The sequence below is a fragment of the Nonomuraea solani genome (assembly GCF_900108335.1).
GTDB classification, from domain to species: domain Bacteria; phylum Actinomycetota; class Actinomycetes; order Streptosporangiales; family Streptosporangiaceae; genus Nonomuraea; species Nonomuraea solani.
In genome coordinates this window covers 1-57,671 of sequence record NZ_FNVT01000009.1, presented here as the reverse complement: position 1 = coordinate 57,671, position 57,671 = coordinate 1, and the positions used below count along the sequence as shown (strand labels likewise).

Here is a 57,671-nt window from a genome sequence, read left to right as displayed (position 1 = left end):
CCGTGACTGGCTTCTCCCGCCCGCTGCGCGCCTCGGCGCCTGTGACCGGTGTCGTCCTGTCGTTGCTGGCCATCGCCTCGGCGCTCATGCTCACCGGAGGCGGTGTGCAGGATGACGGGCCCAAGACCGCCGGCGGGATTTCACGGACGTACACCGTCGAGCAGCTGGCGGCCACCATCGGCTGCACCGCCGAGATCACCCTCAAGGCCATGGACTATCGGAAGGGGGAGTGCACCACCGACGGGATCCCTTATGTGTTCCTCGATTTCCAGACGTCGACAGGGCAGCGTGAGTGGCTCGACTACGCCGAGATGTACGGGGGTCTCTATCTCGTCGGTGACCGGTGGGCGCTGTCGGCCAAGTCCAAGTCCTTCATGCAGGAACTGAGCGGGAAAGTCGGCGGCAAGGTCGAAGAGCACTGATCATCACCTGCCGGTGAGGCCGATAGGGTGATCGCGTGAGACTGACGCATTTCGGGCACGCCTGTGTGCGTGTCCAGGACGGCGACCGGGTGCTGGTGATCGATCCGGGCACCTTCTCCGACGCGGAGGCGGCGCTGTCCGGGGCCACGGCCGTGCTCGTCACCCATGAGCATCCCGACCATGTCGACGTCGAGGCGCTCAAGGCCGCCCGGGCGGCCGATCCCGGGCTGACCGTTCACACCCATGCGGCTCTGGCGGCCGAGCTCGGCGGGGGAGCGGTCGCCGCGGGCGAGACCTTCACCGCCGCCGGCTTCACCGTGAAGGCCGTGGGCGGTGTGCACGCCGAGGTCATCGACGGGCTGCCCGGCTGCCCGAACCTCGGGTTCATCGTGGACGGCCTCTATCACCCTGGAGACTCGCTCTTCGTCCCCGCCGACGAGGTCGGCACCCTGCTGGTCCCGGCGGCCGGCCCCTGGGTGAAGATCAGCGAGTCCATCACCTTCGTCCGGGACGTACGGCCGGCCCGCGCGTTCCCGATCCATGACGTCCAGCTCAGCAAGGTCGGCCTGGAATACTTCGACGCCTGGCTTGAGGAGGAGACCGACTACGCCCGCCTCCCGGCAGGCGAATCAGTCGATCTCTGACCGCTTCCGGCGAAGCCGACCGCCGCCACGCCTACGCGGAGCGGACGGTCTCTGGCCAGGGGTTGAGCGCGGTGCGCAGTCCCGGCTCACCCATTCGCGCGACGCCTCCATGCGCCCCAGACGAGATGCGCAGCCAGGCGGCGATGTTGCCGGTCGCTCAGGCCCTCGGCGGTCAACGTAAGCGGCGCCCAGGCCGTCAGCCGGCCCCGCCGCCTCCACCGTCCACGTGGAGCTGGACGCGTCCGGTGTGGATACCGGCAACCCGCAGCGTGACGGCCACCTGCGCACCGGCGACTTCCTGGACGTGGAGATCCACCCGCACATCACCTTCACCAGCACCGGCGTCAAGCACGTCGGCGACGCCGCCTTCGAGGTGACCGGCCTGCTGACCATCTGCGGCGTCACCCGCGAGATCACCATCCCGCTCGAGTTCGACGTGTCCGCCATCAAGAACGCCTGACATACTCGCCCGGCACCATGCTCTTCCCCCGCACGGTCACCACCCGGACGATGAGCACGACCGCGACACCAACGCCCACCAGCGGCGTCATCGTGACACCTCGTCCCGGTAGCCGCCGGCCTGCCGGTTGAACAGCCGCGCGTACGTGCCGTCATCGGCCAGCAGCCCGGCGTGTGTGCCCTCCTCGGCGACGACGCCGTCCGACAGCACCACGATCCGGTCGGCGTCACGCACCGTGCCCAGCCGGTGGGAGACGACCACGCTGGTACGCCCGGACCGCAACCGCGCGAGCCGCCGGTGCGCCTCGTACTCGGCCTCGGGATCCAGCCCCGCGCTGGGCTCATCGAAGATCATCAGATCGCGGTCGTGGCGCAGGAACGCCCTGGCGAGGGCCAGCCGCTGCCACTGCCCGCCGGAGAGCAGCACACCGTCCTCCTCCTCGGAGGAGTCGGGGGAGAACGACCGGCTCAGCAGCGTGCGATAGCCGTGCGGGAAGGCCGCGACGACGTCGTGGACACCGGCCTCGCGCGCCGCCCCCTCGATCCGCGCCTGGTCGTCGGCGGCGGACAGGTCGCCCACGGCGATGTTGTCGGCGGCCGTCAGCTCGTACGACACGAAGTCCTGGAACACGGCGCCGATCCGGGCGCGCAGCGTCTCCGCGGGCACGTCGCGCAGGTCGACGCCGTCCCAGAGGATCGTGCCCCGGGTGGGATCGTAGAACCGGCACAGCAGCTTGACCAGCGTGCTCTTGCCGGCGCCGTTGTGGCCGATCAACGCGACCGTCTCCCCGTACGGGATGAGCAGATCGACGCCGCGCAGGATCCACGGGTGGCCGGCGCTGTAGCGGAACCAGACGTCGCGCAGCTCGATGCCCCGGCGCAGCGGCGGCAGCGACCTGGGGCGGGCCGGGACCGGCAGGTCGGGCCCGGCGGTCACGACGGTGACGTGGTGGTGGAAGGTCAGCAGGTGCTCGTACGCCATCACCCCGGCCGACACCGTGCCGTTCAGCGCCGCCTGCACACCGGCCACCGCGGCCACGAACATCGCCACATCCCCGACGCCGAGCAGCCCCTGCCCGGCCGCGAGGATCCCCCAGATCAGGCCCGCCCCGGCCACGACCGCCGAGACGCCCGACAGGCTCGCGTGAACGCGGAACTCCCGCCCGTCCAGCCGGCGGCGGGCGGCGTTCGCGGTACGCAGCTCGGCCAGCATGCGCAGACGCAGGAAGGCGCCCAGGTCGAACAGGCGGATCTCCTTGGCGGCGTTCGCCGTGGCCATCAGCTCCGCGTAGAACATCTCGCGGCGCTCGGCCGGTCCGATCCGCCACAGCATCGCGTTGCGCTGCCGCGACATCCGCAGCTCGATGAGCAGCGCCGGCAGCGCCGACAGCACGACCAGGACGGTGAACGTGAGGTTGATCAGCGCCAGGGACCCGACGAAGCCGGCGGCGGTCACCGCGCCGCGGGCGGCCGACAGCGTGGCGTCCACGAGTCTGCCGGGGTTGCTCGCGCTCTGCTGGGCCAGCCGCAGCCGGTCGAGGAACGCCGGGCTCTCGAACCGGGCCAGACCCGTGAACCGGGACACCGCGGCGAACAGTTCGTCCTTCGCGCGCAGCGCCGTCCGTCGGTCCACCTCGGCACGCAGATAGTCCCCGGCATGCGCCGCCGCCGCGGCGGCCGTGGTGACGACGGCGATGGCGACCGCGAGGGCGAGCAGCGTACCGGTCCGCCGCCCCGCGATCCCGTCCAGCACCCCCTTGGTCAGCCAGGCCACGGCGATCGGCGTGACCGAGGCCACCAGCGTGATCCCGAGATAGCCGAGGACGTGGACCGGGGCCGAGCGCCACACCAGCACGGCGGCGCGCACCGCGCTGCGCCCGAGCCCATCCGGTGCCGGTTCGGTCACGCCGGCGCCCCGGCCGGCAGCCGGGAGATCTCGGGCGCGGCCGCCAGCAGCGTCCCGCCCGCCGCCACTTCGAGGAACGTCGGGTACGACCGCACACGGAACGCGGCGCTCACCGCGCCGTCCACGACCACCTGCGCCACGGGCCGCAGCGTGGCGATCATGTCCGCGGAGTCGCCCGACCGGTTGTCGACCACCGCCAGCACCCGGGACCGGTCCTGGCCCGCCGCCCACGAGACGAACGCGGGCAGCTTCTCGTGGCAGCCGCCGCAGTCGGGCGACATGAACGCGAGCACCGTCCCCTCCGGCAGGGAGTCCCGGGTGAGCCGGTCGCCGTCGGCGGTCGTCACCTCGAAGTCGCCGGCGACGTCGCCCACGCCCAGGTCCCTGCCCGCCGCGGGAGGGCCGCCCATCAGGTCGATGGTCTCGTACAGGACGTCCAGCAGCTTGGTGTGCTCACGGAGCCGCCGGACCACGCCGAGCGTCAGCACCATGTTCACCACGCACAAGGCGCCGACGAGTGCCACGATGGCGATCAAAAAGGACATGGGACACCTCCGTGTCGGAGGTGCCCGGCCGGCGCACCGGCCGGGCACCCGGTCATGAGCAGTAGATGTAGGTCTGGCAGGAGCCGCACGTCTTGCCGGTGGGGCGGTAGCAGCAGTACCTGCCGGCGTTGATCGGACCGCAGCACTCCCAGCCGCAGTCGGCCGCCCGGGCCTCGGTGTGCGGCGCGACGAGCTCGAGGAACCGGTCGGCCATCCTGGTCATGAGGCGCATGAAACCTGCCTTTCTGGTGCACGGACGGGCCCGTGCCCGCCGCACGTCGCAGCCTGGGGCAGAGGTTTCAGCGATTTCTCAACGAAGTCTTAACGGCCTCAGAGGTGAGCGGAGACGCGGGCGCGTACCTTGTCGGCGCGGGGGTCGCCGACGGCGCCGTAGAGCTCCGCCGCCTGCTTCCACACGGTGACGGCCGCCGCGACGTCGTCCGCCCGCAGGTGCGTCTCGCCCAGGCGGACCAGGGTGTCGGCGGCGGCGTGCAGGTCGTCGTCGGCCCGCAGCAGCTCCGCCGCCCGCTCGAAGCCGGCCACCGCGCCCGGGAGGTCGCCCTTGAGATTCAGTACGTGGGCGATGCTGTCCCAGGTCAACCCCTCGCCCTGGGCGTAGCCGGCGTCGGCCAGGATGCGCTGCGCCCGCCGGCAGTCGGCCAGCGCCTCGTCGTACGCGCCGGACTCTGCCCGCAGCCAGCCCGCGTTGTTCAGCGCCCGCGCCTCCCCGACGATGTCGCCGGCCTGCCGGAACAGCTCCAGCGCGCGCAGCGTGTGGCCCAGGGGCACGGCGGGCCCGTTCTCGCTCGGCACGATGCTCAGCCCGAGGTGGACGTGCGCCTCCAGGCCCGGCTCGCCGAGCTCGCGGTGCAGCTCGGCGGCCCGCTCGAAGTGCTCGACCGCCTCGCGGTGGCGGCCGAGGCGGAGCTGGGCTCGGGCGATGCTGTTGTGGCAGCGGGCCCGGGCCAGCCTGTCGCCGAGCCGCCGGGCGGCCTCCAGCGCCACCTCGTTCCCGCGCAGGGTCTCCTCCCACAGGCCGCGGCGCTGCATGAACTCGGCGAACGCCCACGTGAGCCGCCATACGTGCCCGTCCAGGCCGGCCTCGACCGCCTCCGCGAGCAGCGTGGGCAGGACGGCGGCCTCGTCGGCGTACCAGCGCAGGGCCTCGGCCTGACCGGCGAACCGCTCCACGGACGTCCCCCGGGCCGGCGGGTCCAGCGTCAGGCTGTCGCGGTGCGGGTAGCACAGGTCGTTGGCGGCGCACGCCGTGTGCACGTAGTAGTCCAGCAGGCGCCGCGTCGCCGTACGCCGTACCGACCGGCTGTCGGTGGCACGGGCCTGCTCGGCGGCGTACACGCGAAGCAGGTCGTGGATGCGCAGGTCGCCAGGCCCGCGGAGCTCCGCCAGGTTGGCGTGTTCGAGTCGCGTGGCCAGCTCCCGCGTGCGGTCCGCCGGCAGCGCGGCCAGGCTCGCCGCCGCGAGCAGCGGCAGGTGCGGGCCCGGATGCCGCCCGAGGCGCCGGAACAGCCGGGCCACGGGCGCGGGCAGGCTCTCATACGAGCGCCCGAACACGCGCCGCAGGTCGATCGCGGGGTCGCTGTGGGCGAACGGCTCCAGATCCGCGCCGGCCCGTTCGAGATCGGCGGCGACCTCGGCCAGCGGCAGGTCGGTACGCTGCGCCAGCCGCGCCGCGACGATCGCCAGCGCCAGCGGTAGCCTGCCGCAGCGCCGGACGATCAGCGCGGCGGCCTCGGGCTCCACCGCCGGCCGCTGCTCGCCCAGCCACGCCGCCAGCAGCCGGTACGCGTCAGCGCCGGGCAGGACGTCCAGCCGCAGCAGGTGCGCGCCCTCGGTCACCGCGAGCCCGGACAGCTCGGCCCGGCTGGTGACCAGCGTCAGGCTGCCCGGCGCGGTGGCCAGCAGCGGGCGGACCTGCTCGGCGTCACGGGCGTCGTCGAGCACGACGAGGACCCGCCGGCAGGCCAGCAGGCTGCGGTAGAGGCCGATCTGCGCCGCCTGCCCCGACGGCATCCGAGCCTCCGGTACGCCGAGCGCGCTGAGGAACCCGGGCAGGATCGTCGCCGCGTCGGCCGTGCCCAGGTCGGCGTACAACTGCCCGTCGGGGAACCGGTCGCGGTACAGGTGGGCCCAGCGCAGCGCGAGCGACGACTTGCCCACCCCGGGCGGCCCGGAGATCGCGCACGCGACCGCCTGCCGCCTGCCGATCATCGCCTCCAGGCGTTCGAGCTCCGCCTCCCGCCCGACGAAGCACCGCAGAGGCATCGGGAGCTGCGCGGGAACCGGGCGGGCGGTCTCGGTGACGTCGCCGGAGCGCAGTAGCGTCTGATGAACACGCCGCAGCGACGCCCCCGGCTCGACACCCAGCTCCTCGGCCAGCGTGTGCCGTACGCGGGCGAAGCGCGCCAGCGCCTCGGCGGTCCGGCCGCACGCGTGCAGCGCCTCGATCAGCGCCGCCGCCACCAGCTCGTCCAGCGGGTACTCCTCGGCCAGCGGCGACAGCGCGGTCACCGCCGCCGCGGCGTCGCGGCCGGTCATCGCCCGCGCCCAGCGCAGCAGGATCTCCTTGCGCTCGTCACGCAGGCGGTGGCCGGCCCGTTCCACCCAGGCGCCCGGGAGCCCGGTGAGCGGGTCGCCGCGCCAAAGGGCCAGGGCCTCGCCGAGCAGCGGCACCGGATCTGGCGCGGCCGCCGCCCGGCCGGCCAGGCCGCGGAAGCGCGCCACGTCCACGGCCGACTCGTCGACGTCGAGCAGGTAGCCGCCGAGCCGGCGGACGACGGCGCCCTCGTCGGCCAGCACGTCGCGCCGGATGCGTGTGATGATCGTGTACAGGGTGCGCCGGGCGCCCGCCGGAACCGCCTCGCCCCAGACGCGGGCGAGCAGCGACTCGACCGGCACCACCCGGCCGGCCTCCCACGCGAGCGCGGCGAGCGCGAGTGCCACCTGCGGTGGCCGCACGGGCCGGGTCTGCCCCGAGTGCTCCACCTCGACCGGTCCGAGTAGCCGAATCAGCACGCCGCCCCACCCTTTGCCCGTAGATCTTCGAGGGTAACGAGATCATCCGCTTGGCCGGGCGCTCTTGCCGGAATCGCCCGGTGATGGCTAGGTTGCGCTGGTGCAGTACGTCGATGTGGCCGGCCGGGCGCTGCTGATCACCGTGTTCGCCCTCGCCCTGGTCAGCAAGGTCTCCAGCCGTGCGGCCTGGAGCGCGTTCGTCCGGTCGACCAGGTCCATGAGGGTGGTCGGTGACGGGCTGGCGCCCGCGGCCGCGGTGGCGACGGCGGCGGCCGAGGCGGGCGTCATCGTCCTGGCCGCCGTTCCCGTGCGATGGGCCGGGTCGGCGGCGTTCGTGCTGGCGACCGGCCTGCTCGGCTGCCTCACCGTCGCCGTCGTGCTGGTCGTCCGGAGGGGCGCCCAGGTTCCGTGCCGCTGCTTCGGGGCCACCGAGACGCCCATGGGCACGCCGCACGTGGTCCGCAACCTGCTCCTCGTCGCCACGGCCCTGCTCGGGCTGGCCGGGTCGCTCGTCGGCGGCTCCTTCGACCCGGCCCTCACCGTGGTGATCGCCCTGTTCGGCGCCGTCCTGGGCCTCCTCATGGCCCGATGGGACGACCTCGTCTCGCTGTTCGCCGGATGAAAGGCTCCTTCACCCGGCGAACGTGAGAGGTCGGCCGGCGGCGTACGCGCGCAGGACGGCCTGCTTGACGGTCGTCCCCGGCGCGTCCAACCTTCAGCTGATACGAGTGAGCCATGACCGATTTCCTGACACCGCAACACCTCGCCCAGCGCACCTCCGCCGCAGTCAACGCGGCCGTCGGCGCGGGACGCGACCTCGGGCTCGCCGTGACCGATGCCACGGTGCTCCATGACGTCTTCTCGGTCGTCGTCCACCTTGCGCCCTCGCCGGTCGTGGCCCGGATCCCCACCGTCCTGCCGCCCAGCGAAGACCTCGCGTCCCTCGCCCGCCGCCAGCGGACGGAACTGGACCTGACGAGCTGGCTCGCCGCCCAGGGCACCCCCGTGATCCCGCCCAGCCCGCTCGTGCCACGGGAACCCGTTCAGCGTGGTGCGTTCTCGATGACGTTCTGGCAGTTCGTCGAGGAGGACCGCGGCAAGGAGCCCGACTACGTGGCCAACTCCGAAAGCGTCGCCGACCTGCACGCCGCGATGCGCGCGTACCCGGGCCGGCTGTCGTTTCTGTCCGCGGCCGACCCGCGGTTCATCGCGGAGAGCCACACCCTGCTCGAAAGGAGCCCCGACCTCATCGGCGCGGCCGACCTGGACCGCGCCCGCCGCGAGTGGCGGATCCTGGAGCCTCTCGTACGCTCACGCGCGGCATTCGAGGAAAGGTTCCCGGGGATCGGCCTGCAGCCCATCCACGGCGACTCCCCGCCCGCCAACATCTTCTCCGGCGTGCACGGCGACCTCTACTCCGACTTCGAGCTGGCCACGCTGGGCCCCGTCGAATGGGACCTGGCCGCTCTCGGGCCCGAGTACGAATCCGCCTACAACCGTGGTGCGCGGCGCAACGGCACCCGGCCGTTGGACGAGGACGTCCTGGGCTTCGTCAACGCCGTCGGGATGCTGCGGGCCATCGCCGCCCTCGCGCTCGTGCCGCAGCTGCCCGTGCTGGTGGACTACCTCAAACCGGCCGTCGAACAGTGGCGGACGATGCCGTTCGCGGGCGGCATGGCCGGCTGACTCGCCGCTCAACCGGCGGGAAAACCGGGCCCGGGCTTGGCGCGGATCTCGCGGACGTCGATGGGCTGGTCGCATTCGCTGCAGACGACCACGGCGTGCATGTCGTGGTCGCACGCGGTGTGGTGGAGGATCAGCGGGGTGCCTTCCGGGCCGGTGAGCCACCGCTCGCCCCAGGCGGCCATGGCGGCGAGGATCGGGTAGACCTCCCGCCCCTTGTCGGTGAGCCGATATTCGTAGCGGGGCGGGTTGGGCTGGTATTCGACCTTGCGGAGCAGCCCTTCGTCGACCAGGCGGCCGAGGCGCCGGCTGAGAATGTTGCGGCCGGTGCCGAGGGCGGCCTGGAAGTCGTCGAAACGCCGGGTGCCGAGACAGGCCTGCCGCAGGAGCAGCAGGTTCCAGTGGTCACCGAGCACGCTGACGCTCCGGGCGATGGTGCAGGGCCAGTCGGCAGTGTCGGTGCGCCGCATGCGGACCAGGGTAGCCCAGAGGGTTGCATGTTGGAACTCAGTGTCCTAGCGTCCGTTTCATCATGGAACTCGCCCTGGCCGGCGAGACGATCGTTGGGTCGAAGGTGATGAGATGACCGGCGAGCAGACGACCGAGTGGCGTCCGACCGCGTGCATCCTGTGCGAGTGCAACTGCGGCATCGAGGTACGCCTCGGCGGCCCGGACGGGCGGACACTCGACCGCATTCGCGGTGACAAGGCCCATCCGGCGTCGCAGGGCTACACCTGCCAGAAGGCGCTGCGGCTCGACCATTACCAGAACGGCCCCCACCGGCTGACCTCCCCGATGCGCCGCCGCCCCGACGGGACGTACGAACCCGTCGGCTGGGACACCGCGATCACCGAGGTCGCGGCCGGGCTCGCCCGGGTGCGCGACACCCACGGCGGGAAGACGATCTTCTACTACGGCGGTGGCGGCCAGGGCAACCACCTCGGCGGCGGGTACGCCTCCGCCACCAGGGCCGCGCTCGGCAGCAGGTTCCGCTCCAACGCGCTGGCGCAGGAGAAGACGGGCGAGTTCTGGGTCAACGCCAAGCTGCTCGGGAACTACACCCGGGGCGACTACGAGCACGCCGAGGTGGTGGTGTTCGTCGGCAAGAACCCGTGGCAGTCCCACAGCTTCCCGCGCGCCCGTCCGACGCTGAAGGAGATCGCCCGGGATCCGGGCCGGTCGATGGTCGTGCTCGACCCGCGCACCACCGAGACCGCCGAACTGGCCGACCACCACCTCGCCCTGCGGCCCGGCACCGACGCCTGGTGCCTGGCCGCGCTCGCCGCGGTGCTGGTCCAGGAGGACCTGCTCGACCGCGACTGGCTCGCCGAGCACGCCACCGGGCTCGGCCGCGTCGAATCCCTGCTCGCCGCGGTCGACGTCGACGCCTACGCGGCGATCTGCGACCTCGACCCCGGCCTGATCCGGCGGACGGCCCGGCGCATCGCGGCCGCTTCGAGCGTCGCGGTGTACGAGGACCTGGGGGTGCAGATGAGCCTGCACTCCACGCTGTCCAGCTATCTCAACAAGCTCCTGTGGGTGCTGACGGGCAACTTCGCCAATCCCGGCGGCCACTACGTACCCACGAGCATCGTCAGCCTGGCAGGAGGCGGTGGCGGTCGCGAGCGGCGGTCGCCCGTCGCGGGGGCGCGGATCATCTCCGGCCTGGTCCCGTGCAACGTGATCGCCGAGGAGATCCTGACCGATCACCCCGGCCGGTACCGGGCGATGATCATCGAGTCCGCCAACCCGGCGCACTCACTCGCCGACAGCCCCCGGATGCGCCAGGCGATCAGGGCGCTGGAGTTCAGCGTCGTCATCGACGTCGCCATGACCGAGACCGCCCAGCTGGCCGACTACGTGCTCCCGGCGGCGTCGCAGTACGAGAAGTGGGAGGCGACGTTCTTCAACTTCGAGTTCCCGCACAACTACTTCCACCTGCGCCGGCCCCTTCTCGACCCGCTGCCCGGCACGCTGCCCGGCACGCTGCCCGAGCCGGAGATCCACGCCCGGATCGTCGAAGCGCTCGGCGCCCTCGACGCGATCGACCTCGCTCCGCTGGCCGAGGCGGCGCAGCGGAGCCGCGCCGAGTTCGGCGAGCGGTTCATGCGGCTCATGGGCGAACATCCCGAGGCCGCACCGCTGCTGAGCGTGATCCTCTACCGCACGCTGGGCCCGGCCCTGCCCGACGGCGCGGCTTCGGCGGCGCTGCTCTGGGGCGCGGCGCACCGGGCGGCGGCGCAGATCGGGCCCAGCATCGAGCGAGCGGGTTTCGAGGGGGCCGAGGCGCTCTTCGACGCGATTCTCGCCCACCCCAGCGGCGTGGTCTTCAGCGTCGACGAGCCCGCCGACAACTGGGCCCGGGTCCGTACGCCGGGCGGGCGGCTGGACCTCGACAACGAGATCGTGCTCGACGCGCTCGCCGAACTGGCCGGTGCGGAACCGCCCGGCCACGACCCGGACTTCCCCCTCGTCCTGTCCGCCGGCGAACGGCGGTCGTTCACCGCGAACACCATCTTCCGTAGCCCGGAATGGCGCCGGCGCGACCGGGACGGCGCCCTTCGCGTCTCGCGGGCCGACGCCGACGCCCTCGGCCTGGCCGACGGCGACCGGGCCCGGGTCACGACCAGGCGGGGGAGTGCCGAGGTGCTCGTGGAGGTCAGCCCGATGATGCGTCAGGGCCACATCGCGCTGCCGAACGGCCTCGGGGTGACCCGGACTCCGGAGGCGGCCCCGGCCGGCGTGGCGCCCAACGACCTCACCTCCAGCGATCACCGGGATCCGATCGCCGGCACCCCGTATCACAAGCACGTCCCGGCCCGCCTCGAACCGCTGGATGCCTTATAGATCGGATGTGCCAGACGCCCATGCGCGGCATTCCGATGCCGCAACCGTTCGTCCTCCGGCATTGACCCGATGTTACCGAGGAATTAACGTCGCAAGTTAAATATTCACTCGGCTCATGGACGGACCCGCATGGGTGATCTCAGCAGACGAGGATTCCTTCAAGCCGGTGCCGGCGCGGCCTCCCTGGCCCTGGCCGGTTGCGCCGGGGGCGGAAGCCAGGGCGCCGGCCTCCAGTTCGCGTGGTGGGGCAGTACGGCCCGCCACGCCGCGACCCAGAAGGCCATCGACGCCTTCAAGAAGAAGAAGCCCGGCACCCAGATCAAGACCCAGTTCTCCGGCTGGGACGGCTACTGGGAGAAGCTGGCCACCCAGACCGCCGGTGGCAACGCCCCCGACGTGATCCAGATGGACTACTCCTACCTCGCCGAGTACGCCAGGCGCGGCAGCCTGCTCGACCTGGGCCCGTACGTCGGCAAGGGCCTGGACCTGTCCGGGTTCGAGCCCGGCGTGGTCGACGCGGGAAAGATCGACGGCAAACAGTACGCCGTGAACTTCGGCATCAACTCCGTCGCCCTCATGGTCAACAAGACCCTGGCGGCCGAGCGGGGCGTGGAGGTCCCCGGCACCTTCACCTGGCCCGAGTACGGCGAGCTGGCCGGGAAGCTGGCGGGCAAGGGCGTCTTCGGCACCGAGGACGGCGCCCAGGACGGCGGCGCGCTGGAGACCTGGCTGCTGGAGCGGGGCAAGATGTTCTTCACCGCCGACGGCCGGCTGGCCTACGACGAGAACGACCTCAAGGAGTGGTTCACCTTCTGGGACGGCCTGCGCAAGTCGGGCGCCGCCGCGCCGCCGGACGTCCAGGCCACCGCCGCGGGCGACGTACAGAACAGCCTGGTCGCCACCCGCCGGGCGGTCATGGACTTCGCCTGGTCCAACCAGGTCACCGCCTACGTGTCGCTCACCAAGGACGAGATCGGCGTGCACACCTTGCCGACGGGCGACAAACCGGGCCAGTACTACAAGCCGTCCATGCTGCTGACGATCAGCGCCGGCACCAAGGCCAAGGACGCCGCGGTGGCGCTGGTGAACGCGCTCGTCGCGGACGCCGACGTGGCCGCCCAGCTCGGATCCGAGCGCGGCATCCCGCCCGCGGCCCCGATCCGCGCCGCGCTGCGGCTCAAGGCGTCGCCCTCCGAGCAGCTCGTCTACGCCTACATCGACTCGATCGAGGACCAGGTCGGCCCGCTGCCGCCGCCGCAGCCGCTCGGGGCCGGTGAGCTGCACAACAAGGTGCTCACCAACGTCAACCAGCAGATCGGTTTCGGCAAGCTGACCATCGACCAGGGGGTGTCCCGATTCTTCGAAGAAGCCGGACGAGTGCTCAAGTAGAGGGACGTTCCGCCTACCTGTTCCTGCTGCCGTGGTTCGCCGGGCTGCTCCTGCTGACCGGCGGGCCGATCCTGGCCTCGCTGGCGCTCTCGTTCACCGACTTCGACCTGCTCACCGCCCCGTCCTTCGTGGGGCTGGACAACTACGCCAGGATGCTCACCGACGACCCGCACTTCGTGAGCGCGGTCCGGGTCACGCTGATCTACGTCGTTCTCTCCGTGCCGCTGTCCGGGGCGTTCGCGCTGCTGGTCGCGGTGCTGCTGAACCGGCCCATGCGCGGCATCGGCGCATACCGCGCCGCCTACTATCTGCCGTCGCTGCTCGGCGGCAGCGTCGCGGTGGCGATCCTGTGGCGGCAGATCTTCGGTGCGGACGGCCTGATCAACGATGTCCTGCTGCACCTCGGGATCGTGGGGCCGAGCTGGATCTCCACCCCCGAGTACGCGATCTACACGCTGATCGTGCTGCACGTCTGGCAGTTCGGCTCGCCCATGCTGATCTTCCTGGCCGGGCTGAAGCAGATCCCGGCCGAGCTGTACGACGCGGCCGCGGTGGACGGGGCCGGCCAGGTGCGTACGTTCTTCCGCGTCACGCTCCCCATGCTCAGCCCGATCATCTTCTTCAACCTGGTGCTGCAGACGGTGAACTCCTTCAAGGCGTTCACCCCCGCCTTCATCATCAGCGGCGGCACCGGGGGACCGGCGGACTCCACGCTCTTCTACACGCTGTTCATCTACCAGGAGGGTTTCGGGAACTTCCGGATGGGTTACGCCTCCGCGCTGGCCTGGGTGCTCCTCCTGGTGACCGCGGCCTTCACCGCGCTGGCCTTCCGCTCCGCGAAGTACTGGGTGCACTATGCCGACTAGCCGCCGCTGGGCCGTTCACCTGCTGGTCGTGGTGGGCGCGCTCGTCATGCTCTATCCGCTGTTCTGGCTGATCAGCTCCTCGGTCAAGCCCAACGACGAGATCTTCTCCGATCCGGGCCTGGTGCCGCAGACCGTGGTGACGGACAACTACGCCACCGGGTGGACCGCGCTGGGGGTGCCCTTCAGCGGGTTCTTCGCGAACTCGTTCCTCATCGCGGCGGCCGCCGTGGCGGGGAACGTGATGTCGTGTTCGATGGCGGCCTACGCCTTCGCCCGGCTGAGCTTCCGGTTCAGGAGGCTCTGGTTCGCGATCATGCTGATGTCGATCATGTTGCCGATCCACGTGCTGATCGTGCCGCAGTACACGCTGTTCAAGTATCTGGGCTGGGTGGACACGTTCCTGCCGCTGATCGTGCCGAAGTTCCTGGCCGTGGACGGGTTCTTCATCTTCCTCATGGTGCAGTTCATCCGGTCGCTGCCGAGGGAACTGGACGACGCGGCCCGCATCGACGGGTGCGGGCCCGTCCTGGTGTACTGGCGGATCATCGTGCCGCTGTCGCGGCCCGCGCTGATCACGACCGCCATCTTCACCTTCATCTGGACATGGGACGATTTTTTCAGCCAGCTCGTCTATTTGAGCGACGTGTCCACCTATACGGTGCCGCTCGCCCTGCGGGCGTTCCTCGACTCCAGCGGCGGCTCCACCTGGGGGCCGATGCTCGCGATGGCGGTGCTGTCGCTGATCCCGGTGCTGGGCTTCTTCCTGATCTTCCAGCGGCGCATCACCGAAGGGATCTCGACCACGGGCCTCAAGGGCTGATCAGGGTTCCTCCGGTACGACGGGCGGCCCGTCGTACCGGAGGAGTTCTCACCGTGCGCAGGTCGTCAGGCCCGGCCGCCAGCGGCACGCGATCGCGGCGAAACCGCCCTCCGCCGCGACCTGCACCGCCAGTGGCCCGCCGCGCACCACATGGGCCTGGCGGACGAGACCGCCGGCGCCGTCAACGGTCACCTCGACCAGCCATCGTCCTCGCAGGAAGCCCGCCGGCACCTGGAGCGTCCTGGCCGCCCCGGAGACCCCGGCGCCGATGAACCAGCGGTCGCCGCTTCGCCTGGCCATCACCGTGTGCTCGGCGGGCGTCCCGGACAATAGCCGCGTCTCATCCCAGATGGCGGGCACCTGGTCGAGGAAGCGCTCCGCCTCCGGCCGCGCACGGTAGGCGTCCAGCGATCCGGCCAGGTTCTGCAGCCCCGACTCGAACAGCACCGACAACGCCAGCTCGTGCGCGTCCGAGGTGGGGCGGCTGCCCCGCTGGAACGCCATGGGCGTGTAGTCCATGGAACCGATCTGGTTCCTCGTGTACGGCAGCGCCGCTAGATGGCTGGTCGTCAGGTTCGACGACTTCTCCGCGCCGTGCACCCCTTCCATGGTCATCACGTGCGGCCAGGTCCGGTTGATCCCCTTGGGCACGGTCGAGCCGTGGAAGTTGACCATGAGACGGTTGTCGGCCAGGTCCCGCAGCGTCTCGTCGTACCACCGCAGCCGCTCCTGCGCCTCGGAGTCGATGAAGTCCAGCTTGACGCCCTTGACACCCCATTGGCGCAGCAGCCCGAAACGTTGGACGCGCTCGTCGGGGCTGTCGAAGTCGGAGAACCGCAGCCACGTCATGACGCCGACGCCGCGCGCCCGGCCGTAGTCGACGAGCTGGGGGATCCAGGTGAACTCGGCCGTCCGATCCGTCCAGGCCCGTTCGCCGGTGACCGGGTCGTCGTACCAGCCGGCGTCGACCAGCACGTACGGCCAGCCGTGTTGTGCGGCGTAGTCGACGAACTCCTTCTGGCGCTCCAGGCTCTGCTGGACGGGGCGGCCCCCGGCGAGCCAGCTCCAGAGCACCTTGCCCGGCCTGACCCACGACGGGTCGGCGATCCGGGAGCCGGGCGCCAGGTCGTCGACCAGGGTGGACTCGGTGACGGTCGCCAGATCACCTGTGATCATGACCCGCCACGGCGTGACCAGGCCGCCGGTATAGGGAACGCGCGCGTCCCAGAGGGCGATCTTGTACGTGCTCTGGTCGTGCACCAGGCGCGGCCCGGTGTACGAGCCGTCCAGCGCCGACTCCGCCAGCAGGAGGTAATCCCGGCCGGCCCTGAACAGGGCGGGCATCTGATACTCGGCCGCGGGCACGTCGGCGTACCGGATGAACGGGTTCTCGTAGTCGCGGCGATGCCCGGCCAGCCAGGCGGTGGACCCGCCGGGAACGGCGAACGCCGACGCCTCACCGACGACGGCACCCGCGCCGGGCAGCTCGTAGCGGTAGGCGACGCCGTCACGGGCGGCCCTGACGACCAGGTCGAGCCGGGAGTCGCCACGGGTGAGGCGGAAGCGGGACTCCTTCATCACGGACATGCGCTTGAGGCGTTTCCCGGCCGTGGTGGCGTACTTCTCGACCACGATCCGGCTGGAGCGGCCGGTGAGGCTCAGGCCGGTGGTGAGGTCCGCCTGTTCCGTGGTGAGACCGAGCGGGCTGGGGTCGAGCACCGTCGCCCCGTCCCGCGACACGCTCACGGACGGGCTGCCGTGCTCGTCGAGGCGGACGGTGGCGGCGGGCCCGCCTCCGGGGGCCTCGACGGTCCAGGTGGCGGGCGAAGCGGCGGGAGCGATCAGGAGGCCGGCGACCATGGCACCGGTGAGCAGCCAGTTCATCTATGCGGGATTCTCGGCGTGAGTGAGCGTCTCCCAGCCCAGGAAGTGCGTGGTCCCCGCCGGGCGGCCCTGCTCGACCAGCCGCTGGGTGCGCGCCATGCCGATGCCCATGCGGTTGCGCAGGGCGTTGAAGCCGACCTCGAACGTGGGCCCGAGGCCCAGGGTGACCGACCCGCCGCACAACGACGACGGCACCGGCTCGCCGAGCTGCAGCCCGGCGTGGAAGCCCATCGCGTGCCGCAGCCGGTCCTTGGCCTCGGTGTACAGGTCGAGGCCCTGGTGGCGGGCTGTCTCCGCGACGTGGACCGCCGCCGCGATGCCCCAGCCGGTGTGGCCGAAGTCGCGGCAGGTCTCCTGGGCCAGCCCGTTGACGAAGGTGGACTGGCCCTGCCAGTAGTCGATGAGCTCGTCGCGGGTGTCGTACCTGCTCCCGGGAGGCGACTTGGGCAGCGCGCCGTCGGTGGTCAGGTACATGTAGGCGGGCACCCGCCCGCGCCAGGTCCGCACCGCCCGGTCGAAGGCGGCCTGGTCGTCGAGATGGACGGCGATGCCGATGGCGGCGTCCGTCATGATCAGCTCCCAGTTGCCGTTGGTGTTGGGGCTGCCCGCGATCACGGTCGGCAGGTAGACGTCGCGCAGCTTGGTGGCGAAGCGGGCGGCGCCGGGCCAGCCGGTGTAGGTGTGCTTGATCAGCTCGGCGGCCCTGGAGAAGTTGGCGCCTGCCCAGCCGGTCTGCAACGGGGCGTTGTGCCCGATGTGCTGGGAGATGACGGCGGACCAGGCGTCCATGATCTGGATGGCCTTCTGCGCGTAGCGGGCGTCCTGGGTCAGATACCACTGCAGGGCGTGCGTGTACGCCGCCATGCCGTCCTTACGCTCGTCGGAGCATCCGAGGTCGGGGTTGGACGAGGGCCCGCACTCCACGGTGGCGCGCGGCTTGGCCGTCCACGACAGCGAGGCGAAGGAGCTGGCGCGCAGGGCGGCCCAGGCCGACTTCCACGGCTCGTTGCCCAGGTTGGCCTTGACGTGGTCGAGCTGGGGCCGGCTGACGAGTACGCCCGGGTGGTTGAACGCGGCGGCGGTCGCGTGCGCCGGCACGGCGAGCATCGCCCCGACGAGGGATGACACGGTCAGGATGAGGCGGAGTCGCACGGCGGGCTCCTTCTCTAGACATCGGGTGTTTGACCAACATCAAGCCAGCCGTTGAATCGCGAGTCAAGGTTTATAGGAAAGTTTCCTAACCTCCGAGGGCCTTCGAAACGTCGCGTGGAGTCCGTGCGATCTCCACGGGAGAGGTCCCATTTTCAGCGGAAGGGCCGTTCATGCACAGAACACTGCCGGTCGCTCTCCTGGTGGCCGGCCTGCTGGCCTGGCCAAGTCAAACCGCCACCGCCACAGCCGGCGCCACAGCCGGCGCCACTGCCACAGCCAGCGCAGCCACCACCGTCACCACCGCAGCCGCCGCCTCCGTCGTCTACGAGGCCGAGAACGCGGCCATCGTCAACGGCGTGGTCGAGAGCGAGCACGCGGGCTACTCCGGCACCGGCTTCGTCAACAGCGCCAACGCCGTCGGCCCGGCGGTGGAGTTCACCGTACAGGCCGAGGCCGCCGGGAGCACCGACCTGGCCTTCAGGTACGCCAACGGCGGCACGGCCGCGCGCCCCGCCACCCTCACCGTCAACGGCGCCACCCACTCCACCCCCCGGTTCGCCGCCACCGGAGCGTGGACCACCTGGAGCAACGAGACGGTCTCGGCGACGCTCAACGCGGGCGCCAACGTCATCCGCATCACCGCCACCACCTCGGGCGGCCTGGCCAACATCGACGCGCTCACGGTCGGCGCCCCGCCGGGCGACGGCCCGATCGCGGACCCCATCCCGCAGAACCCCATCCAGGCCGACCTCGGGCTGGTGCTCACCGAATACGCCCAGTTCCCCCGATCCGAGCCGGTGCCCACCCCCACCGACGCCCGGCTGATGCGGCACGCCAGGATCAACCACCTCAGCCAGCTCGCCGACGGGCGCAGGGTCGTGCCCGACCTCAACGGCAGGCTGTACACAATGCCCCCGAACGGCGGCCCGCCGGCCACCTACCTCGACGTGCGCGCCACCGTGGGGTCGAACTTCTTCTCCGGCCGCGGCCTGGGCAGCGGTCTCGGCTTCGTGGCCTTCCATCCGGAGTTCGCCGCAAACGGCCGCTTCTACACCGTCCACAGCGAGGCGTTCAACGCGCTGACCTCGCAACCGGCCGACTGGACCCAGCCGAACGCCGTCGTGCAGAGCGTGGTCACCGAGTGGACGGCGGCCAACCCCGCCGCCGCCACCTTCAGCGGCACCCGCAGGCAACTGCTGCGGCTCGGCTTCGGCACCTACATCCACGCCGTCCAGCAGATCGACTTCAACCCGAACGCCGCCCCTGGCGGCCCCGACCACGGCCTGCTGTACGTCGCGGTCGGCGACGGCGGCATCGGCGTCTCCAGCACCGTGCCGCAGCAGCGCAACCAGCCCTTCGGCAAGATCCTGCGGATCGACCCGCGCGGCACCAACAGCACGAACGGCCGGTACGGCATCCCGGCGAGCAACCCGTTCATCGGCCGGCCGGGCACGCTCGGCGAGATCTACGCCCTCGGCATGCGCGACCCGCACCGCTTCGGCTGGGACCGCGGCGGCACCGGCCGCATGTTCCTGGGCCACATCGGCGAGCACGACATCGAGGGCGTCTACGACGTGCGGCCGGGCGACAACCTCGGCTGGAGCGAGCGCGAGGGCGCGTTCGTCTTCGACCGCGGCGAGCCCTGCTACCTCTACCCGCTGCCCGCCAACGACGCCCAGCTCGGCTACACCTACCCGGTCGCCGCCTACGACCACAACGGCCCGCCCGGCTGCACGGGCGACCTCGGCCGGGCCATCGCGGGCGGCTTCGTCTACCGGGGCCCGCTGACCGCCCTGCGGGGCAAGTACATCTTCGGCGACCTCGTCCAGGGCTGGGTCTTCGCCACCAACGAGGCCGAAATGACGCGTGGCGGCACCGACCTGGCACCGCTCTACCAGCTCAAGCTCTACAACGCCGCCGGCACCCTGGTGACCATGCGGACCCTGGCCGGAGACGACCGGGTCGACCTGCGCATCGGCATGGACAGGGCCGGTGACCTGTTCATCTTGTCCAAGGCCAACGGCAAGATCTGGAAGGTGACGGGAACCCGCTGACGTCCGGGCGGTCCGCGTGATCCGCGGACCGCCCGAATTAGTTTCGTCAAGAATTGAATTCGTCCGGTCGGCCATCTACGCTCCAGAGATCCGATGTCTCCACAACCCTCGGTGGTGACCGTGTCCTCTCGACGCTCTCTGCTCAAGGCCGGTGGGGTTCTCGCCGCGGCCACCCTCGTTCCCGGCGCCGGCCCGGCGGTGGCCGAGTCCGGGCGCTCCGGCCCCTGGCGCAAGGTCCCGGACATCCTGCGGAAGATCCGGCCTCCCCGGTTCCCGAGGCGGCGGTGGGAGATCACCGCCTTCGGCGCCGTGGGAGACGGCACGACCGACTGCACGGCGGCGTTCCGGGCGGCGATCGCCGAGTGCCATCGCAGCGGCGGCGGCCGGGTCGTGGTGCCGCCGGGGCGCTTCCTCACCGGTGCCGTCCACCTGCTGAGCAACGTCGAGCTGCACGTGTCCGAGGGCGCGGTGATCGCCTTCAGCACCGACCCGGACGCGTACCTGCCGGTGGTCTTCACCCGGTGGGAGGGCACGGAATGCTACAACTACAGCCCTTTCGTGTACGCCCACGGGCAGCGGAACATCGCGATCACGGGCAGGGGCACGCTCGACGGCCAGGCCAGGAAGGGCCCCTGGGAGAGCTGGTACGCCAACGGCGGCCCTCAGGGCGCCGACCAGCGGGCGCTGCGCAAGATGGGCGACGACGGCGTGCCGGTCGGGCAGCGCGTGTTCGGGGCCGGGCACCACCTGCGCCCCGCCATGGTGCAGTTCGTGAAATGTCGGGACATCTTGGTGGATGGCGTCACGATCCTCGAACCGCCCATGTGGACCGTGAACCCCGTCCTGTGCACCAACGTCACCGTGCGGGGCATCACCGTCGTCAGCACCCTGTACAACACCGACGGCTGCGACCCGGAGTCGTCGTCGTACGTGCACATCCACCACTGCCGCTTCAACACCAACGACGACTGCGTGGCGGTCAAGTCGGGACGTGACGCCGACGGCCGCAGGGTGGGCGTGCCCAGCGAGAACATCGTCGTCCAGGACTGCCACTTCTCCGGCCGCTGGGGCGGCATCACGGTCGGCAGCGAGATGTCGGGCGGCGTCCGCGACGTCTTCGCCGAGCGCTGCGAGATCAACTCGCCGGACTTCCCCGGCAACCACCCGGTGAAATACCCGGTCTACATCAAGGCCAGCAAGAAGCGTGGCGCCTTCATCGAGGGCGTCCACGTCCGCGACTTCACCGGCCGGGGCGTGGAGCGCGAGGTGATCTTCGTCAACATGGCCTACAACAGCAACGAGGGCGGCTCCGAGCCGGTGTCGGTGCGCGACATCCGGATGGAGCGGACCAGGATCGACGGCGCCGCTGCCGTGCTCAACCTCGTCGGCCTGGAGACCGACCACCTGACCGGGGTCCGCCTGGAGAAGTGCGTGTTCACGAACATCGCCGGCCCCGACAAGATCGCCTACACCGACGGCCTGAGCCTGCGCAAGGTGTTCGTGAACGGTGTGGAGCGATGAGGCACCTCGTCGCCGTCCTGATCCTGCTGGCCACGGCCGGGGTGGCGCTGCCCGCCGAGGCCGGGCGGTCGGTGCGCGGGTGGACGATCCTGTCCGGCAGTGACGCCGGGGCCGACGCCGTGATCGCCGCCGCGAAGCCGTACGCGATCAATCATCTGCAGCTCAGCCACGAGATCGTGCACGACCTGCGCGAGGTGCGCCGGCCCGCCAAGCAGGCCCAGGCCAACCGGCTCGTCGCGGCCGCGCACGACGCCGGGATCGCCGAGGTGGCGATCTGGGACCACTCGCTCTACGACCTGGACCACTACCCGGCCGAGTTCCGCACCGGCCCCGACGGCACGATCGACCTGGACGATCCGGCCTTCTGGCAGTGGTTCAAGCAGGACTACCGGGAGATGCTCGACCTGGTGCCGGACGTCGACTCGGTGGTGCTGACCTTCATCGAGACCGGCGCGCGGGTGGAGCGGCAGCACTCGGCGAAGCTCACCACGGCCGAGCAGAAGCTGGCCTACCTGGTCGACCAGGTCGCCGAGGTCATCGTCGGCGAGCGGGGGATGGGCCTCTACCTGCGCACGTTCGGATACTTCCCGGCGGAGATGGAGCGCACGATCGGCGCGATCGCGCTGGTCCGCAACCCGGACGTCAAGGTGATGGCCAAGGCGACCCCGCACGACTTCTTCCTCACCCACCCGAACGACTCCACGATCGCGCGGATCGACCGCCCGGTGCTCGTCGAGTACGACACCGCGGGCGAGTACAACGGCCAGGGGAAGATCGCGAACGCGTGGCCGGAGGAGCACGTCAGGCGGCTGCGCCACTACCAGAGCCTGCCGAACGTGATCGGCTACGTGGCCAGGACCGACCGCTACGACGAGTCGCGCATCATCGGCACGCCCACCGAGATCAACCTGTACGCGCTGGCCCGGGCCACGGAAGATCGCCGGGTGAGCGTGGGGACGATCTACCGGGAGTTCGCGGCCAGGACGTACGGGAAGGCGGCCGCGCGGGACGTCGCCGCGGCGCTGTCGAAGTCGTACGAGATCGTCACCTCGGTGCTCTACAGCCTGGGAACGAACACCGCGAACCACTCCCGGCTGGACTACGAGCCGTACTGTTCGAGCTACCACCGCAGTGTGTCGGGCAAGTGGATCGACCCGCCGGTCACCTATGTCCGGCACGGCGTGAACAAGCGGTTCCACTTCTGGACCGACGTGGTCAACCATCTGTCGCCCGCCTCCTGCAAGGCCGACCCCACGCTGGCCAGGGAGGCGCAGTACGTGCTCGACCGGGGCTGGGTGACGCCCGGCGACCAGATGACGCCCGCGTACCTGCGATATGTGCTCGCGGAGAAGGACCACGGGGTGCGGGTGGCCGAGAGCGCGCTGCGTGACATCGCGAAGGCCCGGCGGCACCTGTCGGCCGCGCACCTCCAGCAGCTCACGGCCTACTTCGAGCGGACTTTGCTCACCGCCAGGCTGCACCGGGCGGTCGCGGCGGCGTACTTCGGGTACCGGATCTACGTCCGGGACGTGGAGCGGAGGACCCGCAAGCTGCGGCGGCTCATCTGGGACGGGCTCGACGACGCCCGGCTCATCGCCGAGCAGATCCGGAAATATCCGGCACCAGCGGCGAGCGGGGAGTGGGACTGGGTCCGCGACGCGGCCGAGGCCGGCAAGTACCACGAGCGCATCTCCCAGGGCTGGGACCGGTACGGCGGCATCGCGGTGCCCCGGCCATGATCACGCCGGGTCCTCCATGTGGGCCTGGCGCAGGCGTTCGGCCTGTTCGCGGAGCGGTTGAGGGATGAGCTCCACGAGCTGGTCGCGTCTGAGCGGCAGGTCCAGCAGGCTGAGCTTGACCCGGTTGCGCTGGGAATGGGTGTCGGCGTCGAAGCGGACGACGTCCACGGCGTCGGCGCGCAGCCGTACGGACAGTTCGGCACCCGGCCGCAGCGGGTCGGCGGGGGTGCCGTCCACGGAGACGAGCAGCGCTCGGTCCTCCGACGGGTTGCGCAGCACGATGTGGTCGTCCTTGCCGAGGATGACGGAGCGGCTGATGCCGGACATGGGCGCGACGGGGGTGAGCGCGACGGACGGGGCGGACGGCGAGATGACGGGGCCGCCCGCCGCGTAGTTGTAGGCCGTGGAGCCGGTCGGCGTGCAGGCGATCACCGCGTCCCCCCGGTAGTAGCCGTGCCGCAGCCCGTTGACCTCGAGGTCGAGCGTCAGGCTGGACAGCGGTTCGGCGGCGGCGATCACGATGTCGTTGAACGCGGTGAAGCCGCCCGCCTCCAGGCAACTGTGCGGTTCGAGGGTGTAGCGGCCCTCGGTCAGGCGGTCGAGGGCCCGTTCCAGCTCCGACGGGGTGACCTCGATGAGGAAGCCCAGGTGGCCGTGGTTGACGCCGAGCACCGGCACCTGGCGGCCGACCATCAGCCGCATCGCGCCCAGCATGGTGCCGTCGCCGCCGAGGCTGATCACGCCGTCCACCTGGTCGGCGAACTCCTCGGCCGCGACGGTGGCGATCTCCGGCCCGACCCGCTCGGCGTCGCACCGGCGGGCGATGACGGTGGCGCCGGTGCGGCGCGCGTACCGGGTGATCACCTGAACGGAGTCCAGGACCGGCCGGGACGGGTGCACCACCAGGCCGAGGGTGAGGTCCGCTGAGATCTTCACGAAGGGCACCTACCCAAACCTGTTAAATCATCTGCTTGGCTTGAGTAAATCATATGATTTACGCAGCGCGCCACCGGCTCCACCGGCTCCATGGGCGTCCGCGACTGGGTCGCCTGTCTGGTGCGCTCGTTCACCGGACATCTGGCCGCCCTGGGCGGCCCCACCTGGTACGCGCGGTTCTGTGTCCAGGCGACCCGGCCCTCCACAGGATCATGATCGAGGAGACGCTGACCTCCGCCTCGCTGCGGATGCTGGTGACCGGCCCGTACCAGTGCCTGTCCGGCCTGCCGTCGGTTGTGCGCGACGAACGCGCGGTCATGGCCCATCACCTGATCGCCCAGATGTGCGCCGAGCGGGAACACGCGCCTGTCGAATCGATTCGACTAGGAGTCTTCGCGCGGGCGGGCAGGCCCTGTCGTGGCGCGGAGCGAGATGGGCGGGGCGAGCAGGAGGTGGCGGTGCGGGGTGCCGGGGTCGGCGATGCGCTGGATGAGCAGCTCGACGGCGCGGGCCCCCATCTCGTCGGCGGGGACGTCGGCGGCCGTGAGCGGCGGATGCAGGTTCTCGGCCCAGTGCTGGGCCGCCACACCGGCGATGGAGAAGTCGCGGGGCACACTCAGATCCGCCTCGGCCAGCGCGCGGTACATCCCGGCGACGGCGGCCTCGTTGATCGTGGCGATGGCGGTCAGCTCCGGGTGCTCGGCGAGGAGCTGCTGGAGGCAGGTCTGCCCGGCCTGGGCGTCGTCGGCGCAGCAGACCCGCACGCCGCGCAGGCCGCGCTCGGCGATGGCGCGGTCGAAACCGGCCTGCGCGCGGTGGCCGGGGCCGTATCCGGCGGCGACCAGCTCGGTGTTGCGGTTGACCAGCGCCAGGTGCCGGTGGCCGAGGTCGGCGAGGTGGTGGACGCACTTGGCGATGAGCGTCTCGTAGTCGATGTCCACCCACGACATCTCCTCCGGGTCGCGAGTGCGGCCGATGCCGACGAACGGCACGCCGCTCTCCAGCAGCCGGGCGACCCGGTCGTCCGCCAGCCGGATCTCCATGAGGACGACGCCGTCCACGCGGCGGCCGGTCACCACCCGCTCGAAGGACCGGTCGTGCTCGCCGCCCGAAGGTGACAGCAGGACGTCCAGGTCGGCGCGGGCGGCGGCGTCGACCACGCTGGCCACGAAACCGAGCTGCATGTCGGTCAGGCGCCGGCCGGCCGGCGGTATCACCAGGCCGATCGTGCGGGTGCGGCCCTCCTTCAGTGCCCTGGCGGCGGCGTTGGGGCGGTAGCCCAGCTCGTCGATGACCGCCTGGATGCGCCGCTTGGTCTCCTCCGACACCGGGCGCTTGCCGGTGAGCGCGTACGAGACGGTGCTGCGTGACACGCCCGCCCGCTTGGCGATCTCTCCGATGTTCACCCGTGCTCCTTGGCCGATCCGCCGGTCGCCGACCATCGTAGGTCGAATCGGTTCCTGCCGAGGCCATGTCGCCTGCTCGCGCAACGACTCGGCATCCTGTCATTGACTCCGGTGGCGGAGCGGGCCTATGTTCGGGCGAACCGATTCGACGAATCGATTCGACTTCCTGATGTACCAGCCGCGTCACGTCTGTAAGCGGAGGGCAGCCCAATTGAGATCAGCGGCAAGGAGCCGGCGTGCGGCCGGCGCGAGTCTGGCGGCCCTGGCCGTCGTGGGCGGGCTGGGCGCCTGCTCATCATCGTCCGGAGGTTCCCCAAGCGCGAGCACCTCGTACAGCGTGTGGGATCCCTATCCTCAGTTCGATCAGAGTTCGGAGTGGGTGAAGCTGCTTTCCAGGTGCGGTGCCGACGCCGGGGTGAAGGTGGAGCGGACCGGTTATGACACCACGGATCTGACGAACAAGGCGCTGCTGGCGGCGCAGCAGGGGAACGCGCCGGATGTGTTGATCGTGGACAATCCGGTGGTCTCGACGCTGGCCGAGGCGGGGGTGCTGACCACCACCGACCAGACCGCTTCGATCGCGCCGAATCTGCTCGCGGCCGGGCAGATCGGTGGCAAGACCTACGGGGTGCCGATCGGCGCCAACACCCTGGCGCTCTACTACAACAAGGACGTTCTCCAGGAGGCCGGGGTGGACATCGCCTCGGTGAAGGACTGGGCGTCATTGACGGCGGCGCTGGAGAAGGTGAAGGCGTCCGGGAAGAAGGGCATCACGTTCTCGGCGATCGGCACCGAGGAGGGCAGTTTCCAGTTCCTGCCCTGGTTCTGGGGCGCGGGCGCGAAGCTGACCAAGCTGGACTCGGCCGAGGGGGTCGCGGCGGTGACCTTGTGGGCGGACTGGGTGAAGAAGGGGTATGCGCCGAATTCGGTCATCAACAACACCCAGACCACCAGCTGGCAGGAGTTCGCCACCGGCGAGTTCGCGTTCGCCGAGAACGGCACCTGGCAGGTGGCCAACGCCGAGAAGGCCGGCTTCGGCTACGGCATCATTCCCATCCCGGGCAGGGACGGCGGCACCGCGCCGGCGCCGACCGGGGGCGAGTTCGTCAGTGTGCCGGTGCAGTCCGACACCGGCCGCTACCCCACCGCCCGCAAGCTGGTGGCCTGCCTGACCAGCGCCGGCCATTCACTGACGACGACCACCACGTTGTCCTACATCGCGCCCACCGAGGCGGTGCAGGCCCAGCAGGTGGCGGCGAACCCGGACCTGAAAGTGTGGGTGGCGGCGGTGCGGGCGGCCAAGGGCCGTACCAGCGACGATCTGGGCACCAAGTATCCGAAGATCTCCGAGCCGTTGTGGGGCGCGGTGCAGGCCGCGCTCAGCGGCTCGAAGCAGCCGCAGCAGGCCCTGACGGCGGCCCAGAGCGCCATCATCCAGTGAGCATCCGCCCGTGAACATCCGTCGGCGTGCCGGGGCGTGGGCGTTCCTCGCCCCGGTGCTGCTTTACCTGCTGCTCTTCTACGCCTACCCGCTGGTGCGCAACGTGGAGCTGAGCCTGCGCGACTACACCGTGCGCTCGTTCGTGCACGGCGACGCCCCGTTCGCCGGGCTGGCCAACTACGCGGCGGTGCTCGCCGACGCCACCTTCTGGCCCGCGCTCGGTCACACGATCGTGTTCACCGTGGTGTCGCTGGTCTTCCAGTTCGGCATCGGGCTGGCGCTGGCGGTGTTCTTCCACCGCCATTTCCCGCTGTCGGCCACGCTGCGGGCCCTGTTCCTGGTGCCGTGGCTGCTGCCGCTGATCGTGTCGGCCTCGACCTGGTCGTGGATGCTCAACAGCGACTCCGGTGTGGTCAACGCGCTGCTCGGCTGGTTCGGGGCGGGGCCGGTGAACTGGCTGACCTCGCCGGACTGGGCGCTGTGGTCGGTGACCTTGGCCAACATCTGGATCGGTGTCCCGTTCAACCTGGTGGTGCTGTATTCGGGGTTGCAGGCGATCTCGCCGGACCTGCACGAGGCGGCCGCGCTGGACGGCGCCACCGGCGCGCAACGGTTCTGGCGGGTGACCTTCCCGCTGCTGCGGCCGGTCTCGGCGATCACGCTGCTGCTCGGCCTGGTCTACACGCTGAAGGTGTTCGACATCATCTGGATCATGACCAAGGGCGGCCCCAGCGGCGCCTCCACCACCTTCGCCACCTGGTCCTACCGGCTCGGCTTCGGCAACCTGGTGCCCGCCTTCGGCCCTGGCGCCGCGGTCGGCAACCTGCTCATCTTGACCGCGCTGGTCTTCGGGCTGCTCTACATCCGCCGGCAGCACACACCATGAAGCCCCTGAAGACCGCGGTCGGGCTGGTGCTGACCGGCGTGATGCTGTTCCCGGTCTACTGGATGATCAACGTATCCTTCACCCGGGCCGGCGACATGCGCAAAACCCCGCCGAACTGGTTCCCGGTTCATGCCACCCTGGACGGCTACCGCGCCGTCCTGGACCAGCAACTGCCCTACCTCGGAGTGAGCCTGATCGTCGGACTCGGCACCGTGGCCCTGACCCTGATCGTGGCCGCGCCGGCCGGGTACGCGCTGGCCAAACTCCGCCCACGCGGCGCCCGCACCCTCACCTTCGCGCTGCTGGTCGCCCAGATGATCCCCGGCATCATCATGGCGATGGGCTTCTACGCCATCTACCTCAACCTCGGCCTGCTCAACACCGTGCCCGGCCTGATCGTGGCCGATTCCACCCTCGCCGTCCCGTTCGCCGTGCTGATCCTGACCGCGTTCATGTCCGGCATCCCCGACGAACTCCTCCAAGCCGCCCGCACCGACGGCGCCGGCCCCTTGCGCACCTTCGCCTCGATCGTGCTGCCCGTCTCCCGCAACGCCCTCATCACCGTCGCCCTGTTCGCCTTCCTGTGGGCCTGGTCGGACTTCATCTTCGCCTCCACCCTCGACCAAGCCGGCGACCACCAGCCCATCACCCTGGGCATCTACCACTACATCGGCAACAACAACCAGGAATGGAACGCCATCATGGCCACCGCCGTCATCGCCTCCATCCCGGCCACCGTCCTGCTCATCATCGCCCAGCGCTACGTCGCCGCCGGCATCACCGCCGGGGCCGTCAAAGACTGAGAAGGGATCCTCACTTCATGACCGTCGCCGCCTCCGGCCCGGTGTTCTCCCTGCGGGAAATCCCGTTCAGCCATCGCGGATCCTGGTTCGGTTTCTCGCCCGTGGTGGCGGAGAAGACGTACGCCGAGGATGTGCACCTGGTCTCCCACCAGACCGGCATGCACCCGATCCTGCGGCTGACCCCCACCGCCGAGACCGCCATCACCGCGACCCCGCACCAGCTCACCTGGGCCGGCGAGGACGGCCGGATCGACCTGGCCTACGAGAACCCCGACACCGTGCGCGTCCGGGGCAACGGCCTCGGGCTGCGGCTGCTGGCCGCCGACCCCGTGCTGACGCCGTTCAGCGGCCCCTACTTCTACCAGGACCCCGCCGACGGCTCGTACGTCTTCACCGTCTACCAGACCGGCCGCCGCTACCGGATCACCCCGCTCACCGGGCGGGCCGAACCCCACGGCGCGCAGGCGCTGGGCGTCGCCGAACGCGGTCTCGTCCTCAGCGGCGCGTGGGAGATCGCGATCGAGGAGTACGAGACCGCCCGCGCCCCTTACACCGGCACCGATACCTTCGAGCAGGTGGTCAAGGCCGCGCGGGCGGACTTCGACGCGTTCACCGAGGCGGTCGCGCCCTGGCGCGGTGACCGCACGCCCGCCGCCGAACTGGCCGCCTACGTGCTGTGGTCGGCCATCGTGCGCCCGGCCGGGTTCGTCACCCGGCCCGCCGTGCTGATGTCCAAGCACTGGATGGACAAGGTGTGGAGCTGGGACCACTGCTTCAACGCCCTCGCCCTCGCCGAAGGGCTGCCCGGCCTGGCCCTGGACCAGTTCCGGCTGCCCTTCGACCACCAGGACGCCGCCGGCGCGCTGCCCGACTCCGTCACCCACTCCGAGGTCCTCCACAACTTCGTCAAGCCGCCCATCCACGGCTGGGCGCTGAGCCGCCTCCCTCCGGCGCCGGACGCGTACCCGCTGCTGGAACGCTGGACCACGTTCTGGCTGGACGCCCGCCGCGCCCCCGGCCGTGAGCTGCCGCACTACCAGCACGGCAACGACAGCGGCTGGGACAACGCCACCACCTTCGACCCCGAGCGCGTCGTCGAGACCGCCGACCTGGCCGCCTTCCTCGTCCTGCAGATGCGGCAGCTCGCCCGGCTCGCCCCGGAGGCCCGGTGGAACGAGCGGGCCGACCGGATGCGCGACGCGCTCCTCGCCGAGCTGTGGGACGGCGAACGGTTCGTCGCCCGTGGCGTGCACTCGGGGCGTACCTGGAGCAGCTCCAGCCTGCTCGACCTCATGCCGATCGTGCTGGGGGAGGAGCTGCCGCACCCCGTCCGGGCGGCGCTGGCCGCCGGGATCGAGCGGCACCTGACCGCGTTCGGCCTCGCGACCGAGCCGCCCGACTCGCCGCACTACGCGGACGACGGCTACTGGCGCGGCCCCATCTGGGCGCCCTCGACGGTGCTGATCGAGGACGGGCTGCGCCGCGCCGGCTACCCGGACCTGGCCGACGAGATCAGCTCCCGCTTCCGCGCGCTGTGCGAGAAGTCGGGGTTCGCCGAGAACTTCGACGCCCGCACCGGGGAGGGCCTGCGCGACCGCGCCTACACGTGGACGGCGAGCGCCTACCTCATCCTCGCCGCCGCCCACGAGCGGCGCACGGCAACCGGCGCGGTCATCGGCCCCAGAGCCGCCACGTCTGGTTGAGCGGACTCGCCTGGCCTGCCGGTATGCAGGTCCACTGGTGGACGGGAGCCCGGGGCGCGGTCGAGATGGTGCTGACGTCGACGCACTTGCCGCTGTGGCGGGCGACGAGCTGGTAGTCGCGGGGGTCGTTGCCGGCGTAGGTGACCTTGCGCAGGGTGAACTGCTGGTTCTGCGCGCCGCCGCACGCCCACTGGCGCACCGGGGCGCCGTCGGCGGTGGCGGTCGCGCTCACGTCGAGGCACTTCCCGCTCTGCTGGTTGACCACCGTGTACGTGTTCGCCACGCCGGCGACCGGCCGGAAGTTCCACAGCTGCTGGTCGCCGCCCTCGCAGAAGAACTGCTGCTGCACGTTGCCGTCCGCCGTGCTCAGGCCGGTGTTGTCCAGGCACTGCTGGGAGTGCTGCGCGACGGCGACGGACTGGAAGCCGCCGTCCGAGGGCGGCAGCAGGGTGATGGTGAACGTCTCGTCGGCGTTGGTGTGCGGCAGGTTCAGCGTGGCGCCGTTGCCGGACAGGGTCAGGATCGTGTTCTGTACGGTGACCGGCCCCTGGACGGCGCCCCCGCCGTTGTACGGGATGCGCTGCACGACCGCGCGGACCTGGTTGTTCTGCACGATGCCGCTGGTGGCGTCGAGCCGCCGGAGGCCGATGGCGATGTTGCCGGTCGTCCCGCCGCCGCCGACCAGGATCTTGGCCGTGCCGGCTGCCTTGGTGGCGAAGGCGTCGTACGCCGGGCTCGGGGTCGTCGAGACGATCTGACCGGTCTGGGAGCCGTAGAAACGGTAGACCCACCATTCGCCCTTGGGCAGATGCTGGCCCGAGGAGTTCCGTACGAGCAGGTTGCCCAGATCGTTGTGCAGGTTGCCGGCACTCGCCCAGTTCGCCCGCAGCCCGTCGGCGCCCGCCCGCTCCAGCCGGGCGATGTACCAGGACCCGTCTCCCGGGTTCTGCTCGCTGGACGCGCCGTACTCGTTGATCTGGTACGGGCGCGGATGCGGGATGCCGCGCGAGCCGAGCGTGGTGTTGGCGGCCGCCACGTTGGCCACCGGGTCGCCGGGCAGGGAGTGCCAGCTGACGATGTCGGGGACCACGTTGTTCGCGCGAATGAAGTCGAGGTAGGAGTTCCACCAGGCGTGCGTGGTGGACGGCACGCAGGCGCAGCTCGGCCCGACGATCGATTGGCCCGGGAAGGCGGCGCGGATGCGCTGGTAGCTGCGGCGCCACAGCTCGAAGTACTGGGCCTGCGAGCGGTTCCAGAACAGGGAGAGGTTGGGCTCGTTCCAGATGTCCCACTGCACGGTGATTCCGGCGGCCCGCACGTCGTTGATCAGGCGGGTGAGGAAGGCGTCGTAGTCGGACCAGTCGCCGTTGTCGCCCGGAAAGCGCGAGATCGGATAGCCGTCCGCACCCCATAAGTCGTGCGGGAGGATGATGAACTGGCCGCCGAGCGCGATCGTCCGCCTGGCCTGGGCCAGCGTCGCGTTCCACCGCCGGTCGTAGGAGCCCGACACCCAGCCGCCCGGCGAGCCGAGCTGAGCGCCACCGGCCCTCATATACCGAAATTTCACGTCACGGAAGAAGTGGTCCGCCGGCCCCGAGCCGTTCTCCGTCATGCCGTAGATCCACCCGGAGGCGCGGTAGCTCGGAGCGCCGCCGGCCACGGAGAAGTCGACGCTGATGGACTCATCGCCGGCGTATGCCGGGACCGCCGGGACGGCCGGGAGGATGACGGCGACGAGCATCGCGGCCAGGAGCCGGGCGATGGAGATGAGCCGTCTTCTGGGCCGTTGAGGGGTCATGTTGGCTCCCTTGAATCGATTCGAAACCACGGGAACGGCGCTCAACTGGCATCGGAATGCCTAGGAGAGGTGTATTAGCGAATCGATTCGATCGGATCGTAGATCCGTTGACGGAAACGTGTCAATGGCCTGTCACCGGACCGGTGCGGCGGTCGTCATGGGCCCGCGAGCTTCGCCAGTGCGCGGAGGCCCTCCAGCACCTCGGCCGCCGTGGGCGCGTTCGCCGGATCGCTGAGGCTCTGGATCATCACGCCGCCCATCAGCGCCGTCTGCACCATGCCGAGCGTGCGCGCGGAGTGGTCGGAGACGGTCTCCTCCGGCACGCTCCGCAGGATCGCGGCCATGCCGCGCCAGCCTTCCGCGATGCCGCCGGCCACCCGGGTGCGCAGTTCGGGCTGCCGTTGGGCCTGCAGGAACAACTCCACCGTGGCCAGCCAGAGATCCGGATGGGCGGCGAACTGCTCGGTGAGCCCCTCCCACATGCGCTCGAAGGCGTGGGCCGCGTCGTCGCCGGCGTTGGGGGCGAGCGCGCGGCCGAGGCTGTCGCCCCATTCGTCCAGCAGGTCGAACAGCGCCTGGGTGAGCAGCGCCTCCCGGGATCGGTAGTGGTAGCCGATCGCGGCGGTGCTCACGCCTGCGGCGGTGGCGATGTCGCGGACGCTGGTGCGGTCGTAGCCCTTTTCACGCAGGCACCGCTTGGCGGCGGCGAGGAGGTCCTCACGGTTTCCCATGCGGGACACCGTACCAACGGATTGGCACAAACGTTTTGCGCGATCGTTTGACACGATCGTGCAAATCTGGCTACGGTCCTGCCATCACCTGATCACCAAGGAGACGGACATGATGAAAATGGGCCTCGCCGTCGCCCTGCTGGCCGCGTTCGCGGCGACCCCAACGGCGGCGGCGAGCAGGGCTGGCCCTGGCTGCGCGACGACCGCGGCCAGGCCGGCTGGCACGTGCGGTCGCTGACCTCCGGAGCCTGGAAGCGGGCCGACTTCGTCAAGGACCACCAGCACCGCTTCTGGAGCCGGGCTCACTTGGCCGGCCGGTAGACCAGGTACAGCACGCCGGTCGTGAACGTCTCGGACTTGATCAGCTCCAGAGGGACGGAGCCGTCGCCCTCGTCGAACAGGCGCTCACCCTTGCGGACGGCGATCGGGTGCACCAGCAGGTGCAGCTCGTCCAGCAGCCCCGCGGCCAGCAACTGGCGTACCACCGAGACCGAGGCGCTCACGGCGATGGTGCCGCCGGGCTCGTTCTTCACCGCGGTCACGGCCTCGACCAGGTCGCCCTTCATGAGCTCGGAGTTGCGCCAGGTGAACTCCAGCGGCCGGCGGGACACGACGATCTTCCGTGCGTCGCCGAGCGTCTTGGCGAAGCCGGCCTCCTCGCCGCCCTCGGCCTCCCGCTCCGGCCATGCTCCGGCGAAACTGTCATAGGTCTTGCGCCCCAGGAGCAGGGTGTCGGTCATCTGGCCGTCCACGGCCGCGCCCATCTCGTCGTTGAAGTACGGGAAATGCCACTCCGCCGGGTCCTGGACGACCCCGTCGAGTGAGATGAACAGGCTGGCGGCGATCTTCCTCATGATGTCTCTCCCGTCGTTTCGATGTGCTCGTATCCTGGCGGGCCCGTCTTACGGTTCGCTTAAGGTCTCCCTTACCAGGTCACCCGCAACGACATGAGCCGCCGGCCCGGCGAGAGCGGGTCGTAGGACAGGTCGTCGGTGACGAGCGCGAGCTTCGGGAAGCGCTCGAACAGTGACGTGAGCGCGACCCGCAGCTCAAGCCTCGTCAGGTGGGCGCCGAGGCAGAAATGGGTCCCGTGGCCGAGCGCGACGTGCGGGGCGGGCTCCTGCCGCGTGATGTCGAACCGGTGCGGCTCGGGGAAGACGGACGGGTCGCGGTTGGCCGCGGCGACGATGGGCATCACGGCGGCGCCCTTCGGGATGAGCACGCCCTCCAGCAGGACGTCCTCCGTCGTCACCCTGGGCAGCGCGGCGCTGCTGAGCCTGCTGTAGCGCAGGAGCTCCTCGATCGCCTGGGGCATGAGGCCGGGGTCGTCGCGGACCAGCGCGAGCTGGCCGGGGTCGCGCAGCAGCGTCACCGTGAAGTTGCCGAGCTGGTTGACCGTCGTCTCGTGGCCGGCGGTCAGGAGCACCTGCAGGTTCGACACCAGCTCGTCCGCCGTCAGATGGTGCTCGGCGTCGTTGACGCGGACGAGCTCCGCGATCAGCGCCTCGTCGGGTTCGCGGCGTTTGAGCTCGACGAGGTCACGCAGGTACGCCTGAATCGCCCGTTCCGCGGCCCTGATCTCCTCGATGGGCAGCACATTGGACGTCAGCGTGCGCGACCAGCTCTCGATCTGGGACCGGTCTTCGTAAGGGGCACCGAGCAGCTCGCAGATCACCATGACCGGGAGCGGGCCGGTGAAGTCCCGCACCAGGTCGGCGGGCGGTTCCAGCGGGTCGAGCAGGTCGTCGACGATGGCCTGGACCCGGGGCTGGAGCCGGTCCACCATGCGCGGGGTGAACGTCTGCGACATGAGTTTGCGGATGCGGGCGTGCCGGGGCGGGTCCATGCTCGTGATCACGAACGGGTTGGACGCGGACGGGATGTAGACCGGCCCGCCCGGCTTGATAGCCTCCTCGCGGCTGAAGCGGTTGTCGCTCAGCACCTGCCGTACGGCGTGGTAGCCGAGCGCGAGGTAGACCTCGTGCGGCCCCATCGTGGCCGGCACGACCGGCCCCCGCTCCAGCAGCCGCAGGGCTTCCTGGTCGGCTTCTTCCGTGGGTGGCGTGGTGAACGGGAAGATCGGTGGCACGGCGAACTCCTCACTGCCATTGCGTGCCGAGAAGGTCTTCAGCGTCCACCGCGCCGCCCTTCCTGGGAACCCCCAAGTCAGGAGCGCGGTCGGATTCGCCGCGCAGGACGCAGAACTCGTTGCCTTCGGGGTCGGCGAGGATGGCCCGCCCCGACCCGTCGAACGCCGGCCTTGCGGCCGACACCGGCTACGCCTCCACCTGCCGGAGGCAGCTCGCCCTGATGGCCGACAACAGGCAGGCGAAGTCCTCGTCGCGCACACTGCGGGCGTGCCGGTCGAAGCGGCCCGCCGCCTCGCCGGCCGCGAAGCCCAGCACCGCCGTACTGATCAGGCGCTCGGCGCGAGCGGCGGCGGCGGGGGAGAGGCCGGCCTCGACCAGGGCGGAGCAGACGGAGTCGCGGACCCGCAGGGCCTCGTCGGTGGCGGCGGGCCGCTGCAGCAGCAGCGGGAAGGCGGCCGGGTGGCGTAGCGCCGTGGCGCGGATCGCGTGGGCCAGCCGCTCCAGCCGCTCCTGCCAGGTCAGGCCGGCCGGGGGCAGGGGCGTCTCGGTCAGCAGCGCTTCCACCAGGGCGTCCAGCAGGGCCTCCTTGCCGCCGACGTGGCGATACAGCGCCATGGCGGTGACGCCGAGCCGGGTGGCCACGCTCGGCATGGTGACGGCGGCCAGGCCCTGGGTGTCGGCGATGGCCAGGGCGGCGGCCACGATGGCGGCTCGATCGATCTGCGCGGGGCGTCCCATGATGAGTAAGTATATAGAGTATATTTACTCATCGGCATCGAAGAGGCGGCCATGCGGATCCTGCTGTCAGACGGTTCGGGACTCACCTCCCGGCAGTGCGCCACCCTGCTGTCGCGGGCCGGTCACCACGTCGAGGTGCTCTCTCCCGACCCGATGTGCGTCTGCGCCTTCACCCGGCACGTCCGCCGCGTCCACCGGACACCCTTCTACGGCACCGACCCGTTCGGCTGGCTGCGCGCGGCCGTCGCCATCTACCGGAGCGGCGGCTTCGACGTGCTGCTGCCCACGCAGGAACAGGTGGCGGTGCTGTCCAAGTCCGCCGGCCTGCTGCGCGAGCAGGGAGTCGCCACCGCCGTGCCGCCGTTCGCCGCCCTGGCCCAGACGCAGGACAAGATCGCCGCGTACGCCCTCCTCGACCGGCTCGGCCTGCCGCAACCGCTCTCGGCCGTCATCACCGGCCCCTCCGGCTGGAGTGCCTTCCCCGCCTATCTCAAGACCCCGATCGGCACCGCCTCCGGCGGCGTACACCGCCTGAACGACGCCGCCGACCTGCACTGGCACGCCGGTCAGGCGACAGGCGCCCTGCTAGTGCAGCGCGAGGTGCCCGGCCGGCTGGCGATGATCCAGTCGGTGTTCGGCGCGGGCCAGCTACTCGCCTTCCACGCCTGCCTGCGAACGGGGGAGGGCGTCAGGGGCGGCGCCACCCACAAGCTGAGCGTCGACCTACCGGCCGTGCGCGACCACGTGTCGCGTCTGGGAGCCGAGCTCGCCTGGCACGGGGCGCTGTCGGCCGACGTCATCCTCGGCCCCGGCGGCCCGGTCTTCATCGACCTGAACCCGAGGCTGGTCGAGCCGGTCAACGCCCTGCTGTCCGGCGTGGACCTCGTCACCCCGCTGCTCGACCTCGCCCGCGGCCGTACACCCGCACCCCAGCCGCCCGGAGCCGCGGGCGTGGCCACCCACCAACTCCTGCCGGCCATCCTGGGCGCCGCCCAGCGCACGAAATCCTGCCGGGGCGTGCTCGGCGAGCTGGGAGCGGCCCTCAGCAAGCGACACCTGTACGCGGGCAGCAGGGAGGAGCTCACACCGGCCGGCCGCGATCCGCGCAGCCGTCTGCTGCTGGCGTTCGCCACGGGCGCGACCCTCGTCCGTCCCGCCGCCTGGCAGTGGTTCGCCTCCGGCAGCGTGACCGCGTACGCGCTCAGCCCTGAGGGCTGGCAGCACATCCTGCACCATCGAACGTGAGGCGTCAGCCGGCCGGTGGCGCGATGGACCCGCGGGTGCGCAGGGGCATGGGCACCCGGTGCACCTCGCCCAGCCGATCGGGATCCGGGTGGTCGCCGTTCATCTGGGCGAACAGCACGTCGACGGCCTTGCGGCCGAGCTCGTAGTGCGGCAGTGCCACGGTCGTCAGCCCCGGCCTGATCCATGAGGCGATGGGGTGGTCGTCGAAGGAGACGACGGACACGTCGCCCGGAACGCCGAGCCCGGCATCGTCGAGTGCCTGGTAGGCGCCCATGGCGATCCGGTCGTTGAAGCAGATCAGCGCCCGCGGGCGCGCGGTCCGCAGGAGGTCCCGCGTCGCGGCGAGGCCGTGTTCCGGCTGCCAGTCGGGGCAGGTACGACCGCCCGCCACCTTGACGCCCGCCTCACCGAGCGCCTCCCGGATGCCGACGAGCCGTTCCACCGCCGCGACGCTCTCCCGGGTCACGTCGCGCACGCGCGGGCCCTCGCCGATCAGGTAGATGCCCTCGCGGTGGCCGGCGTCGAGCAGGACACGGGCCGCGCGGCGGCCGGCCTCGACCTCGTCGGGGAGGACGGAGGGCAGGGGGGTGGGCTGTTCGGGCAGCGCGTTGAGCAGGACGGCGGAGGCGGCCGTGATGGACTTGGGCACCTTGATGGTCCTGGTGAACATCGAGGCGAGGATGAGCCCGTCCACCTGGCGGTCGTGCATGGCCTGCAGCAGGAGGCGTTCGAGCTCGGCGTCACCTTCCGTCTCGCCGATGAACAGCATGAAGCCACGCTCGCGGGCGGCCTCCAGCGCACCCTTGATCATGTCGCCGGCCAGGCGCGAGGTGGCGACCGTGTCGGAGACGAAGCCGATCGTCTGGGAGGTGCCCTTACGCAGGCCCACGGAGACGATGTTGGGCCGGTACTGCAACTCGTCGGCGGCCCGTACGACACGCTGCTCGACATCCTGAGAGATCCGCAACTCGCGCCCCCGGCCCGACAGCACCAGTGAGGCGGTCGGGCGGGAGACGCCCGCGGCTTTGGCCACATCGGCCAGCGTGACCCGTCGTGGGCTCACCCAGGACCTCCGATCGTCAAGAGTCGGTTGCGGGGGTTGACATCGTACGACGCGCGTGGTGACACTATCGGGCGCTAACCCGATTTAGCAACGGACATCAGCCCGGCGCCGAATGTCCTGGCAGCAGAGGAGACGCAACATGGCTCGTCGAGTTCGCCCCGGCAGTGCCGGAGCCGCGCTGGTGATCGCCATGGGGACGCTGGCCGCCGCCTGCGCGGCTCCCGGCAGCGACAGCCCGCGGCCCGCGGCCACCACCGCGTCAGCGCGGTCCGCCGCACCCGAGTGCGGTACGGCCCCGATCACGATGAGCGGCTACTTCGAGACCGGTTTCCCGCTGCCCAAGGCGCTGACCACCGAGTTCACCAAGCAGCACCCGAACGTCACCTGGAACATCCGCGAGGACCAGTTCGCGATCATCACGCAGAACGCCCCGCGCGTCCTGGCGGACAACCCGCCCGACCTGATGCGCCTGCCCCAGGTCTCCGAGCTGGTCAAGGACAACCTGCTGAAGAACCTCGACGGCTACGCCACGTCCTTCGGCTGGGACAAGTGGCCGGCCTCGCAGCTCGAACAGCTCCGCCTCGGCCCCGGCGGACGGCCGCGCGGAGAGGGATCGCTGTACGCCCTGGGGCTCAACTTCAGCATGACCGGCGTCTTCTACAACAAGAAGCTCGCCACCCAGATCGGGATGTCCGCACCGCCCGCCACGCTGCCGGAGCTCGACGCCGCGCTGGCCAAGGCCAAGAGCGCGGGCGTCACCCCGATCGTGCAGTTCAACGGCGGCGCCACCGGCGGGCTGGCGTTCCCGCTGCAGAACCTCATGGCCTCCTACGGCCCGGCCGCACCGATCAACGACTGGATCTTCCAGAAGCCCGGCGCCACCATCGACACCCCATCGAATGCGCGGGCCGCCCAGCACCTGGAGAAGTGGATCAAGGCGGGCTACTTCCAGAAGGACGTGAACGCGGTCGACTACGCGACGATGATGAGCCGCTTCATCGACGGCCAGGGCCTGTTCATGTTCAACGGCGACTGGGAGTCGGGCAACCTCGACAAGCAGATGCCGGGCAACGTCGGCTTCACGCTGATGCCACCAGCCCAGCAGGGCGGCAAGCGGGCCGCCATGTCGGCGCCCCTCACCTTCGGCATCGCCGCGAACGCGAAGAACGCCGGCTGCGCCGCCTTCTTCCTCAACTGGGTGGCCACCGACAAGCGGGCCCGCGAGATCGGCGTCGAGGTCGGCGGATCACGCCCGATGGGTCCCGCCGACGCGTACATGCCCGAGGTGGCCGCGGACAAGGTCACCGCGAGCACCCTCGCCGCCGGAGCGGACATCGCCAAGGACAACGGCGCGATGGACTTCATCGCCAACGCCACCGGCGCCATCTACGCCAAGAGCTGGACCCCGAACCTGCAGAAGCTGGTGGCCGGGGAGCAGACACCGCAAGGACTGCTGAAAGCGGTCCAGGACGGCTACGCCGGCCAGCTCGAAGGGAACTGAGCGCGGTCATGACCCGCTCCCCGCGCCGCGGCCTGGCCGGCTGGCTGTTCATCATCCCCGCGCTCGCCTTCTACGCGGTCTTCGTCCTGCGCCCGATCGCCTTGACGTTCCAGTACTCGCTGTACGAGTGGGACGGCATCGGCCCGTCCACCTGGGCCGGGGCGGCCAACTACGGCAAGGTCTTCACCGACCCCGACCTGTTCGACTCGCTGGTGAACGCCTTCAAGCTGATCGTCTTCTTCAGCGCGATGCCGGTCGTGCTCGGCCTGGCGATCGCCGCCACGATCAGGCGCATCGCCCAGAGCCGGCTCGCCCTCGTGGCGCGCACCGTGCTGTTCCTGCCGCAGGTCATCCCGCTGGTCGCGGCCGGCATCGCGTGGAGCTGGCTGCTGGCCTCCACCGGGGTGATCAACCAGCTCCTCTCGCTCGTCGGCCTCGGCGGCGTGACCCGCGCCTGGCTGGGCGACTTCGCCACCGCCCTGCCGGCGGTCGGCATGATCGGCGCATGGGTGCTGCTCGGCCTCTGCACGCTGCTGCTCCTGGCCGGCATGAGCAAGATCGACCCGGCACTGTACGAGGCCGCCCGCCTCGACGGCGCCGGGCCGTGGCGGGAGTTCCTCTCCATCACGGTCCCCAGCCTGCGCCAGGAGATCGCGGTCTGCGTCACCGTGACCGTGATCGCGGCCCTGGCGAGCTTCGACATCATCTACATCTCCACCCAGGGCGGCCCCGGCAACACGACCATGGTGCCCGGCCTGCAGATCTTCTACCTGGCCTTCTCCGAACGGGAGGTGGGGACGGCCTCGGCCCTGGCCATGGTCCTCATGCTCCTCGTGATCGCCTGCGCCCTTCCCATCCAGTGGTTCGCAAAGGACGGCAACCGATGATCCTCGCCGGGCGAGAGGCATGGACCGGCAGGCTGCTGCTCGTCGTCATGATGGCGGTCACGCTCCTGCCGTTCCTCAGCCTGTTCGTCACCGCCCTGCACCCCTCCGGGACCTACCCGGCCGGACTCGCCTGGCCCGGCGACCCGCAGTGGGGCAACTTCCCGCGGGCCTTCGAGGCGGCGAAGATGGGCGAGCTGCTGAAGTCGAGTTTCCTCATCGTGCTGGGCGTGGTCCCGATCTCGATCCTGCTCGGTACGATGGCCGGCTTCGCCATCGGCCACCTGCGCGTGATCGGCGGCCGCGCGGTCTTCCTGCTGTTCGTCCTCGGCCTGACCCTGCCCTTCGAGGGCATCATCACGCCGCTGTACTACCAGGTCCGCGACATGGGGCTGCTGAACACGCGCTGGGCGATCATCCTGCCGCTCATCGGCCTGTTCATGCCGTTCTCCGTCTTCTGGATGCGCGCGCACTTCATCAACATGCCGGGAGAACTGTCCGAAAGCGCACGGATGGACGGCGCCAACGTGTGGCAGTTGTTCCGCCGCATCCACGTCCCTCTGGCCATGCCGGCGATCTCGTCCCTGGGCATCCTGCTGTTCCTGTGGACCTGGAACCAGTTCCTGCTGGCGATCGTCCTCGTCGACGACCCGGCCGAACGCACGATGTCCGGCGCGCTGGGCGCCTTCCAGGGCCAGTGGGGGACCGACATCCCGCTGCTGTGCGCCGGATCGCTGCTGATCCTGACACCCACGCTGGCGATCTTCCTCATCTTCCAGCGTCACTTCGTCAAGGCCCTGCTCCAGGGCTCCCTGAAAGGCTGACGGCGTGAACAGTGGCCGACCGGCCCTCTGGACCAGCCGGCACCTCGACCGGCTCATCGAGACCCCCGCGACCACCGCGCCCGTCTTCGACCCCACGGCCCTGCCCCGGATCCTGCCGGACCACGATCTCTGGGACCTGTGGCCCGTCCAGGAGGAGGACGGCTCGACCTCCCTGATCGACGGCCACGAGATGTGGATGGCGCTGTCGGCGCCCGCCCTCGGCCACCCGGAAGGGCGCCACGACCAGGCCAGGATCCGGCTGCTCGCCAGGAACGGCGACAGGTGGAAAGACCTCGGGAACGCCTTCGCCGACGGGGCCTCGCCCGGCAGCCGCGAGTGGTCGGGATCGGCGATCCGCCGGCCCGGCGGCACGGTGTCGGTGTACTACACGGCCGCCGGCCGGCGAGGCGAAGCACGGCCCACGTTCCGGCAGAGCGTCATCGAGGCGCGTCTCGATGACGCTCCGCATCGGGAGATCCTCCGCTCCGACGGCCGGACGTACCTGCCGGCCGAGGAGGTCGACGGGTCACCGGGGAACATCAGGGCCTTCCGCGATCCCGGCTGGTTCCGCGACCCCGCCGACGGGCGCGACCACCTGCTCATCGCCGCGTCCACCGCCTGGGGCGACCGCTTCACCGGCGCCATCGCGGTGGCCGGGCGACGGGCCGGCGCCTGGTCGCTGCTCCCGCCGCTCATCGTGGCCGAGGGCGTCAACCGGGAGCTGGAACGGCCGCACGTCGTCGTCCACCGGTCGTGGTACTACCTCTTCTTCAGCACCCAGCGGCACTCGTTCCACCCGGCCGATCGCGCGCCCACCGGCCTCTACGGCTTCGCCGCGCCCGGCCTGACCGGACCGTACGAGCCGCTCAACGGCTCCGGGCTCGTGATCCAGAACCCTGCCGCCGAACCCGACCAGGCCTACGCGTGGCTGGTGCTGCCCGACCTGCACGTGGCCGGCTTCGCGAACTACCGATCACGGCAGGGCGGAGATCTCCGGCACGCGGAAGCCACGGAGGCCCGAGCCCATTTCGGCGGCACCATCGCGCCCATGCTCAAGCTCACTCTGAACGGGACGACCACGTCCGTCGCCCCAGCCCAGGAATTTTGATCACCCGTGACGTCGGCGGGGTGCGCGCCGACCTTCTCGCGCTCCACCCGTGCCACATGAGCACGTAGCAAGCGACATGGATCACGGTGAACGGCACACGCCATTATCGGCCCTCGCCGCCCGGCCGATGTGTCGCGTACAGATCGCGTCAAGAATCAGGCCCCGCTCATATGGAAGCCGTCAAGAAGGGCTAAACGGGTCAATCTCGGAGTTTTCCTTGGTCATATACCGCTCATCCCGGGCGGTAGGCACAAGTTCCGGAATTGAGGAGCAGGGATGGCAGACGTCATCTTCGTCGCCCTGACGATCGCGATCTTCGTGATCTTCGGGTACGTCGTGAAGGCGGTGGAGCGCCTGTGAGCGCGATCAATGCCACCGGCCTCGTCGTGGTCGTGGCACTGGTGATCTTCATCGTGGCGGCGCTGCTGTTCCCGGAGCGTTTCTGATGACCGCGGGCCTGATCTTCATCGGATCCCTGATCGCCGTCCTGGCCCTGGTGCACAAGCCGTTCGGCGACTACATGTACCGGGTCTACACCTCGGCGAAGCACAACGTGGCCGAGCGCGGCATCTACCGGTTGCTCGGGGTGCGCGCCGACGCCGAGCAGAGCTGGGGCGTCTACGCGCGCGCTCTGCTGGCGTTCTCGCTGGTCTCGGTCCTGGTCGTGTACGGCATCCAGCGCCTGCAGGACAAGCTGCCGCTGAGCGTGGGCATGGCGCCGGTCACCGACCACATCGCCTGGAACACCGCGATCAGCTTCGTCACCAACACCAACTGGCAGGCGTACTCGGGCGAGTCCACGATGGGCCATCTGACCCAGATGGCGGCGCTCGCGGTGCAGAACTTCGTGTCGGCCGCGGTCGGCATGGCCGTGGCGATCGCCCTGGTACGCGGCTTCGCCCGCCGCAGGTCCGAGACGATCGGCAACTTCTGGGTGGACCTGGTCCGTGGCACGATCCGCATCCTGCTGCCGATCGCGTTCGTCGGCGCGCTGATCCTGGTGGCCGGAGGGCTGATCCAGAACTTCGTCGGCCCGCACGAGGTGACCACGCTGACCGGCGGCACCCAGGCGATCACCGGCGGCCCGGTCGCCTCCCAGGAGGCCATCAAGGAGCTGGGCACCAACGGCGGCGGCTTCTACAACGCCAACTCCGCCCACCCCTTCGAGAACGCCACGAGCTGGACGAACTGGTTCGAGATCCTGCTGATCCTGGTGATCCCGTTCGCCCTGCCGCGTACGTTCGGCCGGATGGTCGGCCAGGTCCGGCAGGGGTACGCCATCCTCGCCGTGATGGGCGTCCTCGCCCTGGCGAGCGTGCTGCTCACCAACGTGTTCGAACTGGCGGCCGGCGGAACCGTGCCGCAGGCGGTCGGCGCGGCCATGGAGGGCAAGGAGGTGCGCTTCGGCGTCGCGAACTCCGCCACGTTCGGCGCGGCCACGACGCTCACTTCGACGGGCGCGGTGAACTCCTTCCACGACTCCTACACGCCGTTCGGCGGCATGATGACGCTGTTCGACATGATGCTCGGCGAGGTCGCGCCGGGCGGGGTCGGCGCCGGGCTCTACGGCATGCTGATCCTGGCCGTGATCACGGTGTTCGTGGCGGGCCTGATGGTCGGCCGTACCCCCGAATATCTCGGCAAGCGGATCGGCGCCCGCGAGATCAAGCTGGCCTCGCTGTACTTCCTGGTCACCCCGACGCTGGTGCTGATCGGCACGGCGTTCGCGATGGGCTCGGCCGAGCAGCGGGCGAGCATGCTCAACGCCGGCCCGCACGGCCTGTCCGAGGTTCTCTACGCCTTCACCAGCGCCTCCAACAACAACGGCTCCGCCTTCGCCGGCCTGACGGTCAACACCCCCTGGTACGACGTCGCGCTCGGCCTGTGCATGGTCTTCGGCCGGTTCCTGCCGATCATCCTGGTGCTGGCCCTGGCCGGCTCGCTGGCCCGGCAGTCGCCCGTACCCGAGGGCGCGGGCACGCTGCCGACCCACCGGCCGCAGTTCGTCGGCCTGGTCGTCGGCGTCACGATCATCCTGGTCGCCCTCACCTTCCTCCCGGCGCTCGCGCTCGGCCCCATCGCAGAAGGACTGTCCTGACATGTCGACCCCCACGCTGGAGAAGCGGGGCGCCCTGTTCGACCCGCGGCAGATGGTCCGCTCGCTGCCGGACGCGTTGAAGAAGCTCAACCCGGCCACGCTGTGGCGCAACCCGGTGATGTTCATCGTGGAGATCGGCGCGGTGTTCACCACCGTGCTGGCGGTCCTCGACCCGTCGTTCTTCGCCTGGGCCATCGTCGTGTGGCTGTGGCTGACCACGATCTTCGCCAACCTGGCCGAGGCCGTCGCCGAAGGACGCGGCAAGGCCCAGGCCGCCACCTTGCGCAAGGCCAAGACCGACACCATGGCCCGCCGTCTGGTCGGCTCCGCCGAGGAGGCGGTGCCCGCCGTCGAGCTGCGGCAGGGCGACCTCGTCGTGGTCGAGGCCGGTGAGACCATCCCGGGCGACGGCGACGTGATCGAGGGCATCGCCTCGGTGGACGAGTCGGCCATCACCGGCGAGTCCGCCCCGGTGATCCGCGAGTCCGGCGGCGACCGGTCGGCCGTGACCGGCGGCACCAAGGTGCTCTCCGACAAGATCATCGTCCGGATCACGCAGAAGCCCGGCGAGAGCTTCATCGACCGCATGATCGCCCTGGTCGAGGGCGCGAACCGGCAGAAGACCCCCAACGAGATCGCCCTCAACATCCTGCTGGCCGCCCTGACGATCATCTTCCTGGTCGCCACCGCCACCATGCAGCCCCTCGCGATCTACTCGAAGTCCATCAACCCCGGCGTACCGGACTCGCTCGCGCTCAGCGCCGACGGCGTGACCGGCGTCGTGCTGGTGTCCCTGCTGGTCTGCCTGATCCCGACCACGATCGGCGCGCTGCTGTCGGCCATCGGCATCGCCGGCATGGACCGCCTGGTCCAGCGCAACGTCCTGGCCATGTCCGGGCGGGCCGTCGAGGCCGCGGGCGACGTGTCCACGCTGCTGCTGGACAAGACCGGCACGATCACGCTGGGCAACCGGCAGGCGGCCGAGTTCGTCCCGGTGGACGGGATCGATGAGCGGGAGCTGGCCGAGGCGGCGCAGCTGTCCAGCCTCGCCGACGAGACCCCCGAGGGCCGCTCGATCGTGGTGTTCGCCAAGGAACGCCACGGCCTGCGCGAACGCGAGATCCACGGCGCCGAGTGGGTGCCGTTCACCGCGCAGACCCGCATGTCCGGCGTGAACTTCGCGGGCCGGCAGGTCCGCAAGGGCGCCGCCACCGCGGTCATGAAATGGGTACGCGACCACGGCGGCCACCCCACCGACCAGATCGGGCACATCGTGGACGGCATCTCGGCCTCCGGCGGCACCCCGCTGGTGGTGGCCGAACAGGGCCGCGTGCTGGGCGTGATCCACCTCAAGGACGTCGTCAAGCAGGGCATGCGCGAACGGTTCGACGAGATGCGCCGCATGGGCATCCGTACCGTCATGATCACCGGCGACAACCCGCTGACCGCCAAGGCCATCGCCGACGAGGCCGGGGTGGACGACTTCCTGGCCGAGGCCACCCCCGAGGACAAGCTCGCGCTGATCAAGAAGGAGCAGGAGGGCGGCCGCCTGGTCGCGATGACCGGCGACGGCACCAACGACGCGCCCGCCCTGGCCCAATCGGACGTCGGCGTCGCCATGAACACCGGCACGAGCGCCGCCAAAGAGGCCGGGAACATGGTCGACCTCGACTCCAACCCGACCAAGCTCATCGAGATCGTCGAGATCGGCAAGCAACTGCTGATCACGCGCGGGGCCCTGACCACGTTCTCGATCGCGAACGACATCGCGAAATACTTCGCGATCATCCCGGCCATGTTCGCGGCGGTCTACCCGGGCCTGGACGCGCTCAACATCATGCGCCTGGCCAGCCCGCAGTCGGCGATCCTGTCGGCGGTCGTCTTCAACGCCCTGGTCATCGTCGCGCTGATCCCGCTGGCCCTGCGCGGGGTCCGTTACCGCCCGTCCAGCGCCTCCAAACTGCTCTCCCGCAACCTGTACGTCTACGGCCTGGGCGGGATCGTCGTCCCGTTCGCCGGCATCAAGCTCATCGACCTGCTGATCCAGTTCCTTCCGGGGATGTCGTAATGGACCGTCTGCCCAGCTGGCTCCGCCAGCACCTCGCCGCGATCCGCGCGGTCGCCGTACTGACCGTGCTGCTCGGCCTGATCTACCCCCTGGCCGCCACCGGCGTCGCCCAGGCGCTCTTCGACCACCAGGCCAACGGCTCCATGGTCAAGGGCGGCAGCGCGCTCATCGGCCAATCCTTCACCGACCGGGACGGCAACCCCGTCAGGAAGTACTTCCAGTCCAGGCCGTCGGCCGCCGGTGACGGCTACGACCCCACCTCGACCGGCGCGAGCAACCTCGGCCCCGAGGACGTCATCGACACACCCGACAGGAAGTCGCTGCTCACCCAGGTGTGCGCCCGCTCCAAGGCGGTCGGGGAACTGGAGGGCGTCAGCGGCGCCCGCCCGTACTGCACGCCCGACGGGGTGGGCGCGGTGCTCAAGGTCTTTCCCGACCGCGTCGTCAGCGTGAACCAGGCCTGCCCCGCCGCCCCCTTCGTGACCACCTACCAGGGGCTGAAGGTGGAGTGCGCGAAGCCGGGCGAGGACTACGCGGCCGGCCGCACCGTCCCCGTGCGCGGCGACGCCACCGCGAAGGTCCCCGCCGACGCGGTCACCGCGAGCGGTTCCGGCCTCGACCCGCACATCTCCGTCGCCTACGCCGAGCTGCAGGCGCCACGGGTGGCGAAGGAGCGCGGCCTCACCCTCGACCGGGTCAAGGCGCTGATCGGCGAGCACACCACCGGCCGGGCGCTCGGCTTCATGGGCGAGCCCGCGGTGAACGTGCTCGAACTCAACCTGGCCCTCGACGGAGCCTGACGTGCGAGGGCGGCTGCGGGTCTACCTCGGGGCGGCGCCCGGGGTGGGCAAGACGTACGCGATGCTCGGCGAGGGCCGCCGCGCGATCGAACGCGGCCGGGACGTGGTCGTGGGGTTCGTCGAGACCCACGGCCGCCCCCGCACCGCCGCCCTGCTGGACGGCCTGGAGGTGATCCCGCGCAAGACCATCGTCTACCGGGGCGCCACCTTCACCGAACTGGACACCGACGCGGTCATCGCGCGGGCGCCGAAGGTGGCGCTGATCGACGAGCTGGCCCACACCAACGTGCCCGGCTCGAAGAACGTCAAGCGCTGGCAGGACATCGACGCCATCCTCGACGCCGGCATCGACGTCGTCTCCACGGTCAACATCCAGCACCTGGAGTCGGTCAACGACGTCGTCCAGGAGATCACCGGCGTGCCGCAGCGCGAGACCGTACCCGACGAGGTGGTCCGCCGCGCCGACCAGGTCGAGCTGGTCGACATGGCGCCCGAGGCGCTGCGCCGCCGGATGGCGCACGGCAACGTCTACGCGCCCGCGAAGGTGGACGCGGCGCTGTCGAACTACTTCCGCGTCGGCAACCTGACCGCGCTGCGCGAGCTGGCGCTGTTGTGGGTGGCGGGCAAGGTCGACGACCAGCTCGACCGCTACCGCGCCGACCACGGCATCGCCACCACCTGGGAGGCCCGCGAACGCGTGGTGGTCGCGCTGACCGGCGGCCCCGAGGGCGACACCCTGGTGCGCCGGGCCGCCCGCATCGCGGCCCGCACCAAGGGCGCCGACCTGCTCGCCGTCCACGTGACCAGCGCCGACGGGCTGGCCGGGGCCGACCCGGCCAGCCTGGCCCGCCAGCGCACCCTGGTCGAGGACATGGGCGGCAGCTACCACCAGGTCTCCGGCGACGACATCCCGCGCGCGCTGCTCGACTTCGCCCGCGGCGTCAACGCCACCCAGCTCGTCCTCGGCGCCTCCCGGCGCGGCCGGTTCGCGCAGCTCTTCTCGCGCGGCGTCGGCGTGGAGACGACCGCCCGGTCCGGCTCCATCGACGTCCACATGATCACCCACGCCGAGGCCAGGAAAGGGCGGCGCCGCCCGGCCCTCTCGCGGGCCGCGCTCACCCGCAAGCGGCGGCTGACCGGCTGGGCGCTGGCCCTGGCCGGGATGCCGCTGGTGACGTCGCTGCTGTGGTCGTTCCAGGGCGTGGTGTCGCTGCCCAGCGAGATCCTGTTCTTCCTCAGCCTGACCGTCGCCGTGGCGCTGGTCGGCGGCATGTGGCCGGCCATCACCACTGCGGTCGGCGGCTCACTCCTGCTCAACTGGTACTTCACACCGCCGGTCGGCGAGTTCACCATCAACGACCCGGAGAACCTCTTCGCGCTGGGCGTGTTCGTGCTGGTGGCGGCCGCGGTGAGCACCATCGTGGACATCGCCGCCCGCCGCACCCGCGAGGCCGCCCGGGCGAGCGCCGACGCCGAGCTGCTGTCCACCCTGGCCGGGCACGTGCTGCGCGGCCAGGCCGCCGTGTCGTCGCTGCTGGACCGCACGCGCGAGACGTTCGGCCTGACCTCGGTCACCCTGCTGGAACGACGGCCCGAGGCGGCCCGCACGCCGGACGTGCGGGCCGATCCCGGCGCCTGGCGGATCGTGGCCACCTCCGGCGGCGCCCCCGCCACCTGCCCCGGCCGGTCCGACACCGACGTGGTCATCGACGACGACCTGATCCTGGCCGCCAAGGGCGGCCTGCTGGAGGCCGCCGACCGCACCGTGCTGGAGGCGTTCGCCGCCGAGGCCGCCGTCGCCCTGCGGCAGGAACGCCTGCAGGAGGCGGCCGAGCTGGCCCGCCCGCTGGCCGCGGCCGACCGCATGCGCACCGCGCTGCTCGCCGCCGTCAGCCACGACCTGCGCACCCCGCTCGCCTCCGCCAAGGCCGCCGTCGAGAGCCTGGCCGGCACCGACGTCGCCTGGAGCGAGCACGACCGCGCCGAACTGCTGGCCACCGCCGCCGAGTCCCTGGACAAACTTGACCGCCTGGTGGCGAACCTGCTCGACATGAGCCGCCTGCAGGCCGGCGTCCTCGGCGCCACCCCGGTGCCGATCGCCCTGGAAGAGATCATCCCGCGCGCCATCGACGACCTCGGGCCGCTCCGCGACCGCGTCGAAGGCGACATCTCCGTCGAACTCCCCGAGATCCTCGCCGACCCGGCCCTGCTGGAGCGGGTCCTGGTGAACGTCATGGCCAACGCCGTCCGCTACAGCCCGCCGGATCACACGGTGCTGATCACCGCCAGCCGGCACGGCGAGCGCGTGGAGATCCGGATCATGGACCGCGGCCCCGGCATCCCGCCCGAGGCGCACGACCGGGTCTTCCAGCCGTTCCAGCGGCTCGGCGACCGCGACAACCACTCCGGCGTCGGCCTCGGCCTGGCGCTGTCCCGCGGCCTGACCGAGGCGATGGGCGGCACCCTCGTACCCGAAGAGACCCCAGGAGGAGGACTCACCATGATCCTCACGCTGCCCATGGCGGGCACGTCGTGACGCGCGTCCTCATCGGCGTCGAGCTGGTGGTCCGCCCAGACGTGGCTTTCGGGAAGCAGGTCGATGATCGAGACGGTACGGAGCCCGTCACCCGCGCCGACGATGGTGTCCAGGGAGCCGGAGACCGGCGGTGCGCACGGCCCCGGGCCACGATCAGTCGAGCACTTCGAGCAGGTGGGCCGCGTACGCGCGCGGGTGGGTCGTGTCACCGTCGTGCCCCCCGGGGAACTCGGTGAGGTCTCTGCCGAGCAGGGCCGCCAGCTCGACGGCGCACCGGTAGGCGAAGGCGGTGCGCGGCGTCGCCCGGCCGTGCGCGGGCACGATGCGGACCGTCGTGTCCCGCAGCGCCGCGTGGTCGACGGTGTCACGGCTCAGCGCGGTGAAGTCGTGCTCGATGAGGAAGCCGAAATTGACCACCCGCCGCGGCGTCAGCGGCTGCGGCGTCAGGCCGGATTCCGCGCCCGCGTGGGACAGGTCGACGCCGGCCGATCTGGCGACGGCCTTGAGCGCGGCCGCCACGCCGTCCCGCCGGTGGATCTCCTGGATCTCGGCCAGCTCGCGCTCGTAGCCCAGGCGCTCTTCGCCGGGCAGCAGCGACGGCGCGGCCGGCTCATGGGCGACGAGCAGACCGACCTGCGCCGGGTGACCGATCGCCAGGTGCAGCCCGATGACCGCGCCGATGCCGCTGCCGAGCACGCGTACAGGCTGATCGGTGAGCTCGGTCAGCAGGTGGTGGAGATCGTCGGCGTGCTCCGTCACCGTGACACCGGCCACCCGCCCGTCCATGGCGCTGCGCGACAGTCCGCGCCGGTCGTAGGTGACCACGGTGTAGTCGTCGGCGAGCCGGTCGACGAGGTCGACGCTGCGCCCGGCGTCGCCCTCACCGCTCTGGGAGATCACCAGGATCGGTCCACTGCCACGCTTTTCGTAATAAATGCTCATTGAGCGTACGACGCTAGGCTATGTCCCTGCAGGTCCGAATCAGTAACAAGACTGGCGTTGGCCCATCAGTAAGGAGATCCGTTGCTCCACGGACGCGAGGCCGAGCGCGCGGTCATCGACCAGTTGCTCCTCCAGGCCGGCGCCGGGCGCAGCGGAGCCGTCGTGGTCCGCGGCGAGGCGGGCATCGGCAAGAGCGCGCTGCTGAACTACGCGGAGAACGCCGCCACCGACATGCGGATCCTGCGCGGCGTGGGCGTGGAGACCGAGGCCGGGCTGGCCTTCGCCGGGTTGCACCTGCTGCTCGGCTCGTTCGCCGACCGGCTCACCGCCCTGCCGCCGCTGCAGGCGGCTGCGCTGCGCGGGATGTTCGGGCTGACCGACGCCCGGCCCGCCGAGCGGTTCATGGTCGGGCTCGCCACCCTGTCGCTGCTCAGCGAGCTGGCCGAGGACCGGCCGCTGCTGTGCGTGATCGACGACGCGCAGTGGCTGGACCAGGCGTCCGCGGACGCGCTGCTGTTCGCCAGCAGACGCCTCGACGCGGAAGGCATCGCGATGATCTTCGCGGTCCGCGACGGCGTGCCGTTCAGCGCGCCCGGCCTGCGCGACCTGCGGCTGCACGGCCTTTCCGGTACGGCCAGCGCCGCCCTGCTGGCCGAGCACTCGGCGGGCCTGGCGCCACACGTACGCGACCAGATCCTGGACGAAGCCCAGGGCAACCCCCTCGCCCTGCTCGAACTGCCGGGCGCGCTGACCCCGGCGCAGCGGGCGGGCGAGCTGCCCGTCGAGGCCTTCCAGATGGGCGGCCAGCAGTTGTCCGGCCGGTTGGAGGAGCAGTTCGCCCAGCGGGTGCGCGCGCTGCCCGCCGGGTCGCGGCTGCTGGTGCTGATCGCCGCCGCGGAGGAGAGCGGCGGGCTGGACGTGGTCCTGGCCGCGGGGGAGTTCCTCGGGATCGGGCTCGACGACCTTGAGCCGGTGGAGGTGAGCGGCCTGATCGGGTTCGTGGACGGCCGCCTCACCTTCCGCCATCCTCTGGTGCGGTCGGCCGCGTACCGGGAGGCGACGGTCACCAGGCGGCTCGCCGTACATCGGGCTCTGGCCAACGTGCACGGCGCGCGCGGCGATCTGGATCGCCGCACCTGGCACCTGAGCGCCGCCGCGCTCGGCCCCGACGAGGACCTCGCGACCGACCTGGAGCGCATCGCGGAGGAGGCCTCCGTACGCGGTGGGCACACCGCCGTCTCCGTCGCCTACCAGCGCGCCGCGAAGCTCACCGCCGACCCGGAACGGCGGGCGGAGCGGCTGGCCCGCGCCGCCGAGGCCGCGGCGGACGCCGGTCAGACCCAGCTCGCCACCGCCCTGGACGAGCAGACCGTCGCCTCCACCAGCCGGCCGGGCGCCCTGGCGCGCCTGGCCAGGATGCGGATCACCATCGCCCAGGAGCAGGAACACGGCGCGCAGGCCGTGGAGCTGGCTCAGGTGGCCGGCCGGATCGCCGAGGAGGCGCCCGGCGAGGCCGCGTTCCTGTTCCTCAACGCCGTCGCCTCCGTGTGGTCGGAAGGCGACCTGCCCGCCATCACCGACCTGGCCGCGCGCACCTCGGCGCAGTCGGCCGATCCCCTTCTGGCCGGCGTGACGGCCGCGATCGCGCAGTTGGCCGACGACGATACCGCGCCCCTGCTCGGACTCGCCGACACGGTGAAGGGCGATCTGGAGCGCGGTCCGCGAGAGCGGCTGATCTTGCACTCGTGGCTGCTCTGGGTGGCCGATGTCGAGGCGGCTCACGACGACGCCGTCGCCATCGTGCGGGACTGCCGCGCCCAGGGCGCCATCGGCGTGCTCCCGAAGGCGTTGCTCTATCTGGGCCGTGCCCAGCTGATCCTCGGGCGGTATCGGGACGTGGCGGTCACCGCGTCAGAAGGGCTGCAGATCGCCCAGGACACGGCGCGAACCCACTACGGCAGGCACCTGGCCGGGCTGCTGGCCTGCCTGGCGGCGATCCAGGGCGACGAGGCGCGATGCGACGAGCTCACCGACGACATCCTGCGCCACGGCATCACGGAGAGCGGGACCGAGTGCCTGGACGCCCGTGATCTCCTCGACCTCAGCGTGGGCCGCTACGACGACATCCTGAAGAGGGTGCAGTGGAGCGCGGAGGAGGCCTCGGGCAGCCTGTTCGCCATGAACCGCACCTACGCCCACCACGCGAGTTACGTCGAGGCGGCCGTCCGCGCCGGGCAGCCCGACCTGGCCGCCGAGCCGTGCGCGCGCCTGGCCGCGTGGGCGCGGATGGCGGAGCAGCCGTGGATCACCGCCATCGCCCTGCGCTGCCAGGCGCTCCTCGCCGAGGGTGAGGCGGCTGAGCGGCTGTTCGCGCAGGCCGTACAGCTGCACGGGCTCAGCGTGGTGCCCTTCGAGCAGGCCAGGACGGAGCTGCTCTACGGCGAACATCTGCGGCGCGGCCGCCGCCGCGCCGAGTCCCGCCCGCACTTCCGCGCCGCGCTGGACATCTTCCTCCGCCTGGGCGCCACCCTCTGGGCCGAGCGGGCGTCGTCCGAGCTGCGGGCCACCGGCGAGACCCCGCCGGCCCGCGAGCAGACGCTTGACTTACTGGCGCAGCTCACCCCGCAAGAACTGCAGGTCGTACGGCTGGCCGCCGCGGGCATGAGCAACCGCGACATCGCCGCGCAGATGTTCCTGAGCCCTCGTACCGTCAGTCATCACCTGTACAAGGCGTATCCCAAGCTCGGAGTGGCCTCCCGCCACGAACTCGCCCGCATGGATCTTCGGTAACGCGACAGATTCGGCCCACCTGGCCCACTGCCTAGCGTTCTCGGCATGGCGAACCACGAACACAACAGCAAGGGTTTCACCGCGACGGGGCTGCGCCGGGTGCGCGACCTGCTGGCCCGGCACGTCGAGTCGAAGAAGATCCCCGGCCTGGTCGCGCTGATCAGCCGGGGCGATGAGACGCACGTCGAGGTGATGGGCACGATGCGCCGCGAGGGCGGCGCGCCGATGCGGCGGGACACGATCTTCCGGATGGCCTCCACCTCCAAGCCGCTGTCGATGGCGGCGGCGATGGTGCTGCTGGACGAGTGCCGGCTGCGGCTGGACGACCCGGTGGACGGATGGCTGCCGGAGCTGGCCGACCGCAAGGTGCTCAAGCGGATCGACGGCCCGCTGGACGACACCGTGCCGGCCCGGCGGCCGATCACCGTACGGGACGTGCTGACCTGCACCTTCGGGCTCGGCATGGACTTCACCGCGCTGGGCACCCCGATCATGGGCGCGGTCTTCGAGCAGAACCTCACCCCCGCCGGCGCCGAACCGCAGCCCGAGCCGGACGAATGGATGCGCCGCCTGGGCGCGCTGCCGCTGATGCACCAGCCCGGCGAGCAGTGGCAGTACCACATCGGCAACGACCTGCTCGGCGTGCTGGTCGCCCGGGTCAGCGGCCAGCCGTTCGAGACGTTCCTGCGCGAGCGCATTCTGGACCCGCTCGGCATGAAGGACACCGGCTTCCACGTGCCCGCCGGCAAACTCGACCGGCTGCCGCCGCTGTACGCCCCCGACCCGCAGACCGGCGAATACCTCATCTGGGACGAGGCCGAAGGCGGCCGGCACAGCGCGCCCCCGGCCTTCCAGTCAGGCGGCGGCGGAATGTCCTCCACCGCCGACGACTACCACGCCTACTTCCGGATGCTGCTCAACGGCGGCACCCACCAGGGCCGGCGGATCCTGTCCCGGCCCGCCGTCGAGCTGATGACCACCAACCGGCTCACTCCCGAACAAGCGGCCGCCAGGCACGCCCTGGCCGTCAACAACGTGCACATCTCCTTCGGCCAGGGCCAGCACGGCGGCTGGGGCCTGGGCATGGCGGTGCGCACCTACGTGGGCGACTACGCGCCCCTGGGCCAGTTCGGCTGGGACGGCGGCAGCGGCACCTCCACCTACGCCGACCCCGCCAACGGACTCGTCGGCATCCTGCTCACCCAGGTCGGCACCTCCGTGCCCGACCCGGTGCACCTCATCAACGACTTCTGGACCACGCTCTACCAGGCCCTCGACAACTAACACGCTTTCGAAGGAGCACACCATCATGACGATTACCTTCACCGACCAGGACAAGACCACCCTGCGCACCGCCGCCTGGGGCGCCATCTCGCTGATGGCCGCCGCCGACGCCGCCGGCAAGCCGCACAAGGCCGCCACCGAGGGCTCCATCGCCCTGGCTTCGGCCACCGGCCCGGTCGGGCACGTGCTCGCCGAATACCCCAAGGACATGAAACTCGACAACGCGTCCGTGGCCGCGATCGCCGACCAGGTCCTGCCGGCCCTGACCGCGTCCATGGGCCTGCTCAAGCGGCAGGACCCGGCGGAAGCCGACAACTTCCGCCGCACCGTCCTGGTCGCCATCGAAGCGGCCACCCGCCCCCACCAGGGCCCGCCCAGCCCGACCCTGGCCGACATGACCCGCAAGATCACCGAAGCCCTCGACGCCGCCTGACCCCTGGCGGGGTACTGCTGTGGGACGCCGTGGTCGGTGCCGGCGTCGGGCAACTCGTCGCTCCAGCGGACCCGGGCCAGGTCGTCCAGGTCCGCCTGCGGGATGTCGATGCGGAATTCGCGGATCTCGGTCATGTCGTGAACCCTCCCGTGCCATCAGGACGGTTCCGCTCCTCATGGCCGGGGAATCTTGAGAAGGCGTCTTCGATCCCGCGAGCCTAGAAGCCCCTGGCATGTGGTCTCTCAACGGCTGCGGCAGGGCGCCGGTTGCCGGCCAAGTGGCGCCACTGACGGTTCGGTTACTGCCATCGCGGCCACACGTCATGATCCCGCTTCGCGGGATCACCGCGAGCACGCCAGGAGCGCGGGTGGCTCAACAAGTAGGGAGCGGGCCCCCGGTGTGGTCGTAGTAGCTGTTCATGAACCCCTCGTGCCCGTTGCCGTGGTTGAAAGCCCACGCCCAAGTCACTCCTCCGGCACGCACGGAGCACATGAAGGCAATGTCGTTGCCGACGTACGCCTGACCCTGGTTGCAATGGGTGGCCGGACATTGATACATCGGCTGATCCCTAAGGACCCGGCCCCCGTGCGGCACGGTGGAACATGGCTGGGATGACCTGGGGGAGCCGGCTCCCAGGTTCGGTTCCGGGATGAATCCGGTATGGCCGTTGGCTCGATTGAAGACCAGGTCCCAGAAATGCCCGCCACTCGCCGTATAACAGACGTTCGCCAGGTCGTTGCCCGGATAGGCCTGGCCCTGGTTGCAGTAGGTGGCCGGACACTGGTACAGCGGCTGAGGGCTGCTCACCCAGGAGCCGACGCCGATCCCAGCGCGTGCGGGCGATGCCAGGCAGAACATCATGGCCAGTGCCACCATGACCACGATTGCCGGCCGACGAAGCTCGATCATCAAACTAACCTCCCGATGAAGACGCCTACCTGACAATGGCGCCCTAGGTGAAGTTGCCGGCGTTCACCGCTTCTCCGCATGATTGTCTAGTAATCCGAAGTCGACTCCAGGGCAATCACAGGACATTTTGCGGTTTTCATCAGCCAGACGTTGAAGCGCATACTCCTGCGGCTGCTCTCCCTTCTGCAAACCTCACGCGACTGGACCGGCGCCGGACTCTCCGAGCGTCTCGGGATGAGCGGGCGGACCGTCGCGGCTGCGGCGCCGGGTCAGCACGCTCTGCACACCGGTGCGGACACGGTCGAGACACTCGGCGTCCACCTGGGCCTGCTCGGCTCGGAATTCGACGTCACCGGGCCGCCGGAACTCCTCGCGCACCTGCGCCGTCTCGCCGGCCGGTACCCGAGCGACCGCCGGCTGAGGCCGTGCGACCATGGGGGCTGTGTGCGCCCGCCCGCTGAGAGGCTGCCATGACCGCTGAAGCGACCCGCGACGTGATCCCGTTCCGGGAGGCCGTGCGGGCGTGGTTCGGCATCTCGCTGCAGACGTTCGGCGGCCCGGCCGGGCAGATAGCCGTCATGCAGCGCACCCTGGTGGAGGAGAAGCGCTGGATCGGCCAGCAGCGTTTCAACCACGCCCTCAACTACTGCATGCTGCTGCCCGGACCCGAAGCCCAGCAGTTGGCCATCTACGTGGGCTGGCTGCTGAACGGCACCCGTGGCGGGCTGGTCGCCGGCACGTTGTTCGTGCTGCCCGGCATGCTCGCGCTGCTCGCCCTGTCGGCCGTCTACATCGTGTGGCAGGACACCGGTGTGGTGACCGCCTTGTTCGCCGGGATCGCCCCGGCGGTGCTGGCGATCGTCGCCCAGGCCGTCATCCGGGTCGCCAGGCGCTCGCTGACCCACCCGCTGTTCGTTGCCGTCGCGGTGGCCGCCTTCGGCGCGCTGGCGCTGTTCGGGGTGCCGTTCCCGATCGTGATCGCCGTCGCCGCGCTCATCGGCTGGACGGCGCACCGGCTGGCCCCGCAGGTCCTCACGAAGAGCGACGGGCACGGCGGCGACGGCGGCCCGGCCCCGCTGATCCCCGACGACGCGCTGCACCACGCCCAGCCCAGCCGGCGGTCGGCGATCAAGATCCTCGCCGTCGGGCTGGCCGTCTGGTGGCTGCCGGTGGCCGCGGTGGCGCTGTTCCTCGGCACGGACAGCGTGTTCACCACCCAGGGGTTGTTCTTCTCCGGCACGGCGGTGGTCACCTTCGGCGGCGCGTACGCGGTGCTGGCGTTCGTCGCCCAGCGGGCCGTGGAGGTCTACGGCTGGCTGAGCCCGGGGGAGATGGTGCGCGGCCTGGCGCTGGCCGAGAGCACGCCGGGCCCGCTCATCATGGTGGTGCAGTTCGTCGCCTTCCTCGGTGCCTACCGCGACCCCGGACTGCTGACGCCGTGGGGCGGCGCGCTGCTGGGAGCGTTGCTGACCACGTGGGTGACGTTCGTGCCGTGCTTCCTGTTCATCTTTCTCGGCGCCCCGTACGTCGAAAAGCTGCGGCACAACGCGGCCATCAGCGCGGCGCTGACCGGCATCACCGCCTCGGTGGTGGGCGTCATCGCCAACCTGGCGCTCTACTTCGCCGAGCACACCCTGTTCGGGCGCACCTTCACCTGGACGTGGGGCCCCTTCAACCTCCCGCTCCCCGA

Annotated in this window: 47 protein-coding genes and 3 pseudogenes (1 of these 50 running past the window's edge); 32 read left to right on the top strand and 18 right to left on the bottom strand. The window is 70.7% G+C overall.

What is annotated here, in order from left to right:
• From C4V41_RS29975 to C4V41_RS29965, 3 genes and pseudogenes are all read left to right on the top strand, one after another.
• Positions 1-422: the 3' portion of a hypothetical protein gene (locus C4V41_RS29975; RefSeq protein ID WP_146103826.1), read on the top strand. The gene continues 61 nt to the left of window position 1, outside the view; the window shows 422 of its 483 coding nt (coding positions 62-483); its start codon lies beyond the left edge, outside the window; it ends in the stop codon at positions 420-422.
• Positions 423-457: 35 nt separating this feature from the next.
• Positions 458-1,066 (top strand): MBL fold metallo-hydrolase, encoded by a 609-nt coding sequence (locus tag C4V41_RS29970; protein ID WP_103959320.1) that lies wholly within the window; start codon positions 458-460, stop codon positions 1,064-1,066.
• Positions 1,067-1,280: 214 nt separating this feature from the next.
• A pseudogene (locus C4V41_RS29965) lies at positions 1,281-1,526 on the top strand (YceI family protein); the annotation flags it as partial.
• Between the two features lie 87 nt (positions 1,527-1,613).
• Here C4V41_RS29965 and C4V41_RS29960 read toward each other — a convergent pair.
• From C4V41_RS29960 to C4V41_RS29950, 4 genes are all read right to left on the bottom strand, one after another.
• Complete coding sequence (locus C4V41_RS29960; protein WP_103959318.1) at positions 1,614-3,431, bottom strand: ABC transporter ATP-binding protein; 1,818 nt, start codon at positions 3,429-3,431, stop codon at positions 1,614-1,616.
• Positions 3,428-3,976: a TlpA family protein disulfide reductase gene (locus C4V41_RS29955; protein WP_103959317.1), complete on the bottom strand. Its 549-nt coding sequence runs from the start codon at positions 3,974-3,976 to the stop codon at positions 3,428-3,430. The genes C4V41_RS29960 and C4V41_RS29955 overlap by 4 nt, the downstream gene beginning before the upstream one ends.
• Positions 3,977-4,028: 52 nt before the next feature.
• Positions 4,029-4,199, bottom strand: a complete 171-nt coding sequence (locus C4V41_RS62060; protein ID WP_160150425.1) for a hypothetical protein — start codon at positions 4,197-4,199, stop codon at positions 4,029-4,031.
• Positions 4,200-4,306: 107 nt separating this feature from the next.
• Complete coding sequence (locus tag C4V41_RS29950) at positions 4,307-7,009, bottom strand: AfsR/SARP family transcriptional regulator (RefSeq protein ID WP_103959316.1); 2,703 nt, start codon at positions 7,007-7,009, stop codon at positions 4,307-4,309.
• Between the two features lie 100 nt (positions 7,010-7,109).
• Between C4V41_RS29950 and C4V41_RS29945 the strand changes: the two genes are divergently transcribed.
• Both C4V41_RS29945 and C4V41_RS29940 read left to right on the top strand, forming a co-directional pair.
• On the top strand, positions 7,110-7,631 hold the full coding sequence (locus C4V41_RS29945; RefSeq protein ID WP_103959315.1) for a MauE/DoxX family redox-associated membrane protein: 522 nt from the start codon (positions 7,110-7,112) through the stop codon (positions 7,629-7,631).
• 113 nt (positions 7,632-7,744) lie between these two features.
• Positions 7,745-8,695 (top strand): phosphotransferase, encoded by a 951-nt coding sequence (locus C4V41_RS29940; protein WP_103959314.1) that lies wholly within the window; start codon positions 7,745-7,747, stop codon positions 8,693-8,695.
• Positions 8,696-8,703: 8 nt separating this feature from the next.
• Here the strand turns inward: C4V41_RS29940 and C4V41_RS29935 are convergent, their stop codons facing one another.
• Positions 8,704-9,162 (bottom strand): winged helix-turn-helix transcriptional regulator, encoded by a 459-nt coding sequence (locus C4V41_RS29935; RefSeq protein WP_103959313.1) that lies wholly within the window; start codon positions 9,160-9,162, stop codon positions 8,704-8,706.
• 112 nt (positions 9,163-9,274) lie between these two features.
• On the opposite strand from C4V41_RS29935, the gene C4V41_RS29930 reads away from it, so the two are divergent.
• The 4 genes from C4V41_RS29930 to C4V41_RS29915 all read left to right on the top strand — a co-directional run bounded on the left by C4V41_RS29930 (position 9,275) and on the right by C4V41_RS29915 (position 14,614).
• Entirely contained in the window at positions 9,275-11,539 is a 2,265-nt protein-coding gene (locus C4V41_RS29930) for a molybdopterin-dependent oxidoreductase (RefSeq protein ID WP_103959312.1), read from the top strand.
• A 129-nt stretch (positions 11,540-11,668) separates the two neighbouring features.
• Positions 11,669-12,928 carry an ABC transporter substrate-binding protein gene (locus C4V41_RS29925; RefSeq protein WP_103959311.1) on the top strand — a complete coding sequence of 420 codons (1,260 nt, stop codon included), beginning with the start codon at positions 11,669-11,671 and terminating at the stop codon, positions 12,926-12,928.
• Positions 12,895-13,794, top strand: a complete 900-nt coding sequence (locus tag C4V41_RS29920) for a carbohydrate ABC transporter permease (RefSeq protein WP_103959310.1) — start codon at positions 12,895-12,897, stop codon at positions 13,792-13,794. The genes C4V41_RS29925 and C4V41_RS29920 overlap by 34 nt, the downstream gene beginning before the upstream one ends.
• Positions 13,784-14,614, top strand: a complete 831-nt coding sequence (locus tag C4V41_RS29915; protein ID WP_103959309.1) for a carbohydrate ABC transporter permease — start codon at positions 13,784-13,786, stop codon at positions 14,612-14,614. The genes C4V41_RS29920 and C4V41_RS29915 overlap by 11 nt, the downstream gene beginning before the upstream one ends.
• A gap of 48 nt (positions 14,615-14,662) precedes the next feature.
• On the opposite strand, the gene C4V41_RS29910 is transcribed toward C4V41_RS29915, so the two are convergent.
• On the bottom strand, positions 14,663-16,498 hold the full coding sequence (locus C4V41_RS29910; RefSeq protein ID WP_103959308.1) for a glycoside hydrolase family 97 protein: 1,836 nt from the start codon (positions 16,496-16,498) through the stop codon (positions 14,663-14,665).
• Positions 16,499-17,650, bottom strand: coding sequence for an alginate lyase family protein (locus C4V41_RS29905; protein WP_200824315.1), 1,152 nt, complete (start codon positions 17,648-17,650; stop codon positions 16,499-16,501).
• A gap of 170 nt (positions 17,651-17,820) precedes the next feature.
• Here C4V41_RS29905 and C4V41_RS29900 point away from each other — a divergent pair, with 170 nt between their 5' ends.
• The 3 genes from C4V41_RS29900 (at position 17,821) to C4V41_RS29890 (ending at position 22,964) form a co-directional block, all read left to right on the top strand.
• Positions 17,821-19,704 (top strand): PQQ-dependent sugar dehydrogenase, encoded by a 1,884-nt coding sequence (locus tag C4V41_RS29900; protein ID WP_103959307.1) that lies wholly within the window; start codon positions 17,821-17,823, stop codon positions 19,702-19,704.
• Positions 19,705-19,824: 120 nt separating this feature from the next.
• Positions 19,825-21,225, top strand: a complete 1,401-nt coding sequence (locus C4V41_RS29895) for a glycosyl hydrolase family 28 protein (RefSeq protein WP_200824314.1) — start codon at positions 19,825-19,827, stop codon at positions 21,223-21,225.
• Positions 21,222-22,964, top strand: a complete 1,743-nt coding sequence (locus tag C4V41_RS29890) for a hypothetical protein (protein ID WP_200824313.1) — start codon at positions 21,222-21,224, stop codon at positions 22,962-22,964. Before C4V41_RS29895 ends, C4V41_RS29890 begins: the two co-directional genes overlap by 4 nt.
• On the opposite strand, the gene C4V41_RS29885 is transcribed toward C4V41_RS29890, so the two are convergent.
• Positions 22,965-23,900: an NAD(+)/NADH kinase gene (locus C4V41_RS29885; RefSeq protein WP_103959588.1), complete on the bottom strand. Its 936-nt coding sequence runs from the start codon at positions 23,898-23,900 to the stop codon at positions 22,965-22,967.
• A gap of 383 nt (positions 23,901-24,283) precedes the next feature.
• The gene (locus C4V41_RS29880) at positions 24,284-25,306 is read right to left on the bottom strand and encodes a LacI family DNA-binding transcriptional regulator (protein ID WP_103959305.1); all 1,023 of its coding nucleotides are present in this window, start codon (positions 25,304-25,306) and stop codon (positions 24,284-24,286) included.
• Between the two features lie 379 nt (positions 25,307-25,685).
• On the opposite strand from C4V41_RS29880, the gene C4V41_RS29875 reads away from it, so the two are divergent.
• The 4 genes from C4V41_RS29875 to C4V41_RS29860 are packed head-to-tail and all read left to right on the top strand — an operon-like array spanning position 25,686 to position 30,139.
• Positions 25,686-26,747 (top strand): sugar ABC transporter substrate-binding protein, encoded by a 1,062-nt coding sequence (locus C4V41_RS29875; protein ID WP_235030454.1) that lies wholly within the window; start codon positions 25,686-25,688, stop codon positions 26,745-26,747.
• A 10-nt stretch (positions 26,748-26,757) separates the two neighbouring features.
• Positions 26,758-27,633 carry a carbohydrate ABC transporter permease gene (locus tag C4V41_RS29870; protein WP_103959304.1) on the top strand — a complete coding sequence of 292 codons (876 nt, stop codon included), beginning with the start codon at positions 26,758-26,760 and terminating at the stop codon, positions 27,631-27,633.
• Positions 27,630-28,436: a carbohydrate ABC transporter permease gene (locus C4V41_RS29865; RefSeq protein ID WP_103959303.1), complete on the top strand. Its 807-nt coding sequence runs from the start codon at positions 27,630-27,632 to the stop codon at positions 28,434-28,436. Before C4V41_RS29870 ends, C4V41_RS29865 begins: the two co-directional genes overlap by 4 nt.
• A gap of 17 nt (positions 28,437-28,453) precedes the next feature.
• Positions 28,454-30,139 (top strand): amylo-alpha-1,6-glucosidase, encoded by a 1,686-nt coding sequence (locus C4V41_RS29860; RefSeq protein WP_103959302.1) that lies wholly within the window; start codon positions 28,454-28,456, stop codon positions 30,137-30,139.
• Here C4V41_RS29860 and C4V41_RS29855 read toward each other — a convergent pair.
• Together C4V41_RS29855 and C4V41_RS29850 are read right to left on the bottom strand one after the other, a co-directional pair.
• Entirely contained in the window at positions 30,108-31,937 is a 1,830-nt protein-coding gene (locus C4V41_RS29855; protein ID WP_103959301.1) for an RICIN domain-containing protein, read from the bottom strand. The two genes, C4V41_RS29860 and C4V41_RS29855, sit on opposite strands and share 32 nt — an antisense overlap.
• A 155-nt stretch (positions 31,938-32,092) precedes the next feature.
• Positions 32,093-32,668, bottom strand: coding sequence for a TetR/AcrR family transcriptional regulator (locus C4V41_RS29850; protein ID WP_103959300.1), 576 nt, complete (start codon positions 32,666-32,668; stop codon positions 32,093-32,095).
• A 109-nt stretch (positions 32,669-32,777) separates the two neighbouring features.
• Here C4V41_RS29850 and C4V41_RS65420 point away from each other — a divergent pair, with 109 nt between their 5' ends.
• The gene (locus tag C4V41_RS65420) at positions 32,778-32,906 is read left to right on the top strand and encodes a hypothetical protein (protein WP_268808685.1); all 129 of its coding nucleotides are present in this window, start codon (positions 32,778-32,780) and stop codon (positions 32,904-32,906) included.
• 64 nt (positions 32,907-32,970) lie between these two features.
• On the opposite strand, the gene C4V41_RS29845 is transcribed toward C4V41_RS65420, so the two are convergent.
• From C4V41_RS29845 to C4V41_RS29830, 4 genes and pseudogenes are all read right to left on the bottom strand, one after another.
• Positions 32,971-33,522 (bottom strand): dihydrofolate reductase family protein, encoded by a 552-nt coding sequence (locus C4V41_RS29845; RefSeq protein ID WP_200824312.1) that lies wholly within the window; start codon positions 33,520-33,522, stop codon positions 32,971-32,973.
• Between the two features lie 71 nt (positions 33,523-33,593).
• Positions 33,594-34,757 carry a cytochrome P450 gene (locus tag C4V41_RS29840; protein ID WP_200824311.1) on the bottom strand — a complete coding sequence of 388 codons (1,164 nt, stop codon included), beginning with the start codon at positions 34,755-34,757 and terminating at the stop codon, positions 33,594-33,596.
• A gap of 82 nt (positions 34,758-34,839) precedes the next feature.
• Positions 34,840-34,917: pseudogene (locus C4V41_RS29835) on the bottom strand (VOC family protein); the annotation flags it as partial.
• Between the two features lie 27 nt (positions 34,918-34,944).
• Entirely contained in the window at positions 34,945-35,496 is a 552-nt protein-coding gene (locus tag C4V41_RS29830; RefSeq protein ID WP_103959298.1) for a TetR/AcrR family transcriptional regulator C-terminal domain-containing protein, read from the bottom strand.
• Between the two features lie 51 nt (positions 35,497-35,547).
• Here C4V41_RS29830 and C4V41_RS29825 point away from each other — a divergent pair, with 51 nt between their 5' ends.
• The gene (locus C4V41_RS29825; RefSeq protein ID WP_103959297.1) at positions 35,548-36,741 is read left to right on the top strand and encodes an ATP-grasp domain-containing protein; all 1,194 of its coding nucleotides are present in this window, start codon (positions 35,548-35,550) and stop codon (positions 36,739-36,741) included.
• A gap of 4 nt (positions 36,742-36,745) precedes the next feature.
• On the opposite strand, the gene C4V41_RS29820 is transcribed toward C4V41_RS29825, so the two are convergent.
• Positions 36,746-37,804: a LacI family DNA-binding transcriptional regulator gene (locus tag C4V41_RS29820; protein WP_103959296.1), complete on the bottom strand. Its 1,059-nt coding sequence runs from the start codon at positions 37,802-37,804 to the stop codon at positions 36,746-36,748.
• A gap of 139 nt (positions 37,805-37,943) precedes the next feature.
• Here C4V41_RS29820 and C4V41_RS29815 point away from each other — a divergent pair, with 139 nt between their 5' ends.
• The 9 genes from C4V41_RS29815 (at position 37,944) to C4V41_RS29770 (ending at position 49,623) form a co-directional block, all read left to right on the top strand.
• Positions 37,944-39,305 (top strand): ABC transporter substrate-binding protein, encoded by a 1,362-nt coding sequence (locus C4V41_RS29815; RefSeq protein WP_103959295.1) that lies wholly within the window; start codon positions 37,944-37,946, stop codon positions 39,303-39,305.
• An 8-nt stretch (positions 39,306-39,313) separates the two neighbouring features.
• A complete protein-coding gene (locus C4V41_RS29810) occupies positions 39,314-40,192 on the top strand; it encodes a carbohydrate ABC transporter permease (protein WP_103959294.1) in 879 nt (292 codons plus the stop codon).
• On the top strand, positions 40,189-41,013 hold the full coding sequence (locus C4V41_RS29805) for a carbohydrate ABC transporter permease (protein WP_103959293.1): 825 nt from the start codon (positions 40,189-40,191) through the stop codon (positions 41,011-41,013). Before C4V41_RS29810 ends, C4V41_RS29805 begins: the two co-directional genes overlap by 4 nt.
• A 4-nt stretch (positions 41,014-41,017) precedes the next feature.
• A complete protein-coding gene (locus tag C4V41_RS29800; protein WP_200824310.1) occupies positions 41,018-42,121 on the top strand; it encodes a glycoside hydrolase family 68 protein in 1,104 nt (367 codons plus the stop codon).
• 356 nt (positions 42,122-42,477) lie between these two features.
• On the top strand, positions 42,478-42,567 hold the full coding sequence (kdpF, locus tag C4V41_RS29790; protein ID WP_103959291.1) for a K(+)-transporting ATPase subunit F: 90 nt from the start codon (positions 42,478-42,480) through the stop codon (positions 42,565-42,567).
• On the top strand, positions 42,567-44,219 hold the full coding sequence (gene kdpA, locus C4V41_RS29785) for a potassium-transporting ATPase subunit KdpA (protein ID WP_103959290.1): 1,653 nt from the start codon (positions 42,567-42,569) through the stop codon (positions 44,217-44,219). Before kdpF ends, kdpA begins: the two co-directional genes overlap by 1 nt.
• Before the next feature lies 1 nt (position 44,220).
• Entirely contained in the window at positions 44,221-46,287 is a 2,067-nt protein-coding gene (kdpB, locus tag C4V41_RS29780) for a potassium-transporting ATPase subunit KdpB (RefSeq protein WP_103959289.1), read from the top strand.
• Positions 46,287-47,087, top strand: a complete 801-nt coding sequence (locus tag C4V41_RS29775) for a potassium-transporting ATPase subunit C (protein ID WP_103959288.1) — start codon at positions 46,287-46,289, stop codon at positions 47,085-47,087. The genes kdpB and C4V41_RS29775 overlap by 1 nt, the downstream gene beginning before the upstream one ends.
• Positions 47,088-47,148: 61 nt before the next feature.
• The gene (locus C4V41_RS29770; RefSeq protein WP_235030479.1) at positions 47,149-49,623 is read left to right on the top strand and encodes an ATP-binding protein; all 2,475 of its coding nucleotides are present in this window, start codon (positions 47,149-47,151) and stop codon (positions 49,621-49,623) included.
• A 153-nt stretch (positions 49,624-49,776) separates the two neighbouring features.
• On the opposite strand, the gene C4V41_RS29760 is transcribed toward C4V41_RS29770, so the two are convergent.
• Complete coding sequence (locus C4V41_RS29760; protein ID WP_103959286.1) at positions 49,777-50,565, bottom strand: alpha/beta fold hydrolase; 789 nt, start codon at positions 50,563-50,565, stop codon at positions 49,777-49,779.
• An 81-nt stretch (positions 50,566-50,646) separates the two neighbouring features.
• Here C4V41_RS29760 and C4V41_RS29755 point away from each other — a divergent pair, with 81 nt between their 5' ends.
• From C4V41_RS29755 to C4V41_RS29745, 3 genes are read left to right on the top strand one after another with little or no spacing between them, the layout of a single operon-like run.
• Positions 50,647-53,355 carry a helix-turn-helix transcriptional regulator gene (locus C4V41_RS29755; protein ID WP_103959285.1) on the top strand — a complete coding sequence of 903 codons (2,709 nt, stop codon included), beginning with the start codon at positions 50,647-50,649 and terminating at the stop codon, positions 53,353-53,355.
• Positions 53,356-53,400: 45 nt separating this feature from the next.
• Positions 53,401-54,639: a serine hydrolase domain-containing protein gene (locus C4V41_RS29750; protein WP_103959284.1), complete on the top strand. Its 1,239-nt coding sequence runs from the start codon at positions 53,401-53,403 to the stop codon at positions 54,637-54,639.
• A 25-nt stretch (positions 54,640-54,664) separates the two neighbouring features.
• Positions 54,665-55,072 carry a hypothetical protein gene (locus C4V41_RS29745; protein WP_103959283.1) on the top strand — a complete coding sequence of 136 codons (408 nt, stop codon included), beginning with the start codon at positions 54,665-54,667 and terminating at the stop codon, positions 55,070-55,072.
• A gap of 372 nt (positions 55,073-55,444) precedes the next feature.
• Here the strand turns inward: C4V41_RS29745 and C4V41_RS60900 are convergent, their stop codons facing one another.
• Complete coding sequence (locus tag C4V41_RS60900) at positions 55,445-55,981, bottom strand: hypothetical protein (RefSeq protein ID WP_146103825.1); 537 nt, start codon at positions 55,979-55,981, stop codon at positions 55,445-55,447.
• Positions 55,982-56,131: 150 nt separating this feature from the next.
• Here C4V41_RS60900 and C4V41_RS64420 point away from each other — a divergent pair.
• Positions 56,132-56,233 (top strand): annotated as a pseudogene (locus C4V41_RS64420) (DNA-binding transcriptional regulator); the annotation flags it as partial.
• 218 nt (positions 56,234-56,451) lie between these two features.
• Positions 56,452-57,671 (top strand): chromate efflux transporter (gene chrA, locus C4V41_RS29725; protein WP_103959282.1); only part of this gene is annotated, 1,220 nt, incomplete at its 3' end.

Coding starts and splice junctions, on each gene's coding strand:
- C4V41_RS29810 (WP_103959294.1), top strand. CDS start 39,314: ATGACCCGCTCCCCGCGCCGCGGCCTGGCCGGCTGGCTGTTCATCATC.
- C4V41_RS29850 (WP_103959300.1), bottom strand. CDS start 32,668: ATGGGAAACCGTGAGGACCTCCTCGCCGCCGCCAAGCGGTGCCTGCGT.
- C4V41_RS65420 (WP_268808685.1), top strand. CDS start 32,778: ATGATGAAAATGGGCCTCGCCGTCGCCCTGCTGGCCGCGTTCGCGGCG.
- C4V41_RS29775 (WP_103959288.1), top strand. CDS start 46,287: ATGGACCGTCTGCCCAGCTGGCTCCGCCAGCACCTCGCCGCGATCCGC.
- C4V41_RS29860 (WP_103959302.1), top strand. CDS start 28,454: ATGACCGTCGCCGCCTCCGGCCCGGTGTTCTCCCTGCGGGAAATCCCG.
- C4V41_RS29805 (WP_103959293.1), top strand. CDS start 40,189: ATGATCCTCGCCGGGCGAGAGGCATGGACCGGCAGGCTGCTGCTCGTC.
- C4V41_RS29935 (WP_103959313.1), bottom strand. CDS start 9,162: ATGCGGCGCACCGACACTGCCGACTGGCCCTGCACCATCGCCCGGAGC.
- kdpB (WP_103959289.1), top strand. CDS start 44,221: ATGTCGACCCCCACGCTGGAGAAGCGGGGCGCCCTGTTCGACCCGCGG.
- C4V41_RS29815 (WP_103959295.1), top strand. CDS start 37,944: ATGGCTCGTCGAGTTCGCCCCGGCAGTGCCGGAGCCGCGCTGGTGATC.
- C4V41_RS29910 (WP_103959308.1), bottom strand. CDS start 16,498: ATGAACTGGCTGCTCACCGGTGCCATGGTCGCCGGCCTCCTGATCGCT.
- C4V41_RS60900 (WP_146103825.1), bottom strand. CDS start 55,981: ATGATCGAGCTTCGTCGGCCGGCAATCGTGGTCATGGTGGCACTGGCC.
- C4V41_RS29955 (WP_103959317.1), bottom strand. CDS start 3,976: ATGTCCTTTTTGATCGCCATCGTGGCACTCGTCGGCGCCTTGTGCGTG.
- C4V41_RS29845 (WP_200824312.1), bottom strand. CDS start 33,522: ATGAGGAAGATCGCCGCCAGCCTGTTCATCTCACTCGACGGGGTCGTC.
- kdpA (WP_103959290.1), top strand. CDS start 42,567: ATGACCGCGGGCCTGATCTTCATCGGATCCCTGATCGCCGTCCTGGCC.
- C4V41_RS29890 (WP_200824313.1), top strand. CDS start 21,222: ATGAGGCACCTCGTCGCCGTCCTGATCCTGCTGGCCACGGCCGGGGTG.
- C4V41_RS29900 (WP_103959307.1), top strand. CDS start 17,821: ATGCACAGAACACTGCCGGTCGCTCTCCTGGTGGCCGGCCTGCTGGCC.
- C4V41_RS29760 (WP_103959286.1), bottom strand. CDS start 50,565: ATGAGCATTTATTACGAAAAGCGTGGCAGTGGACCGATCCTGGTGATC.
- C4V41_RS29830 (WP_103959298.1), bottom strand. CDS start 35,496: ATGGGACGCCCCGCGCAGATCGATCGAGCCGCCATCGTGGCCGCCGCC.
- C4V41_RS29940 (WP_103959314.1), top strand. CDS start 7,745: ATGACCGATTTCCTGACACCGCAACACCTCGCCCAGCGCACCTCCGCC.
- C4V41_RS29750 (WP_103959284.1), top strand. CDS start 53,401: ATGGCGAACCACGAACACAACAGCAAGGGTTTCACCGCGACGGGGCTG.
- C4V41_RS29930 (WP_103959312.1), top strand. CDS start 9,275: ATGACCGGCGAGCAGACGACCGAGTGGCGTCCGACCGCGTGCATCCTG.
- C4V41_RS29915 (WP_103959309.1), top strand. CDS start 13,784: ATGCCGACTAGCCGCCGCTGGGCCGTTCACCTGCTGGTCGTGGTGGGC.
- C4V41_RS29925 (WP_103959311.1), top strand. CDS start 11,669: ATGGGTGATCTCAGCAGACGAGGATTCCTTCAAGCCGGTGCCGGCGCG.
- C4V41_RS29745 (WP_103959283.1), top strand. CDS start 54,665: ATGACGATTACCTTCACCGACCAGGACAAGACCACCCTGCGCACCGCC.
- C4V41_RS29865 (WP_103959303.1), top strand. CDS start 27,630: ATGAAGCCCCTGAAGACCGCGGTCGGGCTGGTGCTGACCGGCGTGATG.
- C4V41_RS29825 (WP_103959297.1), top strand. CDS start 35,548: ATGCGGATCCTGCTGTCAGACGGTTCGGGACTCACCTCCCGGCAGTGC.
- C4V41_RS29770 (WP_235030479.1), top strand. CDS start 47,149: ATGCTCGGCGAGGGCCGCCGCGCGATCGAACGCGGCCGGGACGTGGTC.
- C4V41_RS29855 (WP_103959301.1), bottom strand. CDS start 31,937: ATGACCCCTCAACGGCCCAGAAGACGGCTCATCTCCATCGCCCGGCTC.
- C4V41_RS62060 (WP_160150425.1), bottom strand. CDS start 4,199: ATGACCAGGATGGCCGACCGGTTCCTCGAGCTCGTCGCGCCGCACACC.